This window comes from Micromonospora sp. NPDC000121 (assembly GCF_042899165.1).
Classification (GTDB): domain Bacteria; phylum Actinomycetota; class Actinomycetes; order Mycobacteriales; family Micromonosporaceae; genus Micromonospora.
Genome location: NZ_JBIAZP010000006.1, coordinates 1 through 57,441 on the forward strand (window position 1 = coordinate 1; position 57,441 = coordinate 57,441).

50 protein-coding genes and 1 tRNA gene (1 of these 51 only partly in view) are annotated in these 57,441 nt (G+C 73.0%); 16 read left to right on the top strand and 35 right to left on the bottom strand.

Translation table 11 applies throughout. The annotated features are described in order from the left end of the window. The first annotated feature begins 328 nt into the window (after positions 1-328). Together ACFY23_RS18280 and ACFY23_RS18285 are read left to right on the top strand one after the other, a co-directional pair. Positions 329-1,216 carry a polysaccharide deacetylase family protein gene (locus ACFY23_RS18280; protein ID WP_350684056.1) on the top strand — a complete coding sequence of 296 codons (888 nt, stop codon included), beginning with the start codon at positions 329-331 and terminating at the stop codon, positions 1,214-1,216. Between the two features lie 60 nt (positions 1,217-1,276). Continuing rightward, entirely contained in the window at positions 1,277-1,576 is a 300-nt protein-coding gene (locus tag ACFY23_RS18285; RefSeq protein ID WP_350684055.1) for a DUF1540 domain-containing protein, read from the top strand. 64 nt (positions 1,577-1,640) lie between these two features. Here ACFY23_RS18285 and ACFY23_RS18290 read toward each other — a convergent pair whose 3' ends face one another. Continuing rightward, positions 1,641-3,647, bottom strand: coding sequence for a protein meaA (locus ACFY23_RS18290; RefSeq protein ID WP_350684054.1), 2,007 nt, complete (start codon positions 3,645-3,647; stop codon positions 1,641-1,643). Positions 3,648-3,798: 151 nt separating this feature from the next. On the opposite strand from ACFY23_RS18290, the gene ACFY23_RS18295 reads away from it, so the two are divergent. Both ACFY23_RS18295 and ACFY23_RS18300 read left to right on the top strand, forming a co-directional pair. Continuing rightward, complete coding sequence (locus ACFY23_RS18295) at positions 3,799-4,647, top strand: ABC transporter ATP-binding protein (RefSeq protein ID WP_350684053.1); 849 nt, start codon at positions 3,799-3,801, stop codon at positions 4,645-4,647. Continuing rightward, complete coding sequence (locus ACFY23_RS18300) at positions 4,644-5,489, top strand: ABC transporter permease (protein ID WP_350819524.1); 846 nt, start codon at positions 4,644-4,646, stop codon at positions 5,487-5,489. Before ACFY23_RS18295 ends, ACFY23_RS18300 begins: the two co-directional genes overlap by 4 nt. Positions 5,490-5,531: 42 nt before the next feature. On the opposite strand, the gene ACFY23_RS18305 is transcribed toward ACFY23_RS18300, so the two are convergent. After that, positions 5,532-6,470, bottom strand: a complete 939-nt coding sequence (locus ACFY23_RS18305) for a helix-turn-helix domain-containing protein (protein WP_350684051.1) — start codon at positions 6,468-6,470, stop codon at positions 5,532-5,534. A gap of 73 nt (positions 6,471-6,543) precedes the next feature. On the opposite strand from ACFY23_RS18305, the gene ACFY23_RS18310 reads away from it, so the two are divergent. Then, positions 6,544-7,740 (top strand): MFS transporter, encoded by a 1,197-nt coding sequence (locus tag ACFY23_RS18310; RefSeq protein ID WP_350684050.1) that lies wholly within the window; start codon positions 6,544-6,546, stop codon positions 7,738-7,740. An 86-nt stretch (positions 7,741-7,826) separates the two neighbouring features. On the opposite strand, the gene ACFY23_RS18315 is transcribed toward ACFY23_RS18310, so the two are convergent. Together ACFY23_RS18315 and murA are read right to left on the bottom strand one after the other, a co-directional pair. Further along, positions 7,827-8,675 (bottom strand): 3-hydroxyacyl-CoA dehydrogenase family protein, encoded by an 849-nt coding sequence (locus ACFY23_RS18315; RefSeq protein ID WP_350684049.1) that lies wholly within the window; start codon positions 8,673-8,675, stop codon positions 7,827-7,829. A 106-nt stretch (positions 8,676-8,781) separates the two neighbouring features. Next, complete coding sequence (murA, locus tag ACFY23_RS18320) at positions 8,782-10,218, bottom strand: UDP-N-acetylglucosamine 1-carboxyvinyltransferase (protein ID WP_350684048.1); 1,437 nt, start codon at positions 10,216-10,218, stop codon at positions 8,782-8,784. On the opposite strand from murA, the gene ACFY23_RS18325 reads away from it, so the two are divergent. Together ACFY23_RS18325 and ACFY23_RS18330 are read left to right on the top strand one after the other, a co-directional pair. Beyond that, the gene (locus ACFY23_RS18325) at positions 10,217-10,789 is read left to right on the top strand and encodes a cob(I)yrinic acid a,c-diamide adenosyltransferase (protein ID WP_350684047.1); all 573 of its coding nucleotides are present in this window, start codon (positions 10,217-10,219) and stop codon (positions 10,787-10,789) included. The genes murA and ACFY23_RS18325 overlap by 2 nt on opposite strands. Before the next feature lie 32 nt (positions 10,790-10,821). Further along, positions 10,822-11,217 (top strand): VOC family protein, encoded by a 396-nt coding sequence (locus tag ACFY23_RS18330; RefSeq protein WP_350684046.1) that lies wholly within the window; start codon positions 10,822-10,824, stop codon positions 11,215-11,217. A 167-nt stretch (positions 11,218-11,384) separates the two neighbouring features. Here the strand turns inward: ACFY23_RS18330 and ACFY23_RS18335 are convergent, their stop codons facing one another. From ACFY23_RS18335 to glyA, 13 genes are all read right to left on the bottom strand, one after another. Continuing rightward, on the bottom strand, positions 11,385-11,840 hold the full coding sequence (locus ACFY23_RS18335) for a DUF2550 domain-containing protein (RefSeq protein ID WP_350684045.1): 456 nt from the start codon (positions 11,838-11,840) through the stop codon (positions 11,385-11,387). Between the two features lie 13 nt (positions 11,841-11,853). After that, the gene (locus ACFY23_RS18340; protein ID WP_350684044.1) at positions 11,854-12,138 is read right to left on the bottom strand and encodes a F0F1 ATP synthase subunit epsilon; all 285 of its coding nucleotides are present in this window, start codon (positions 12,136-12,138) and stop codon (positions 11,854-11,856) included. Between the two features lie 89 nt (positions 12,139-12,227). Further along, positions 12,228-13,370 (bottom strand): LCP family protein, encoded by a 1,143-nt coding sequence (locus ACFY23_RS18345; protein WP_350684057.1) that lies wholly within the window; start codon positions 13,368-13,370, stop codon positions 12,228-12,230. 213 nt (positions 13,371-13,583) lie between these two features. Continuing rightward, on the bottom strand, positions 13,584-15,020 hold the full coding sequence (gene atpD, locus ACFY23_RS18350) for a F0F1 ATP synthase subunit beta (RefSeq protein WP_350684043.1): 1,437 nt from the start codon (positions 15,018-15,020) through the stop codon (positions 13,584-13,586). Continuing rightward, entirely contained in the window at positions 15,020-15,949 is a 930-nt protein-coding gene (locus tag ACFY23_RS18355; RefSeq protein WP_350684042.1) for a F0F1 ATP synthase subunit gamma, read from the bottom strand. Before ACFY23_RS18355 ends, atpD begins: the two co-directional genes overlap by 1 nt. A 10-nt stretch (positions 15,950-15,959) precedes the next feature. After that, on the bottom strand, positions 15,960-17,615 hold the full coding sequence (atpA, locus tag ACFY23_RS18360; RefSeq protein WP_350684041.1) for a F0F1 ATP synthase subunit alpha: 1,656 nt from the start codon (positions 17,613-17,615) through the stop codon (positions 15,960-15,962). A gap of 92 nt (positions 17,616-17,707) precedes the next feature. Beyond that, positions 17,708-18,529 (bottom strand): F0F1 ATP synthase subunit delta, encoded by an 822-nt coding sequence (locus tag ACFY23_RS18365; RefSeq protein WP_350684040.1) that lies wholly within the window; start codon positions 18,527-18,529, stop codon positions 17,708-17,710. Beyond that, positions 18,529-19,068, bottom strand: a complete 540-nt coding sequence (locus ACFY23_RS18370; RefSeq protein ID WP_350684039.1) for a F0F1 ATP synthase subunit B — start codon at positions 19,066-19,068, stop codon at positions 18,529-18,531. Before ACFY23_RS18370 ends, ACFY23_RS18365 begins: the two co-directional genes overlap by 1 nt. A gap of 30 nt (positions 19,069-19,098) precedes the next feature. After that, entirely contained in the window at positions 19,099-19,335 is a 237-nt protein-coding gene (locus ACFY23_RS18375) for an ATP synthase F0 subunit C (protein WP_350684038.1), read from the bottom strand. A 67-nt stretch (positions 19,336-19,402) separates the two neighbouring features. Then, positions 19,403-20,200 (bottom strand): F0F1 ATP synthase subunit A, encoded by a 798-nt coding sequence (gene atpB, locus ACFY23_RS18380; protein WP_350684037.1) that lies wholly within the window; start codon positions 20,198-20,200, stop codon positions 19,403-19,405. 11 nt (positions 20,201-20,211) lie between these two features. Continuing rightward, complete coding sequence (locus ACFY23_RS18385; protein WP_350684036.1) at positions 20,212-20,448, bottom strand: AtpZ/AtpI family protein; 237 nt, start codon at positions 20,446-20,448, stop codon at positions 20,212-20,214. A 280-nt stretch (positions 20,449-20,728) separates the two neighbouring features. Beyond that, on the bottom strand, positions 20,729-21,163 hold the full coding sequence (locus ACFY23_RS18390) for a hypothetical protein (RefSeq protein WP_350684035.1): 435 nt from the start codon (positions 21,161-21,163) through the stop codon (positions 20,729-20,731). Further along, on the bottom strand, positions 21,156-22,445 hold the full coding sequence (gene glyA / locus ACFY23_RS18395; RefSeq protein WP_350684034.1) for a serine hydroxymethyltransferase: 1,290 nt from the start codon (positions 22,443-22,445) through the stop codon (positions 21,156-21,158). The genes ACFY23_RS18390 and glyA overlap by 8 nt, the downstream gene beginning before the upstream one ends. A 35-nt stretch (positions 22,446-22,480) precedes the next feature. On the opposite strand from glyA, the gene ACFY23_RS18400 reads away from it, so the two are divergent. Next, positions 22,481-23,977, top strand: coding sequence for an SDR family oxidoreductase (locus ACFY23_RS18400; protein WP_350684033.1), 1,497 nt, complete (start codon positions 22,481-22,483; stop codon positions 23,975-23,977). Between the two features lie 25 nt (positions 23,978-24,002). Here ACFY23_RS18400 and ACFY23_RS18405 read toward each other — a convergent pair whose 3' ends face one another. The 4 genes from ACFY23_RS18405 to prmC all read right to left on the bottom strand — a co-directional run bounded on the left by ACFY23_RS18405 (position 24,003) and on the right by prmC (position 28,542). After that, positions 24,003-26,114 (bottom strand): transglycosylase domain-containing protein, encoded by a 2,112-nt coding sequence (locus tag ACFY23_RS18405; RefSeq protein ID WP_350819522.1) that lies wholly within the window; start codon positions 26,112-26,114, stop codon positions 24,003-24,005. Between the two features lie 224 nt (positions 26,115-26,338). Beyond that, on the bottom strand, positions 26,339-26,950 hold the full coding sequence (locus tag ACFY23_RS18410; protein WP_350686429.1) for a phosphotyrosine protein phosphatase: 612 nt from the start codon (positions 26,948-26,950) through the stop codon (positions 26,339-26,341). Then, positions 26,951-27,595 (bottom strand): L-threonylcarbamoyladenylate synthase, encoded by a 645-nt coding sequence (locus tag ACFY23_RS18415; RefSeq protein WP_350686441.1) that lies wholly within the window; start codon positions 27,593-27,595, stop codon positions 26,951-26,953. After that, complete coding sequence (prmC, locus tag ACFY23_RS18420; protein WP_350686431.1) at positions 27,595-28,542, bottom strand: peptide chain release factor N(5)-glutamine methyltransferase; 948 nt, start codon at positions 28,540-28,542, stop codon at positions 27,595-27,597. The genes ACFY23_RS18415 and prmC overlap by 1 nt, the downstream gene beginning before the upstream one ends. A gap of 73 nt (positions 28,543-28,615) precedes the next feature. On the opposite strand from prmC, the gene ACFY23_RS18425 reads away from it, so the two are divergent. Next, positions 28,616-30,166: a GGDEF domain-containing protein gene (locus ACFY23_RS18425; protein ID WP_350686433.1), complete on the top strand. Its 1,551-nt coding sequence runs from the start codon at positions 28,616-28,618 to the stop codon at positions 30,164-30,166. Between the two features lie 53 nt (positions 30,167-30,219). On the opposite strand, the gene prfA is transcribed toward ACFY23_RS18425, so the two are convergent. Together prfA and rpmE are read right to left on the bottom strand one after the other, a co-directional pair. Next, the gene (gene prfA, locus ACFY23_RS18430) at positions 30,220-31,308 is read right to left on the bottom strand and encodes a peptide chain release factor 1 (RefSeq protein WP_350686434.1); all 1,089 of its coding nucleotides are present in this window, start codon (positions 31,306-31,308) and stop codon (positions 30,220-30,222) included. 105 nt (positions 31,309-31,413) lie between these two features. Beyond that, positions 31,414-31,638 carry a 50S ribosomal protein L31 gene (gene rpmE, locus ACFY23_RS18435; RefSeq protein ID WP_350686436.1) on the bottom strand — a complete coding sequence of 75 codons (225 nt, stop codon included), beginning with the start codon at positions 31,636-31,638 and terminating at the stop codon, positions 31,414-31,416. A gap of 301 nt (positions 31,639-31,939) precedes the next feature. On the opposite strand from rpmE, the gene ACFY23_RS18440 reads away from it, so the two are divergent. Further along, positions 31,940-32,836: an AAA family ATPase gene (locus tag ACFY23_RS18440; protein WP_350686438.1), complete on the top strand. Its 897-nt coding sequence runs from the start codon at positions 31,940-31,942 to the stop codon at positions 32,834-32,836. Positions 32,837-32,930: 94 nt separating this feature from the next. Here the strand turns inward: ACFY23_RS18440 and ACFY23_RS18445 are convergent, their stop codons facing one another. The 3 genes from ACFY23_RS18445 to thrB form a co-directional block, all read right to left on the bottom strand. Beyond that, positions 32,931-36,413, bottom strand: coding sequence for a phosphodiester glycosidase family protein (locus ACFY23_RS18445; RefSeq protein WP_350819520.1), 3,483 nt, complete (start codon positions 36,411-36,413; stop codon positions 32,931-32,933). Between the two features lie 276 nt (positions 36,414-36,689). After that, complete coding sequence (gene rho, locus ACFY23_RS18450) at positions 36,690-38,684, bottom strand: transcription termination factor Rho (protein WP_350679049.1); 1,995 nt, start codon at positions 38,682-38,684, stop codon at positions 36,690-36,692. A gap of 295 nt (positions 38,685-38,979) precedes the next feature. Continuing rightward, positions 38,980-39,924, bottom strand: coding sequence for a homoserine kinase (thrB, locus tag ACFY23_RS18455; RefSeq protein WP_350679051.1), 945 nt, complete (start codon positions 39,922-39,924; stop codon positions 38,980-38,982). A gap of 139 nt (positions 39,925-40,063) precedes the next feature. Here thrB and ACFY23_RS18460 point away from each other — a divergent pair, with 139 nt between their 5' ends. Beyond that, a complete protein-coding gene (locus tag ACFY23_RS18460) occupies positions 40,064-40,597 on the top strand; it encodes a hypothetical protein (RefSeq protein WP_350679053.1) in 534 nt (177 codons plus the stop codon). Between the two features lie 56 nt (positions 40,598-40,653). Here the strand turns inward: ACFY23_RS18460 and ACFY23_RS18465 are convergent, their stop codons facing one another. The 6 genes from ACFY23_RS18465 to argS all read right to left on the bottom strand — a co-directional run bounded on the left by ACFY23_RS18465 (position 40,654) and on the right by argS (position 51,209). Then, on the bottom strand, positions 40,654-41,898 hold the full coding sequence (locus ACFY23_RS18465) for an MFS transporter (RefSeq protein WP_350679054.1): 1,245 nt from the start codon (positions 41,896-41,898) through the stop codon (positions 40,654-40,656). Positions 41,899-42,013: 115 nt separating this feature from the next. Further along, positions 42,014-45,292: an efflux RND transporter permease subunit gene (locus tag ACFY23_RS18470; protein ID WP_350679056.1), complete on the bottom strand. Its 3,279-nt coding sequence runs from the start codon at positions 45,290-45,292 to the stop codon at positions 42,014-42,016. A 126-nt stretch (positions 45,293-45,418) separates the two neighbouring features. Then, entirely contained in the window at positions 45,419-46,468 is a 1,050-nt protein-coding gene (gene thrC, locus ACFY23_RS18475) for a threonine synthase (RefSeq protein ID WP_350679058.1), read from the bottom strand. A 317-nt stretch (positions 46,469-46,785) separates the two neighbouring features. Next, positions 46,786-48,099, bottom strand: a complete 1,314-nt coding sequence (locus ACFY23_RS18480; protein ID WP_350679086.1) for a homoserine dehydrogenase — start codon at positions 48,097-48,099, stop codon at positions 46,786-46,788. 8 nt (positions 48,100-48,107) lie between these two features. Next, entirely contained in the window at positions 48,108-49,493 is a 1,386-nt protein-coding gene (gene lysA, locus ACFY23_RS18485) for a diaminopimelate decarboxylase (protein WP_350679060.1), read from the bottom strand. A 51-nt stretch (positions 49,494-49,544) separates the two neighbouring features. Next, positions 49,545-51,209, bottom strand: a complete 1,665-nt coding sequence (gene argS / locus ACFY23_RS18490; protein ID WP_350679062.1) for an arginine--tRNA ligase — start codon at positions 51,207-51,209, stop codon at positions 49,545-49,547. Between the two features lie 100 nt (positions 51,210-51,309). On the opposite strand from argS, the gene ACFY23_RS18495 reads away from it, so the two are divergent. The 4 genes from ACFY23_RS18495 (at position 51,310) to ACFY23_RS18510 (ending at position 53,950) form a co-directional block, all read left to right on the top strand. Next, positions 51,310-52,146, top strand: a complete 837-nt coding sequence (locus ACFY23_RS18495) for a DUF3105 domain-containing protein (RefSeq protein WP_350679064.1) — start codon at positions 51,310-51,312, stop codon at positions 52,144-52,146. Between the two features lie 23 nt (positions 52,147-52,169). Next, complete coding sequence (locus ACFY23_RS18500; RefSeq protein ID WP_350679088.1) at positions 52,170-52,820, top strand: DUF305 domain-containing protein; 651 nt, start codon at positions 52,170-52,172, stop codon at positions 52,818-52,820. Between the two features lie 210 nt (positions 52,821-53,030). Continuing rightward, entirely contained in the window at positions 53,031-53,723 is a 693-nt protein-coding gene (locus ACFY23_RS18505; RefSeq protein WP_350679090.1) for a winged helix-turn-helix domain-containing protein, read from the top strand. Between the two features lie 155 nt (positions 53,724-53,878). After that, positions 53,879-53,950, top strand: a tRNA-Arg gene (locus tag ACFY23_RS18510). Positions 53,951-54,198: 248 nt separating this feature from the next. On the opposite strand, the gene ACFY23_RS18515 is transcribed toward ACFY23_RS18510, so the two are convergent. The 3 genes from ACFY23_RS18515 to ACFY23_RS18525 form a co-directional block, all read right to left on the bottom strand. Next, positions 54,199-54,771, bottom strand: a complete 573-nt coding sequence (locus tag ACFY23_RS18515; RefSeq protein WP_350679066.1) for a GNAT family N-acetyltransferase — start codon at positions 54,769-54,771, stop codon at positions 54,199-54,201. Between the two features lie 70 nt (positions 54,772-54,841). Further along, complete coding sequence (locus ACFY23_RS18520) at positions 54,842-55,360, bottom strand: hypothetical protein (protein WP_350679068.1); 519 nt, start codon at positions 55,358-55,360, stop codon at positions 54,842-54,844. Between the two features lie 219 nt (positions 55,361-55,579). Next, positions 55,580-56,083, bottom strand: a complete 504-nt coding sequence (locus ACFY23_RS18525; RefSeq protein WP_350679070.1) for a DUF1772 domain-containing protein — start codon at positions 56,081-56,083, stop codon at positions 55,580-55,582. Between the two features lie 243 nt (positions 56,084-56,326). Here ACFY23_RS18525 and ACFY23_RS18530 point away from each other — a divergent pair, with 243 nt between their 5' ends. Continuing rightward, a protein-coding gene (locus ACFY23_RS18530; RefSeq protein WP_350679072.1) for a sensor histidine kinase crosses the window boundary here: on the top strand, positions 56,327-57,441 show its 5' portion. 31 nt of this gene lie beyond the right edge of the window; only the first 1,115 of its 1,146 coding nucleotides appear in the window; the start codon lies at positions 56,327-56,329; its stop codon lies off the right edge, out of view.

Consider the following 57,441-nt stretch of genomic DNA (forward strand, 5'->3'; position numbering starts at 1 on the left):
GGCGGTGTGGCCGGACGGACGTTGACACCCTCCCGCGCCGCCTGCGTGAATGATCCGGCCGGCCCCCCCCCCCCCCCCCCCCGGGCACCCCGGCCCCCCCCCCCCCCCCCCCGCCCCCCCCCCCGGCCGGCCCCCGCCCGGGGGGGGGGGGCCCGCCCCGCCGGGGGCGGGGCCCCCCCCCCCCCCCCGCCCCCCCGCCCCCCGGGGGCCCACACCCCCACCCCGACGCACAGCAACCACACCCCCACCCCGACGCAAAGCGACGCACGGCAAACCCCGGACCAACGCCAGGGCACACAGGAACACAAACCGCTGACATCATCTCCCGGTGCCCGTGAAGATCCTCCGCGTTCCGCTCGCCGCCACCACCGCCGCCGTGGTCGCCGCCGCAGCGCTCCTCGCCGGCCCGGTCCCCCTCCGCACCCCGGCCGCCGCCGGCATCGTCCCGATCCCCGCCGTGCAGCGGCAGGCCACAACCCCCGCGGCGGAGCCGGCGACACCGACGCCCGCCCCGACGCTCCCGGGCGCGACCCCGCCCGGCACGCGGCCACCCGTCGTCGACCATGGGCCGCGTACGGGGAACAAGGTGGCGCTCACCTTCGACGCGGACATGACGGACGCGATGCGGTACCAGTTGCGCAGCGGCGCGGTGCGGTCGTACGCGAACCTGAGGATCATCGACCTGCTGGAGCGGGAGCAGGTGCCGGCCACGTTCTTCCTGACCGGCAAGTGGGTCGAGCAGTACCCGGCGGTGACCCGGCGGCTCGCCGCGAACCCGCGCTTCGAGCTGGCCAACCACACGTACGGGCACCTGGCGTTCACCCCGGACTGCTACGGCCTGCCCCGCATTCCCCAGCGGGAGATGACGGCCGACGTGGCGCGGACGTTCGACGTGGTGGCCGCGTACGGCGGGCGGCAGACCCGGTACTTCCGCTTCCCGGGCTTGTGCCACGACCGGAAGGCGCTGGACGCGCTGGCGCCGCTGGGGGTGACGGTGGTCGACGGCGACGTGGTGAGCGGCGATCCGTTCGCGAAGTCGTGGCGGCCGGTGGTGCGGGCGGCGCTGGACGGGGTGCGCCCCGGGTCGGTGATCGTGCTGCACGTGACGGAGGCGAACGCGCCGATGACGGACGAGGCGCTGCCGCACATCCTGGCGGGGCTGACCGAGCGGGGCTTGGAACCGGCTCCGCTGTCGGAGGTGCTCGGGCAGGGCTGATCCGCCTCGCCAACCCCGCCAAAAGCCTAAAATCGGGGCAAGACTCTAGAGGAGGTTGGCATGACCGCAGCGATGGAGATGCCCCGCGTCCAGGAGTGTGTGGTCGTGGCCTGCGCGTACAACCACACCGGCGACTGCCACGCCTTCGCCATCACGATCGGCAGCATGGACCACGCGCACTGCCACACGTTCATCGAGATGCCCGCCGTCCAGGCCGGCGTGGACGGCCTCATCGCGCAGGTCGGCGCCTGCCAGCGGGCCGACTGCCGGCACAACGACCAGTTGGAGTGCCACGCGCCGTCGATCAAGGTCGGCCCGGACAACGACATGGCCGACTGCATGACCTACATCAGCCGCTGACCGCCCGAAGGGTCAGGGAAGGGCCGCCTGCACAACGCCCGGCGTTGGCAGGGGCCCTTCCCTTTCAGCTCAGGCCGTTGGCCTCGCGGACGACGGTGACCAGGTCGTCGATGATGCCGGTGAGGGCGAAGTCCTTCGGCGTGAAGACCCGGGCGACCCCTGCGGCGCGGAGCTGCTCGGCGTCGCCGGCCGGGATGATGCCGCCGACCACGACGGGCAGGTCCGGGCGGCCGGCCGCGCGCAGCCCGTCCAGCACCGCCGGCACCGCCGCCAGGTGCGAGCCGGAGAGCACCGACAGGCCGACCAGGTCCACGTCCTCCTCCACGGCGGCGGCGACGATCTGCCCGGCGGTCAGCCGGATGCCCTGGTAGACCACCTCGAAGCCGGCGTCGCGGGCGCGTACCGCGATCTGCTCCGCGCCGTTGGAGTGCCCGTCGAGGCCGGGCTTGCCGACCAGCAGCCGCAGCCGGCCGCTGCCCAGCTCGCGGGCGGTGGCGGCGACCCGCTCGCGGACCGCGGCCAGGGTGGCGTCGCCGCCGGCCCCGGCGGCGCCGGCCAGGCCGGTGGGCGCGCGGTACTCGCCGAACACCTGGCGCAGCGCGCCGGCCCACTCGCCGGTGGTCACGCCGGCCCGCACGCACCCCAGCGTCGCCGGCATCAGGTTCGTGGTGGTCGCGGCGTCCGCGCGCAGCCGGGCCAGCGCCGCGTCCACGGCCGCCGCGTCCCGCCCGGCCCGCCATTCGCGTACGGAGGCCGCGGCGGCCGCCTCGACCGCCGGGTCGACCTGTTCGACGGCCTCGGCGCCGGCCGCGGTCAGCGGCGACGGCTCGGTCTCGGCGAACCGGTTGACCCCGACCACCACGTCAGTGCCGGCCTCGATCCGGCGCCGCCGCTCGGCCAGCGAGGCGACCAGCGCGCTCTTGAGGTAGCCGGTCTCCACGGCGGCCACCACGCCGCCCATCTCCAGCACCTTCTCCAGCTCGACCCGGGCACCGGCGACGATCTCGTCGACCAGCGCGGTCATCACGTGCGAACCCTCGAACAGGTCCGGGTACTCCAGCAGGTCCGACTCGTACGCGAGCACCTGCTGCATACGCAGCGACCACTGCTGGTCCCACGGCCGGGGCAGGCCGAGGGCCTCGTTCCAGGCGGGGAGCTGGACGGCGCGGGCCCGGGCGTCCCGGGACAGGGTCACGCCGAGCATCTCCAGCACGATGCGCTGGATGTTGTTCTCCGGCTGCGCCTCGGTCAGGCCCAGCGAGTTCACCTGCACGCCGTAGCGGAACCGGCGCTGCTTCGGGTTCTCCACCCCGTAGCGCTCGCGGGTGATCTCGTCCCAGAGCGCACCGAAGGCCCGCATCTTGGCGATCTCCTCGACGAAGCGCACGCCGGCGTTGACGAAGAAGGAGACCCGCTGCACCACGTCGCCCATCCGCTCGGCGGACACCTGGCCCGAGTCGCGGACGGCGTCGAGCACCGCGACGGCGGTGGAGAGCGCGAAGCCGACCTCCTGCACCGGCGTCGCGCCGGCCTCCTGGAGGTGGTACGAGCAGATGTTGACCGGGTTCCACTTCGGCATCGTCGTCAGCGTGTGCGCGATGACGTCGGCCGTGAGCCGCAGCGAGGCCGCCGGCGGGAAGATGTAGGTGCCCCGGGAGAGGTACTCCTTGATGATGTCGTTCTGCGTGGTGCCGGAGAGCACCGAGGCGGTGTGGCCCTGCTCCATCGCCACCGTGCCGTAGAGGGCGAGCAGCCACATCGCGGGCGCGTTGATGGTCATGGACGTGTTCATCTCGGCCAGCGGGATGCCCTCGAAGAGGGCCCGCATGTCGCCGAGGTGTGCCACCGGGACGCCCACCCGGCCCACCTCACCGGCGGCCAGCTCGTGGTCGGGGTCGTAACCGGTCTGCGTCGGCAGATCGAAGGCGACCGACAGGCCGGTCTGCCCCTTCGCCAGGTTGCGGCGGAAGAGCGCGTTCGTGGCGGCGGCCGAGCTGTGCCCGGCGTACGTGCGCATCACCCACGGGCGGTCGCGTTCGGGCAGCCGACCCGGGAGAGCCTTCTCGTCCATGGCGGGAGTCTAAGTTACCGTTCAGTCACCGGAGCTGTGGAAAACCACACAGATCCATGGAGCGGACGCCCTGGTGCGAAGCCCCCGACATGGCTCGGACCGCCACACCCCGGTAGGGCCGAGGCCCCGGTCACAACGCACACTTGACGGCATGGATGACGAGCTGGCGATCTCCGTCCGGGGGCTGCGCAAGGCGTACGGCGACAACGTCGCGGTGGCGGGCGTGGACCTCGACGTCCGCCGGGGCGAGGTGTTCGCCCTCCTCGGCCCCAACGGCGCCGGCAAGACCACGACGGTGGAGATCCTGGAGGGCTTCCGGCGGCGCGACGCCGGCGAGGTCTCGGTGCTGGGCAGCGACCCGGCCGCGCCGGCCGCCGACTGGCGGTCCCGGGTGGGCATCGTGCTCCAGGGCACGGGCGAGTTCGACGAGCTGACCGTCGCCGAGGTGGTGCACCACTTCTCCGGCTTCTACGCCGGCGCCGACGACCCGGACAAGGTCATCGCCCGGGTGGGGCTGGCCGGCAAGGCGAAGGCCCGCACGCACACCCTCTCCGGTGGGCAGAAGCGCCGGCTCGACGTGGCGCTCGGCATCATCGGCCGCCCCGAGCTGCTCTTCCTCGACGAGCCGACCACCGGCTTCGACCCGGAGGCGCGCCGGGAGTTCTGGGAGCTGATCCGAGACCTCAACGCGGCCGGCACCACCATCGTGCTGACCACCCACTACCTCGACGAGGCCGAGGCGCTGGCCGACCGGGTCGGCGTGATCGCCGGCGGCCGGGTGATCGAGGTCGCCACGCCGGACCGGCTCGGCGACCGGCAGGCGGCGCTGGCGACGGTCTCCTGGCGTACGCCGGAGGGGGCGCTGGAGACGGCGGAGAGCGCGACGCCGACGGCGCTGGTGGCCGAGCTGGCCGCGCGCTTCGGCGGCGAGGTCCCCGGCCTGACGGTGACCCGGCCGACCTTGGAGGACGTCTACCTGCGGATGATCGGACACCGATGACCACCACGACGAAGCCCGCCACGCCGACCCCGGTGGCCCCGGCCCGACGGCTCGGCCCCGTCGCCCTCGGCCTGCGCCAGGGGCGGCTGGAGATCACCCAGTTCCTGCGCAGCCGGGAGTCCGTCGTCTTCACGATGGGTTTCCCGGTGGTCATGATCCTGATCTTCGCGGCGATCTTCAGCGACGAGATCGCGCCCGGCGTCAAGTACACGCAGTACTTCATCACCGGCATGATCGCCACCGGCCTGATGACGGTGAGCTTCCAGAACCTCGGCATCTGGATCCCGATGGAACGGGACCGGGGGGTGCTCAAGCGTTACCGGGGCACGCCGATGCCCAAGTGGGTCTGGTTCGCGGGCAAGGTGATCACCGTGGTGGTGATCGGGGTCGCCGAGACCGCGCTGCTGCTCGCCGTCTCGGTCGCGCTGTTCGACCTGGAGCTGCCAGGGACCGCCGCCAAGTGGCTGACCTTCGGCTGGGTGTCGGTCCTCGACGTCACCGCCTGCACGCTCTGCGGCATCGCGATCTCGTCGCTGGTCCGCACCGCCCGCGGTGGCCCGGCGGTGGTCACCCCGGTGGCACTGGTGCTCCAGTTCATCTCCGGGGTGTTCTTCGTCTTCACCGAGCTGCCGAGCTGGATGCAGCAGGTGGCGGCGCTCTTCCCGCTGAAGTGGATGTGCCAGGGCCTGCGCTCGGTCTTCCTGCCGGAGAGTTTCGGCGCCCAGGAGCCGGCTGGCTCGTTCGAGCTGGACCGGGTCGCCCTGGTGCTGGTCGCCTGGTGCGTCATCGGGCTGGTGCTCTGCCTGACCACCTTCCGCTGGACCACCAAGCGCGACGGGTGATCCGCCGGAGCGGTTCCGGCACCGCAGGCCGGGCGACCCCGCTCACCCACCGCCGACGAGCGCGGCACCGAGCGGCGTACGCCAGTAGAGCACCTCGCGCCCGGACCGCCGTTTGCTGACGGCGCCCGCGTCGAGCAGCACCCGCAGGTGGTCACTCACCGTCCCGAGGGACAGCCCGGTCACCACCACCAGTTGCGAGGTGCTCAGCGGCGCGTCCAGCCGGGCCAGGATGTTGGCCCGGTTCGCGCCGATCAGCCGGGCGAGGCCGTCGGGCGCCGGTGAGTCGGGTTCCACCAGGATCCCGCGCGCCGGATAGACCATCCCGAACCGGGTGGGCACGTCCCACACCACCCAGCCACGACGGCAGTGTGCCGGCACGAAGACCAACTGCTCGGCCTCGTCCAGCGACAGCGGCGGCTCCGGATAGTCGTTGACCTGGAGACGGCCGTCGCCCAGCCACCGCATGTTGCGGTTCAGGTCGGCGATCACCCCCGCCCAGCCGCCCGTGCTCAGGGCGGCGGTGCGGGCGACGATGTCCGCGCGCAGCCGGCGTTCCCGCTCCGGCCACTCCGGCTCGACGGTGTGCGTCCAGACCCAGTCGAGGAGCTCCACCACCTGGCCGGTGAGACCGTCCGCCAGCAACTCGGCGGCGAGCGGCGCCGGGCGGGTGGCCCGCAGGTCGGCTCGGATCTGCTCGTCGGACAACCGCGCGACGGCCGCCAGCTCCGCCGGGAACGTCGGTTCCGGCGAGGCGGGCGCGATGGTGAGGAAGTCCGCGGTCCACCGGGGGTCGAACGACGCGGGCAGCAGCGCCCGGACCACGGGCCGGACGGCCAGCATCCGCCGGAACGCCTCGATGTGGGGCCCTCGCCAGGCGCGCTGCCAGGGGGTACGCGGGTCGTACAGCGCGCGCAGCGCGGCGACCGTGTCGACCATCGGCGAGACCGTGAAGCGGCTGCGCGCGAGCAGGTCCGATGGCACCCGCCAGACTCCCACGTTTCGCCTCCGGACGTAACTCTACGAGATCCACCCGGCGCCCCACACGATCGTGCCCGTGAGAACGTACGCAGACCTGTTCGCGGCCCGTGAGTTCCGCAACCTGTTCCTCGCCAACTGCGCGGGGATCGCAGCGCACACCACGTCAGCGCTGGCGCTGGGCGCGTTGACCTACGCGTCGACCGGCTCGGCGCTGCTCACCGCGCTGAGCATGTTCGGCGCACCGCTGGCCGGCGTCCTCGGCAGCCTGACGTTGCTGTCGGCCGCGGACAGCCTGCCGCCCCGCCGGGCGCTGACCCTCGCCGCGGTGCTGGTCACCGTCGGAGCGGCGGTGCAGGCCGTGCCCGGGCTGCCCCTGTGGGCCCGGTTCACGATCATCTTCGCCAGCGCGTACGTCGGCTCGATCACCGGTGGGGCCAGGTGGGCGCTGCTCACCGACATCCTGCCGGCCGACGCCTACGTACTGGCGCGGGCCACCATGAACACGAGCGTCGGCGTGATGCAGATCGCCGGGTTCGGACTGGCCGGCGCCCTGCTCGTCCTGCTGAGCCCCTACCAGGTGTTCCTGCTCGCCGCGGTGCTCCGGGCGGTCGCCGCCGCGGTGGGCTGGTTCGGGTTGTCCGAACGCCCGGTCCGGGTCAGCGAGCGGACGACGATCGCGCGCACCGTGCGGGTGAACAAGGAACTCTGGGCAGACCCGGGCCGCCGGTCGCTCTTCCTGAACCTGTGGGTCCCCGGCGGTCTGATCGTCGGGTGCGAGGCGCTCTTCGTCCCGTACGCCGGTGATCGCGCCGGCTTCCTGTTCGCCGCCGCCGCCCTCGGCATGCTGATCGGGGACGTCGTGGTGGGGCGGTTCCTGACCGGGGCCCGCCGGGAAGGGTGGATTCCCACACTGCGGTTGCTGCTCGCGGTTCCCTATCTGGTCTTCCTGTTGTCTCCGCCGCTACCACTGGCCATGGTCGTCGCGCTCTTCGCCTCGGTCGGCTTCGCCGCCGGGCTGCCGTTGCAGGAACGGCTGATCGCCCACTCGCCTCCCGAGGCCCGTGGACAGGTCCTCGGCCTGCACCACAACGGCATGTTGGCCGGGCAGGCGGTGTGCGCCGCGCTCGCCGGCGCGATCGCGGACCTGGTCCCGGCGTACTGGGCCGTCGCGCTGCTGGCCGGGGCGGCGCTGACCGCCACCGCCGCGCTCACCTCGGGGCTGCGACGGACCGCACCCGAACCGGTCACGGCGATACCGACGTCGCCGGCATGAGCAGGCTCCCGACCGAGGGCACCGGCGGCATCAGGTGCGGTCCAGCGCAGGACGGAGGCGCCGGCGGCGCCTCCGTCGATGTCGGCTCAGTAGGTGTAGAAGCCCTTGCCGGACTTGCGGCCCAGGTCGCCGGCGGTGGCCATGCGCTGGAGCAGCTCCGGCGGGAAGAACTTCTCGTCCGCGGTATCGGTGTAGATGTTCTTCGTGGCGTTGAGCAGCACGTCCACGCCGGTCAGATCGACCGTCGCCAGCGGGCCCATGGCGTGGCCGAAGCCGAGCTTGCAGGCGATGTCCAGGTCCTCGGCGGAGACCACGCCGGACTCGACCAGCCTGACCGCCTCCATGACGAGCGCGCTGATCAGCCGGGTGGTGACGAAGCCGGCGATGTCCCGGTTGACCACCACGACGGTCTTGCCGATCCCCTCGGCGAACGCCTTCGCCGTCGCCAGGGTCTCGTCGCTGGTCTTGTAGCCGCGCACCAGCTCGCAGAGCTGCATCATCGGCACCGGCGAGAAGAAGTGGGTGCCGACGACCGCCTCCGGCCGCTCGGTCGCCGTGGCGATCTGGGTGACCGGGATGGCCGAGGTGTTGGTGGCGAGGATCGCGTCGGGCCGGCAGATCTTGTCCAGCGCCCGGAACACCTCGTGCTTGATCTCGATCTTCTCGAAGACCGCCTCGACGACGATGTCCGCGTCCGCCGCCGCCTCCAGGTCCGTGGTCGGGGTGATCCGGCCGAGCGTCGCCTCGACGTCGGACGCCTCGATCCTCCCCTTCGCGGCGAACCTCTCCAGCGACTTCCGGATGCCGTCCACGCCCCGCTTGGTGGCCGCGTCGTCCAGGTCCCGCAGCGTCACCTGCCAGCCCGCCTGCGCCGCCACCTGGGCGATGCCCGAGCCCATCAGCCCGGCCCCGACGACCGCGAGTCGACCCGCCATCTGCTTCTCCCTCGCCTGAATGAGTGTCTGCCAGCACCCTAGTCGGCACGCCTGAACGGATGCTAAGGCGTGTCGCCCCGGGCGGCGGCCGGCAGCGGCGGGGCCCTCAGATGGTCAGGTCCGGCTCCTCCGGCGCGGTGCCCCGCTCCACCTCGACGCCGAGCGCCCGCAGGTCCGCCGCGAAGTCCGGGTAGCCCCGGTCCACGTGGTGCACGTGGGAGACCTCGGTGACCCCCTCGGCGCAGAGCCCGGCGATGATCAGCCCCGCGCCGGCCCGGATGTCGGTAGCACGTACGGGGGCGCCGGAGAGCTGCTCCCGGCCGCGTACCACCGCGTGGTGCCCGTCGGTCTTGATGTCCGCGCCCAGCCGCATCATCTCGTTGGCGAACATGAACCGCCCGTCGAAGATGTTCTCGGTGATCAGGGACGCGCCGTCGCTGACCGCCGCCAGGCCGATCGCCATCGGCAGCAGGTCGGTGGCGAAGCCCGGGTACGGCAGGGTGACCACGTCCACCGCCTTCGGCCGGTCGTCCATCCGGATCCGGAACGCGTCGCCCCGGGTCTCCACCAGGCCCCCGGCGAGGACCAGCTTGTCGAGCGCGACCTCCAGGAACCCCGGCTCCACCCCGGTCACGGTGACGTCCCCCCGGGTCATCGCCGCGCCGAAGGCCCAGGTGCCGGCGACGATCCGGTCCCCCACCGTGGCGTGCCGCACCGGCCGCAGTCCGGGCACCCCCTCGATGTGCAGCGTCGACGTGCCGGCGCCGGAGATCCGCGCGCCCATCTGGTTGAGCATGGTGCAGATGTCGACGATCTCCGGCTCGCGGGCCGCGTTGTCGATGACGCTGCCGCCGCGCGCCAGCACGGCCGCCATGACCAGGTTCTCCGTCGCCCCGACGCTGGGGAAGTCGAGCATGATCTCCGCGCCGTGCAGCCCGTGCGGCGCCGAGGCGATCACGAAGCCGTGCTCGCCCGAGATCTCCGCGCCCATCCGGGTCAGCCCGGAGATGTGCATGTCCAGCCCCCGCGAGCCGATGGCGTCCCCGCCGGGGTGGGCCACCCGCACGTACCCCCGGCGGGCCAGCAGCGGGCCGAGCACGCAGATGGAGGCGCGCAGCCGGCGGACGAGGTCGTAGTCGGCCTCGGTGCCGGGCTGTTCGGGCACGTCGATGACGACCGACCGGGACCGGGCCACCCCGCCGTGCGCGACCATCGGGTCGACCGGGTCGTCGGCGTCGAAGCGGATGCCGCAGCCGAGCCGGCGGAGCACCTCGCCCATGATCGCGATGTCGGTGATCCGCGGGACGTTGGTGATCACGCTGCGTCCCGGGGCGAGCAGCGCGGCGGCCATCAGCTTCAGCGCCGAGTTCTTCGCGCCGACCACGTGCACCGTGCCGGCCAGGCGGGCGTCGCCGCGCACCCGGATGACGTCGACGTCGTTGACCGCCGGGTCACCGGCGTCCCCGGGGCCCACCCCGCCGGGCCGGAGGGCGCCCGGGCGCACCGGGATCGTCAGGTCCGGTATCCGTAGGCTGTGCGTCATGGCCGTCCACCTCACGCGCATCTACACCAAGGCCGGCGACGCCGGCATGACCAGGCTGAGCAACAACGAGCAGGTGCCGAAGACCGATCCGCGCATCACCGCGTACGCAGACGTCGACGAGTGCAACGCCGCGATCGGCGTGGCGCTCGCCCTCGGGCAGCTCGACGACGAGCTGCGGAGCGTCCTGGCGTCGATCCAGAACGACATGTTCGACGTGGGCGCCGACCTGGCCACGCCGGTGGAGCCGGATCCGAAGTACCCGCCGCTGCGGGTCACCGAGGAGTACGTCGAGCGCATCGAGGGTTGGTGCGACGAGTACAACGCACGCCTGAGCAAGCTCGACTCCTTCATCCTCCCCGGCGGCACCGCGGGCGCGGCGCTGCTGCACGTGGCGCGGACGATCGCCCGACGCGCGGAGCGGGCGGCGTGGGCCCTGGTCGCACACGACCCCGAGCGGACCAGCTCGCTCCCGGCAAAGTATCTCAACAGGCTCTCTGACCTGCTGTTCATCCTGGCAAGAACGGCCAATCCGGGCGGAGATGTGCTATGGGTGCCGGGCGGTAGCCGCTGACCGCGCAGCGCCCCCTCCCGCCGGACGCTCCGGTGGGCGCGCTGCACCACGTCGAGGTCTGGGTGCCCGACCTGGCCGCCGCCGTCCGCAGCTGGGGCTGGCTGCTCGGCGAGCTGGGCTGGACGCCGTTCCAGGAGTGGCCGGCCGGCCGCTCCTGGCGGCTCGGCCCGACGTACCTGGTGATGGAGCGGTCACCGGCGTTGCGCGGGCGGCGGCACGACCGGCTGGCCCCGGGCCTCAACCACCTGGCCTTCCACGCCGGCCCGCCCGCCGCGGTGGACCGGCTGGTCGCGGCGGCGCCGGCGCACGGCTGGACGCTGCTCTTCCCCGACCGCCACCCGCACGCCGGCGGCCCGCAGACCTACGCCGCCTACCTCACGGACACCCAGGGCTACGAGGTGGAACTGGTCGCCTCACCACCCGAGTAGTTCAGCCGGTCACCTGACGAGACCGGTTCGGGTGCAGGTGGTGTGAGAGGGCGCCGGACCGCGGACAGTGCGACGGCAGGGGTTTCCGGGGAGCCCGCCCGCGGAGGGATCAAGCCTGACCGCCCGGAGCGGGTGGGCTCCCCGGAAACCCCAAGGGCGAGGGGACGTCAGGCGGCGGGCCAGTCCTGGGAGGCCAGACGCGGCGAGACCGCCCCCGGAGGGGCGGCCTCGAGCCAGGAGAGGAATCCGGTGACGGTGGATCGCGTCATGGCGATCTCGACCGGAGCGTGGTTGCTGGTACAGCGCAGGATGACCCAGTCGGCGGGCATGGAGAGGCGTTCCTGCCCCTCCGGCAGCCGCCGCCGCTCCACGACGAGCCCTTTGCGGGAGAGCACCCGGGTGGGCCGGATGGCGAAGCTGAACACGCGGTACCAGCGGAGTTCGTCGCCGACGAACCGACCGAAGCCGGGGGACCAGCCGCGGCCGTCGAGCATCGTGGAGGTCCGGACGCCGAGCCGGATGACGCCTCCACTACGCGTGACGACGGCCCGTCGGACGAAGAGGATCAGAAGCGCGCCGAGGATGACGGCGATGCCGATTCCGATCCCTTCGACGATCCCCATCGGCGGTGGTGGCTCAGCGGCTCTGCGCGGCGGAAACCGGGGTGGCGCTCTCGGCTAGGACGGTGACGCCGTCGGCGGTCACCGAGAGGAAGCCACCGGCGACCTCGTAGGAGACCTGCTCGCCGCCGGCGAGCTTGATGCGTACCTGGCCGGGCTCGGCGAGCTGGCCGAGCAGGGGCGCGTGCCCCGGCAGCACACCCAGCTCACCCTCGGTCGTCCGGGCGACGACCATCTCGGCGTCACCGGACCAGACCTTCTCCTCGACGGCTACGAGCTCGACGTGAAGCTGCTGTGCCACGCTGTCTCCTTGCTGCGGCGGCGGATTGTCGAAAGTCTAGTCTTGCCGCGGACGCGCCCCCAACGCGGGTGGCGAGACCTGCGCCACGGCTACTTGGTCTTGTTCTGGAAGTCGGGGTGCTCCAACAGGAACGCGTCGAGCTGCTTGTTGCGCAGGGCGGCGAAGAAGTCCTCGACCTCCGGCTCGAAGCGCTCGCCCTGGTACTTCCCGTTCTCGGTGACCCCGCCGCCCGGCAGCTTGACCATCTGCATGGTCTCCGGGCGGAGGTTCTTCAGCGCCAGACCGAAGTCGATCACGCTGTGGCCTCGGCCGCTGAAGACCAGGGACTGGCCGGCCGCCCGCAGCACCCGGTCCAGCTTGATCGGGTTGGTCACCACGTCGGCGCTGAGCGCCTGGCCGGCCATGGCCTTGACGAACTGCTGCTGGTGGCGCTGGCGGCCGTAGTCGCCGTCCGGGACGCCGTTCTTCGGGTAGCGCTGCCGGACGTAGTCCAGCGCCTGCCAGCCGTTGAGGTGCTGGTTGCCCTTCTTGTAGACCGCCTGCGGCCCGATGTAGCCCTCACCGTACGGGTTGCCCTTGCGGTGCGTGCCGTCCGGCTCCCGGTGCTCCGAGCGCACCTCGCGCTCGATGTACATGTCGACGCCGCCCATCGCGTCGACGATCTTCTGGAACCCGCTGAAGTTGATGATCGCGCCGGCGTCGAAGCGCTCGATGCCGGTCACCTGCTGCACGGTATTGGCGAGCAGCTCGAAGCCCTGCGCCGCGCTCGGGTTCTGCCCCTGCACCATGCTGCCGCGCGACATGGCCGCGTTGATCTTGTCCCGGCCGCCGGCGTAGCCGGCCTTGTCGAACTTCGGAATGTCCACGAGCAGGTCGCGGGGCATGGAGAAGAGATACGCCCGGTCCATCTCCTCGGGCACGTGCAGCACCATGATCGAGTCGGCCAGCGGCGGGGTCTCCGGCTTGCGCGGGTCGATGCCGACCAGCAGGATGTTGAGCGGGCCCTTGATGTCGCTCTTACGCTCGGTCGCGCCGGCGGCCTGGTCGCCGAAGAGGTCGGCCTTGCCCACCGCGCCCTCGTAGCGGGCCATCAGCGCCTCGGTGCCGACCAGGACCACGCCGCTGAGCAGCATGAGGACGGCACCGAACACGGTGCAGGCCCGGGCCCAGCGCGGCACCCCCGACCACATGGACGACTTGCCGCCGCCCTTGCCGGCCTTACCCACGATCATCTCCTTCGTCACGCCCACGATGAGGAGACGGGCGCACGCAGCCGATTTGATTGCACACATCGACGCTCGCTCGCGGCGAACGCGGATCGACGGTACCTCGCGTTCGGCATGATCGCCGACTGCGCGGAACCGGGCAGCGGCGATCATAAGACCCGAAGATGAACAAAAGGCCGCCCCGGCGTTGCCGGGGCGGCCTTTTTCAGGACCGACAGGTCAGCCCTTCATCAGCTCCGCAGCCTTGCGCTCCAGGTCCTCCAGACCGCCGCACATGAAGAAGGCCTGCTCGGGGAAGTGGTCGTACTCGCCCTCGCTGATCTTCTTGAACGCCTCGATGGTCTCCTTGATCGGGACCGTCGAGCCCGGCACGCCGGTGAACTGCTCGGCGGCGTAGGTGTTCTGCGACAGGAAGCGCTCGATCCGGCGGGCCCGGCCGACGGTGAGCTTGTCCTCCTCGGAGAGCTCCTCGATACCGAGGATGGCGATGATGTCCTGCAGGTCCTTGTACTTCTGCAGGATCCGCTTGACCTCGGTCGCCACCGCGAAGTGCTCCTGGCCGACGAACTCCGGGGCGAGGATCCGGGACGAGGACGCCAGCGGGTCCACGGCCGGGTAGATGCCCTTGTCGGAGATCGACCGCTCCAGGTTGGTGGTCGCGTCGAGGTGGGCGAACGTGGTGGCCGGAGCGGGGTCGGTGTAGTCGTCCGCCGGCACGTAGATCGCCTGCATCGAGGTGATGGCCTGGCCCCGGACGGAGGTGATGCGCTCCTGGAGCTCGCCCATCTCGTCGGCCAGGGTCGGCTGGTAACCCACGGCGCTCGGCATGCGGCCGAGCAGGGTGGAGACCTCCGAACCCGCCTGGGTGAAGCGGAAGATGTTGTCGATGAAGAGCAGCACCTCCTGCTTCTGCACGTCGCGGAAGTACTCGGCCATGGTCAGGGCGGACAGCGCCACCCGCAGCCGGGTGCCCGGCGGCTCGTCCATCTGGCCGTAGACCAGCGCGGTCTTGTCGATGACGCCGGACTCGGTCATCTCGGCGATGAGGTCGTTGCCCTCACGGGTGCGCTCACCCACGCCGGCGAAGACCGAGGTACCACCGAAGTTCCGGGCGACCCGGGTGATCATCTCCTGGATGAGCACCGTCTTGCCCACGCCCGCGCCGCCGAACAGGCCGATCTTGCCGCCCTTGACGTACGGGGCGAGCAGGTCGATGACCTTGATGCCGGTCTCCAGCATCTCGGTCTTCGGCTCCAGGTCCGCGAAGGCCGGGGCCTTGCGGTGGATCTGCCAGTGGTCGTCCGGGTTGAGCGTCTCGCCCTCGGTGAGGTTGAGGCACTCGCCGATCGCGTTGAACACGTGGCCCTTGACCGCGTCGCCCACCGGCACGGTGATCGGCGAGCCGGTGTCGCGCACCTCGGCGCCGCGGACCAGACCGTCGGTCGGCTGCATCGAGATGGCGCGGACCATGTTGTCGCCCAGGTGCTGGGCGACCTCGAGGGTCAGCGTCTTCTCACCGCCGGAGAGGGTCACGTCCACGTGCAGGGCGTTGAACAGGGCCGGCATGGCGTCGCGCGGGAACTCGGCGTCGACGACCGGGCCGATGACCCGGACCACGCGACCCGTGGCCGTCTTGGTCTCTACTGGGGCAGTCATCACACTTCACTTCCCGACGCGGCCAGCGCGTTCGCGCCGCCGACGATCTCGCTGATCTCCTGGGTGATCCCGGCCTGGCGGGCCGAGTTCATCTCACGCGTGTACTTCTCGATCATCTCTTCGGCGTTGTCGGTGGCGCTCTTCATCGCCCGCCGACGGGCCGCCGACTCGCTGGCCGCCGACTCCAGCAACGCCGCGTAGATCCGCGTGTTGATGTACTTCGGCAACAGCGCGTCGAGCAGCGCCTCCGCCTCCGGCTCGAACTCGTACGCCGGCAGCAGGCCCTCGGACCGCGGGCGGTCCTCGACCTCCATCGGCCCGATGATCTTCGCGACCGGGGTCTGGGTCATCAGGGAGTGGAACTCGGTGTAGACGATGTGCAACTCGTCGATCCCGAGCACCCCGTCCGCCCCGGCGCCGCCGTCGACGTCGTCCGCACCGGCCGAGAACGCCTTGATCAGCGTCTCGCCCACGGTGCGGGCGTCGGCGAACGTCGGCTGCTCCGAGAACCCGGTCCAGTTCGCCTCGATCGGCCGGTCACGGAAGCGGAAGAAGCCGAGGCCCTTGCGCCCGATGACGTAGAGCACCGGCTCCTTGCCGTCGGCGCGGAGCCGCGCGATCAGCGACTCCGCCGTCTTGATCGCGTTGGAGCTGTAGCCGCCCGCGAGGCCGCGGTCGGAGGTGACCAGCAGGACGCCCGCCCGCCGCACCCGCGGACGCGGGGTGAGCAGCGGGTGGTCGATCCGCGCGTTGGACGCCAGCGCCGTGAGCACACCGGTGATGGCCTGGGCGTACGGCAGGGACGCCTCCACCCGGGCCTGGGCCTTGGCGATCCGGCTCGTCGCCACGAGCTCCATCGCCTTGGTGATCTTCTTCATCCCCTTCGCGGAGCGGATCCGCTGGCGAAGAACGCGTACCTGGGCCGCCATGAATCAGCCCTTACTGCTTCTCGACCGGGCGGTCGGTCGTGCCGTCGCGGAAGCGGGTCACCGTCTCGCGGGTCTCCTCGCCCTCGAGCGGCGCGGCCGGGGCCTCGTTGATCCGACGCTCGTCGGCCTTGCCGAGGAAGACCTGCTTGAACTCGGCGATGGCGCTGTCGAGCGAGCCGACGATGTCGTCGCCCCACTTGTGGTCGGCGATGGCGGCCAGCACACCCTCGTGCTTGTGGCGCAGGTACTGGAGGAACTCCGACTCGAAGCGGCGGACCTCGCCCACGGGGATGTCGTCCAGCTTGCCCTCGGTGCCGGCCCAGACCGAGACGACCTGCTCCTGCACCGGGTACGGCGAGTAGTTCGGCTGCTTGAGCAGCTCGACCAGACGCGAACCGCGCTCCAGCTGGGCGCGGGAGGCCTTGTCCAGGTCGGAGGCGAAGGCGGCGAACGCCTCCAGCTCGCGGTACTGGGCCAGGTTCAGCCGCAGCGAACCGGCGACCTTCTTCATCGGCTTGACCTGCGCCGCGCCACCGACCCGGGAGACCGAGGTGCCGACGTTGATGGCCGGCCGGACGCCCTGGTTGAACAGGTCGGTCTCGAGGAAGATCTGGCCGTCGGTGATGGAGATGACGTTGGTCGGGATGAAGGCCGAGATGTCGTTGGCCTTCGTCTCGATGATCGGCAGGCCGGTCATCGAGCCGCCGCCCAGCTCGTCGGAGAGCTTCGCGCAGCGCTCCAGCAGCCGGGAGTGCAGGTAGAAGACGTCACCCGGGTACGCCTCGCGGCCCGGCGGGCGACGCAGCAGCAGCGACACGGCGCGGTACGCCTCGGCCTGCTTGCTCAGGTCGTCGAAGACGATCAGGACGTGCTTGCCGCCGTACATCCAGTGCTGCCCGATGGACGAGCCGGTGTAGGGGGCGAGGTACTTGAAGCCGGCCGGGTCGGAGGCCGGGGAGGCGACGATGGTCGTGTACTCCATCGCGCCCGCCTCCTCCAGGATGCCCTTGATGGAGGCGATCGTGGAGGCCTTCTGGCCGATGGCGACGTAGATGCAGCGGACCTGCTTCTTCGGGTCGCCGGAGCGCCAGTTCTCCCGCTGGTTGAGGATGGTGTCCAGCGCGACCGTGGTCTTGCCGGTCTTCCGGTCGCCGATGATCAGCTGCCGCTGGCCCCGGCCGATCGGGGTCATGGCGTCGACCGCCTTGATACCGGTCTGCAGCGGCTCGTCGACGGACTGCCGGGCCATCACGTTCGGGGCCTGGAGCTCCAGCTCGCGGAAGCCCTCGTTGGCGATGTCGCCGAGGCCGTCGATCGGCTGGCCGAGCGCGTTGACCACGCGGCCGAGGAAGGCGTCGCCGACCGGCACGGAGAGCACCCGGCCGGTGCGCTTGACGCGCTGGCCCTCTTCGAGCTTGGCGGAGTCACCGAGGACGACGACACCGATCTCCCGGACGTCGAGGTTCAGCGCCACACCCAGGGTGCCGTCCTCGAACTCCAGGAGCTCGTTGGTCATGGTCGAGGGGAGGCCCTCGACGTGGGCGATGCCGTCACCGGTGTCGGCGACGGTGCCGACCTCCTCGCGGGAGACGTCGGACGTGTAGGAGGAGACGTAGCGCTCCAGGGCGCCGCGGATCTCCTCCGTCGAGATGGTCAGCTCGGCCATCCTCTGCTTCCTTAAGTATCAGGGGCCCGGGATACCTAGTACCGACCGGTCCGAATGGCGTCTATTCTCAGGCGCTGGGCGGCAGGGCCGTCTCAGCGCTTCGCGAGCGCGTTGCGGGTCTCGTTGAGGCGGCGCAGGACGGTGCCGTCGTACAGGTCGGAGCCGACCCGCACGCTCACGCCACCGAGAACTCCGGGGTCCACCGTCTGCTTGACGGAAACCTCTCGACCGTATATCGCGGAGAGGCTCGCGCCCAGCCGGCGCTCGTCCTCGTCACTCAACGGGGCCGCGACGGTCACGTACGCCACCTGCCGGTCCCGCCGGTCGGCGGCGAGCTCGACCAGCCGGGTGAGCGCCCCGGTGAAGGAGCGTCCCCCGAACCCGCCCAGCGCCACCTCGACGAGGCGGAGGGTGACCGGACGGGCCTTGCCGGCGAGCAGCTCGCGGGCCAGGCCGGCGCGCTGCGCGACCGGGGCGATCGGGTCGGCCAGCGCGTTGGAGAGCGCCGACTGACCGGAGACCACCTGGCCGAAGCGGAACAGCTCGTCCTCGACCTCGCCGAGGTCGCCGGCGGAGTCGGCGCTGGCCAGCAGCGCCTCCACGCCGAGCCGCTCGGCGCCGTCGAGCAGCTCCGACGGTGCCGACCAGCGGCCGGAGACCAGCGAGGCGACCAGGTCGAGCGCCTCGGCGCTGACCTTGCCGCGCAGCAGTTCGCCGAGCAGGGCGGTGCGGTCCGCACCCGGGCGGGCCGGGTCCGAGAGCGCCCGGCGCAGCCGCGGCTCGCGCCGCAGCAGGTCGGCGACGGAGAGGATGTCGTCGGCGGTGGTGGCCACCGCCGACGGCTCCGCACCGCGGACGTACGCGTCGAGGCGCTCGGCCGCGATCTTGTACGACTCCCGGCTGGCGGCCTGCATCAGCGGGCCCCCGCGCTCTCGAGACCGCTCAGGAACCGGTCGACGGTGCCCTTGCGACGCGCCTCGTCGGCGAGCGACTCGCCGACGATCTTGCTGGCCAGGTCCACCGCGATCGTGCCGACCTCGGTGCGCAGCTCGCGCACGATGGTGGCCCGCTCGGCGGCGAGCTGCTCCTTGCCGGCCGCGATGATCCGGTCGGACTCCTCCCGCGCCTTCGCGAGGATGTCCTGCCGGATGCCCTCGGCGTCGGCCCGGGCGTCGTCCCGGATCTTGGCGGCGTCGGTGCGCGCCTCGGCGAGCTGCGCGCGGTACTGCTCGAGGAGCTGGTTGGCCTCGGCCTGGGCGGCCTCGGCGCGCTTGATGCCGCCCTCGATCGCGTCCACCCGAGCCTGGAACGTCTGCTCCATGCGGGGGAAGACGAACTTCATCAGCACGACGCAGAGCAGGGCGAAGGCGATGCCGCCCACCACGATCTCCTGCCAGATCGGCACGATCGGGTTGTGGGTCGACTCACCACCCTCAGCGGCGAGCAGGAACATGGATGACCTCCCGGTCCGAGGGGGGCGGAATTACCGAATCGGGCCCTGCCAGATGAAGCCGAAGGCGATGCCCAGCAGCGCGAGCGCCTCGATGACGGCGAAGCCGATCCAGACGTACGGCAGGGTCATCCGGGACGACTCCGGCTGGCGGGCGGTCGACTGGATGTAGGCGGCGAAGACCAGGCCGACACCGATGCCCGGGCCGATGGCCGCGAGACCGTAGCCGATGGCGGCGGTGCTGCCCTCTACCGCGGCGTAGATGTCCATTAGTGGGTTCCTCCTGGTTATCACGCGTGACGGTCACGCGGGACGACAACTGTTGGTGCGAGGTGGATCAGTGCTCGTCGGCGAGCGCGCCCTGCACGTAGCTGGCGGTCAGCACGGTGAAGACGTACGCCTGCAGGACGATCACCAGGAACTCGAGGAAGGTGAGCGCAACGGTCATCGCCCAGGACAGCACCGAGACCGGCGCGAGCCAGGCGTTGGCGTTGAGCATCGCGAAGCCGCCGAGCGTGAAGACCAGCAGGAGCATGTGGCCGGCGAACATGTTCGCGAAGAGACGCACGGCCAGCGAGAACGGCCGGACGAGGAAGGTCGAGAAGAACTCGATCGGGATCAGCAGCGGCAGGATGTACCAGGGCGCCGGCGGGATGAGCGAGTTCTTGATGAACTTCCCGGCGCCGTGGTGCTTGATGCCCGCGTAGATGAACAGCACGTAGCTGATCACGGCGAGGAAGGCCGGGAAGGCGATGTGCGAGTTCGGCGAGATCTGGAACAGCGGCACGATCGCGAAGAAGTTGGTCAGCAGGATGAAGCAGAACAGCGTGGTGAAGTACGGCGCGAACCGCACACCCGCGTGCCCGATCATGTCGACCGCGATGTTGTTGCGCACGAAGCCGTAGATCGACTCGGCGATCCACTGCTTCTTGGTCGGCACCAGCTGCGGCTTACGGTAGCTGGCCAGGAAGAAGATGATCAGGACGCCGACGGCGATCCAGACCATCGCTGTGATCTTGGTGAACCAGTAGGAGTCGTGCGCACCCCAGGGCAGGATGCTGGGCAGGTAGAAGTCCTCCACGCTGGGTGGGAATGCCGCCTGGCCCGCTGCCAGGACGTTCGCCTGTCCGAACACCGCGTCCCTTCCTAAGTAGGCGTGCCGAGCTTGCGGACGACCAGGATGATCCCCCCGGCCATGCCGAGCACGACGCCGATCCCGGTGGCGATGCCGCCGGTGTCGAGCCACTGGTCGACCAGCCAGCCGATGAAGCCCCACACGAGCATGCCCGCGATCAGGTAGCTGAGCGCGGTCCAACCCTGGCCGGCGCCGGGCGGAACGTCGTCCGGGCCGCCGCTGGGTCGGGGGGTTTGGTCACCAGCCATGACGGGGCGAACGATATCAGCCGGGATTACGAGGCTGTGCCTCGCCCCCCGCACAACCGTCGTTGTGTGGGCCTCTGGCGGGCAGCATCGTCTGTGGGCACGCTACTCCCCTTCCGCCAGCCTGGAAATGACCGGTGCCGGACACATTTCCGCGCCGCCCGCGGTGTGGGACGGGTCCATCGTGGGTCGTCACCACGTCCGCGCTGCTCGCCCGCCGCGAGACCCCCGGGCGCCCCGTGCTCGCCCGCCGCGGGCCCCGGGGCGACCCGTGCTCGCGGGCTCAGCGGGGACGGCGGGCGTGCACGGTGGTGAGCCACCAGATGTGCACGCCGGTCCAGACCACCACCCCGGCGGCGATGCCCAGGCAGAGCGGGATCAGCCCGGGCCAGCCGGTCGACGCCACGGCCACCATCACGACGCCCAGCAGGGTCATCTTGGCCGCGTACAGGCCGAGGCCGAACGGGAGCACGAGCTGCGGGTTCACCGAGTCGGCCCACGCCAGCACCACGGTGGTCAGGGTGTAGCTGACCGCCGTGACACCCACCCCGGCCGCCGCGCCCAGCGCCGCGTCCGCGCCACCGGCCAGCGCCCCGGCCAGCGCGGCCACCGCGATCAGCAGGCCGCTGGCGGCCAGCAGGATCGGCAGGTGCCGCAGCCGCCAGCGCCGGTCGGCCGCCGTGGTCGCCGCCGGCTCGCGCACCCCGGGCTCAGCCACGGGGGTACGCCGGGAAGTCGGCGACCAGCGCGGTCACCTCGGACGCGATCCGGGTCAGCTCGTCGGCGCCCCCGGGGGCGGCGGGATCGGTGCGCACCGCGCGGGCGATCAGCCCGGCGATCCGGCGCATCTCCCCCTCCCGCATCCCCTGGGTGGTCACGCTCGGGGTGCCGACGCGGATGCCGGAGGCCACCATCGGCTTCTGCGGGTCGTACGGGATGGCGTTCTTGTTCAGCGTGATGCCGGCCGCGTCGCAGCGGGCCTCGGCGTCCGCGCCGGTCACCCCGGCCTCGCGCAGGTCGATCAGGGCGAGGTGGGTGTCGGTGCCCCCGGACACCGGGCGCATGCCCTCGGCGGCCAGCCCGGCGGCGAGCGCCTGCGCGTTGCTGACCACCTGCGCCGCGTACGCCTGGAACTCGGGCTGGGCGGCCTCGCGCAGCGCGACGGCCTTGGCGGCGACGACGTGCATCAGCGGCCCGCCCTGGGTGAACGGGAAGACCGCCTTGTCGATGCGCTGGGCCAGCGGCTCCCGGCAGAGGATCATGCCGCCGCGCGGCCCACGCAGCACCTTGTGCGTGGTGAAGCAGACGACGTCGGCGTGCGGCACCGGCGACGGGACGGCCTTCCCCGCGACCAGCCCGACGAAGTGCGCCGCGTCCACCATCAGGTACGCCCCGACCTCGTCGGCGATCTCGCGGAACCGCGCGAAGTCGATCAGCCGGGGGTAGGCCGTCGCGCCACAGATGATCATCTTGGGGCGGTGGGCGAGGGCCAGGTCGCGCACCTCGTCGTAGTCGATCAGCTCGGTGTCCCGCCGGACGGTGTAGCCGACGGTGTGGAACCACTTGCCGGAGAAGTTCACCCGGCTGCCGTGGGTGAGGTGGCCGCCGTGCGGCAGGTCCATGGCGAGCACCGTGTCTCCCGGCTGCACCAGCGCGGCGTACGCGGCCAGGTTGGCGCTCGCCCCGGAGTGCGGCTGGAGGTTGGCGTGCTCGGCGCCGAAGAGTTCCTTCGCCCGGGCGATGCCGATCTCCTCGGCCCGGTCGACCTCCGCGCAGCCGCCGTAGTAGCGCCGGCCCGGGTAGCCCTCGGCGTACTTGTTGGTCAGGGTCGAGCCGAGCGCCGCCAGGACCGCCGGCGAGGTGAGGTTCTCGCTGGCGATCAGTTGCAGGCCGCCCCGCAGCCGGTCCAGCTCGCCGAGCACCACTCCGGCGATCTCCGGGTCCGTCGCGCGGAGTTGGTCGAAGTCCGGCCCCCAGAAGGTGCTCGTCTCAGTAGCCACAGCGCCAGAGTCTATGGGGCCGCACACTGGAAGTCGTGAGATGCCTGGTCACCGGAGCGACGGGTTACATCGGCGGGCGGCTCGCGCCCCGGCTGCTGGCCGAGGGGCACACCGTGCGCTGCCTCGCCCGCAAGGCCGGCCGGCTGCGGGACGTGCCGTGGACGGCGCGGGCCGAGATCGTGGAGGGCGACCTGCGCGAGCCGGCGACCCTGCCGGCCGCGTTCGAGGGCGTCGACGTCGCGTACTACCTGGTGCACTCGCTCGGGCAGGCCGGCTTCGAGGCCGCCGACCGGGAGGCGGCGGCCAACTTCGCCGCCGCGGCCCGCGCCGCCGGCGTACGCCGGATCGTCTACCTCGGTGGGCCGGAGCCGGCGGCGGACCGGAAGGTCCCGTCGGCGCACCTGCGCTCCCGGGCCGAGGTGGGGCGGATCCTGCTGGACAGCGGGGTGCCGACGGCGGTGCTGCGGGCGGCGGTGATCATCGGGTCCGGCTCGGCGTCGTTCGAGATGCTGCGCTACCTGACCGAGCGGCTGCCGGGCATGGTGACCCCGCGCTGGGTCCGCAACCGGATCCAGCCGATCGCCGTCCGCGACGTGCTGCGCTACCTGGTCGGCTGCGCGGGCCTGCCCGCGGAGGTCAACCGCGCCTTCGACATCGGCGGGCCGGACGTCCTCACCTTCCAGGACATGATGCAGCGCTACGCCCGGGTGGCCGGGCTGCGCCGGCGGATCATCGTGCCGGTGCGGCCGCTGACCCCGTCGCTCTCCTCGTACTGGGTCGGGCTGGTCACCCCGGTGCCGAACGCGATCGCCCGGCCGCTGGTGGAGAGCCTGGTCCAGGAGGCCGTCGCCCGCGAACACGACATCGCCGGGCACGTCCCGGACCCGCCGGAGGGGCTGACCGGATTCGACCAGGCGGTCGCGATGGCCCTGGCCAAGGTGCGCGACGGCGAGGTGGAGACCCGCTGGTCGACGGCGAGCATCCCGGACGCGCCCGCCGAGCCGCTGCCCAGCGACCCGGCGTGGTCCGGCGGCACCGCCTACACCGACGTCCGGGAGCGGGCCGTCCACGCGCCGCCGGAGGCCCTGTGGCGGGTCGTCGAGGGCGTCGGCGGGGAGCACGGCTGGTACTCGTTCCCGCTGGCGTGGTCCGCCCGGGGCTGGCTGGACCGGCTGGTCGGCGGCGTGGGGCTGCGGCGCGGCCGGCGCGATCCGCACCGCCTCCGGGTCGGCGAGGCGCTGGACTTCTGGCGGGTGGAGGAGATCGTGCCGGGCGAGCTGCTGCGGCTGCGCGCCGAGATGCGGCTGCCCGGCCGGGCCTGGCTGGAGATGCGGGTCGCCCCGCTGGACGGCGACCGCAGCCGCTACCACCAGCGGGCGGTGTTCCTGCCCCGCGGCCTGGCCGGGCACGCGTACTGGGGGGCGGTGGCGCCCTTCCACGCGGTGGTCTTCGGCGGGATGGCCCGCAACATCGCCCGGGGCGCCGAGCAGGCAATCCGCCGGCCGGGAAACCTCCGTTCCGGCCGCCGCTGACCCGCGACCGTCGCCGGCCAGGGGTTCAGTCGCCTCTGCGGACGCCGGTGTACCGGAAGGCGGTCGTCTCGCTGGGCGGCACGAAGTCCCGGACCGGCTGGTCGCGCAGGGCGAAGGAGAGCACCTCGCCCACCGCCTCGACCAGTTGCCCCTGCACCTGCCGGCCGACCGCGTCGCGCGGGTCGTCGGGGTTGGCGGCGATCGAGGCGACCGCCAGTTGCGGGGTGAAGGCGACCACCGTCTCGGTCGCGTACCCGTCCGAGCTGCCGGTCTTGCCGGCCACCGGGCGACCGAGCTGCCGGCGCAGCCCCTCGGCGGTGCCGCCGTCGCATTCCCGGTACATCGACTGGTCGCCGACCGGGCAGCGGGCGGCGTCGGTCGCCGCCCGGGCCACGTCCGTGTCGACCACCTGCCGGCAGTCCGGCTTCGCGGCGGCCACCGGCCGGCCCGCCGCGTCGATCACCGAGACGACCGGCAGCGGCGCGCACCACGTCCCCTCGGCCGCCACCGCCGCGTACGCGCCGGCGAGGTCGAGGGGGGTGGTGGCGGAGACGCCGAGGGTGAACGGCCCCCACTCGCGCGCCCCGTGGCGGGCCAGCCGCGCGTCGTCCCCGGCGCGGAACACGATCCCGAGCCGCTCGGCCATCTCCACCACCCGGTCCGCGCCGACCCGCTCGGCCAGCCAGGCGAAGTAGGTGTTGACCGAGTTGCCGAACGCCGTCCACATGGTGTGCTCACCGTCGATGTCGCTGTTGGCGTTCTGGGGGCACCAGTACCCGTCGCAGCTCGCCGCCCCGGTCGCCGGGAAGTCGGTCACGATCCGCTCCGGCGCGTCGAACTCCGTGTCCAGGGGCAGCCCGGACTCCAGCGCGGCCATCATGGTGAAGATCTTGAACGTCGAGCCGGCCTGGTAGCCGTGGATCGCCCCGCCCCCGGCGACCAACTGGTTGACCGTGTTCGGGTGGTTCTTCTGCCCGGCCGGGTTGCCGGCCACGCTGTAGTTCCGGTTCACCGCCATCGCGAGCACCCGGCCCGTGCCGGGCTGGACCACCGCCGTCGGCGCCGCCCGGCGGTCCTCCACGGAGTAGATCCGGCGGACCTGCTCGGTCGTGGCGCGCTGCACGGCCGGGTCGAGCGAGGAGACGATCGAGAAGCCGCCCCGGCGCAGCGTGAGCTGCCGCTCGTCGACCGTCGCGCCGAACGCCGGCTGGGCGTTCCACCACCGGGTGAACCAGTCGCAGAAGAAGCCCCAGTCGTTGTGCGCCGCCGGCACCGCCGTGCAGTCGTTCGGGGTCTGGCTGGGGCGCAGGCGCAGCTGCTCGGCCCGGGCCCGCTCCGCCGCCGCCGCCGGGACCTGCCCCGATTCGACCAGCCGGTCCAGCACGTACGCCCGGCGGGCGAGCGCCGCGTCCGCGTCGCCGTTGATCGGGTCGTCGCTGTGCGGGGAGCGGACCAGCCCGGCCAGCAGCGCGGCCTCGGCCAGCGTGAGATCCGCCGGCGCCTTGGAGAAGTAGCGCTTGCTCGCGGCGGCCACCCCGTACGCCCCCGCGCCGAAGTAGGCGATGTTGAGGTAGCGGGCCAGGATCTCGTCCTTGGTCAGCTCCCGCTCCAGGGCCAGCGCGTACCGCATTTCCTGGATCTTGCGGGCGGTGGTGAGTTCGGTGGCGGCGGCGCGCTGCCGCTCGCTGAGCCGCGGGTCGTTGCTGAGCACGTTGCGGACGTACTGCATGGTCAGCGTGGACGCGCCCTGCCGGGTCTCCCCGCTGCCCTGGTTGACCGTGAAGGCCCGCACCACGCCGCGCAGGTCGACCCCGCTGTGCTCGTGGAACCGCACGTCCTCGGCGGCGATGATCGCCTGCCGCATCACCGGCGCGACCTCGGCCAGCGGCACGTCCACCCGGTCCTCCTGGTAGAAGGAGGTGATCAGGGTGGTGCCGTCGTTGGCGTAGAGGTTGGAGCGCTGGGCCGTCGGCGGCGTGCGCAGCGTGTTGGGCAGCTCCGAGTACGGCGCGGCGAGCGCCGAGAACCCGATGCCGAACACCAGCGCGGCCGGCAGGGCCGCCGCCGCGAGCGCCACGCCCGCGAGCGTGCCGGCGAGCAGCACGGTGAACAGTCTTTCGAGGTGTGCCCGGGTCATCAGCTCTCCCCGCAGGAGCCGGTCAGGACCCACCCAGAATGACCTGAAAGTCCCTCTTCACCGCCCCTTTCCCCCAAACCCGCAGGAAACTCACGCGCGGGGGTACCTCCGGCGGGTTACGGCACGAACCCGGCGGCGGGTGTGGCCGGTCACGGCCCCAAACCTGCCCGGCGGCGGGTGTGGCCGGTCACGGCGGCAGGCCTGCCCGGCGGCGGGCGGGGCGGTTACGGCAGGAGCGCGACGGCGAGGGGGTGGACGGTCTCCTCGATCTCGTCGGCCACCCGGCTGAAGCACTGGTCGCCCCGCCCCCACGGGTCGTCGAGATCGTCGGTGGGCAGGGCGGTGGCGCCCTCCCGGGCGGCGTGGGCGGCGGCCACCAGGGCCACGCCACGCGCGTACACCCCCTCCGGGGTGGCCTCGGCCGGGGGCAGCCCGGCCGCGTCCACCGCGGCGAGCAGCCGGCCGAACTCGCCCAGCACGAACGTGCGCCCCGCGGCGTCGGGGCGCAGCGCCACCACGTACTCCTGCTGGTCCGCGGTGGCGGTGAGCACGAGGTCGGCGGCGTCGATGTGGTCCGAGCGGAGCTTGCGGGCGGCGAAGCCGTCGGTGCTGCCGCCCCGGGTGGTGACCTGCCGGGCGGCCGGCGGGTTCATCTCCTCGCCGGCGTGCCAGCCGCCGGTGCCCGCGCTGTGGCTGTGCACCAGCTCGTCGGCGCGACCCGGGTCGGCCTCCCGCCGGGTCAGCCGCTCCCGGACGGCGAGGGCCAGCAACCGCTCGGCCATCGGGGACCGGCAGATGTTGCCCATGCACACGTGCAACACGGTGAACGGCGGCACTCAGACCCCCTGGCCGGCGAGGATGTCCGGCACCACGTCGCGCAGCTTCTCCAGCGGGACGGCGCCCTGGCGGAGGACCTGCGGCACCTCGCCGGTGAGGTCGACGATGGTGCTCGGCACCGGGTCCGGGCAGGGCCCGGCCTCCAGGTACGCCCGCACCGAGTAGGCGAGCTGGTCGCGGGCCTGCTCGGCGGTGAGCGCGGCCGGCTGGCCGGTCTTGTTGGCCGAGGCGACCGCCATCGGGCCGGTCTCGCGCAGCACCTCCAGCGCCACCGGGTGCAGCGGCATCCGCACCGCCACCGTCCCGGACGTGTCGCCGAGGTCCCAGCGCAGGCTCGGCGAGTGCTCGACGACGATGGTCAGCGCGCCGGGCCAGAACGCCTCCACCAGGTCCCGCGCCGCCTGGGGCAGCGAGTAGACCAGGCCGTCGAGGGTGTGCCGGGAGCCGATCAGCACCGGCGGCGGCACGTGCCGGCCGCCCTTGGCGTCCAGCAGGGCCTTGACCGCGTACGGGGTGAACGCGTCCGCGCCGATCCCGTAGACCGTGTCCGTCGGCAGGACGACCAGTTCGCCGTTCTTGACCGCCTCGATGGCCGCAGCGATGCCGCGGTCCCGGTCGGCGGGCGACCGGCAGTCGTAGAGCATCACGAGGAGCCAGTCTGCCACGCCGCGTCGGCGGCGGCGTGCGGGCCGTCCGCCCGGCGGGACGCGGTGGCGAAGCGGGGCCGCCCGGCCAGGTCCGGATGGTCGGCCACCGCCTCGAACCGGCCGTCCGCGGCCAGCAGGTCGGGCACCGCCGTGCCGTGCGTGTCGTCGTGCTCGACGCCGAGCGCCCCGCCCGGTCGCAGCAGGGCCGCCGCCCGGGCCACCACCGGGCGGATCACCGCCAGGCCGTCCGCCCCGCCGAAGACCGCGCTGGCCGGATCGTGCCGGCCCACCTCCGGCGGCACGGGCACGTCGGAGGGCACGTACGGCGGGTTGCAGAGCAGCACGTCGACCCGGCCCACGAGGTCGGCGAGCAAATCCGGGGCGGTGACGTCCGCCGCCACCACCTCGATCGGCCGGTCCCCCGCCGCCGCCCGCGCCGCCGCGTTGCGCCGCAGCCAGGGCAGCGCGTCGGCCGAGCGTTCCACCGCGACCACCCGGGCGGCCGGCAGTTCCTGGGCGACCGACAGGGCGATCGCTCCGGAGCCGCTGCACAGGTCCACCACCACCGGGGCGGGCAGGCGCCCGGCCCGCGCGATCCCCCAGCCGGCGAGCAGCTCGGTTTCCGGCCGGGGCACGAAGACCCCCGGCCCGACGCCCAGCTCCAGGTGCCGGAAGCCGGCGACGCCGGTGAGGTGCTGCAACGGCTCCCGGTCGGCCCGCCGGGCGACCAGCCCGTCGAACCGGTCGAGCTGCTCGGCGGTGAAGCCGTCGGCCAGCGCCAGCCGCCCCCGGGGCACCCCCAGCACGTACGCGGCCAACTGCTCCGCGTCGGCGCGGGCCGCCTCGACACCGGCGTCGGCCAGCGCCCGGGCCGCCCGGGACACCGCCACGGAAGGGCGTTGTCGTCTCGTCCCTTCGGACGGCTGTTGCGGCGCGGTCGTCACGAGATAATCATGAGGCGTCGCGGCGGACATCACGAGCGGATGCGTCCGGGCGCACACCGACAGGAGGTCGCGGGTGGGTTGGCTCGACCGGGTCACCGACCAGGTTGACGCCCTGACGCGGTCGCGGGCGTTGCAGGAGTCCAGCCGTTCCGCCGAGGCGTATTCGATCCTCGACCGCGTCATCGGCACCACCACCGACCCGTACGCGCGGGCCGACGCCCTGGTACAGCGCCTCTCGGCGGTGATCAACCTGGGCCGGACGGCGGAGTACACGCGGGCCGTCGAGGAGGCCTCCACCGCGGTCCGCGACCTCGCCGAGCCCTACCTGCACGGGCACCTCAACGCGCTGGCCGCGCTCGCCGCGCACCACCAGGGCGCGCTGGACCGCTGCGTCACGCACCTGGTCAAGGCCGCCCGAGCGCTGGGCGCGGTGCCGGATCCCGACCGGGACACCGCGTGGGGCTGGCACGACCTGGCGATGGCCTACTCCTACCTCAGCTTCCACGGCTACGCCCTCGGCGCGATCGAGCGGGCGCGGCAGCTCGGGACGACCGCCGGGATCCCGGAGGAGACGTTCGCCGCCCCCGGCATCCGGCTGCGCAACGCGGTGGCGCTGGACCACAACGGCGACAGCGACGGTTGCCTGCGCGTGCTGCGGGACGTCGCCGCCGACCTGGACCGGTTCCTGCGTACCGGCCGGGCCGGGAAGCTGCGCCCGAGCAGCCTGGCCGCGTACGGCTACGCCGCCGCCCGGCGGGGGGCCCTCGGCGACCGGCTGGAGGTCGGCACGGACGCCGCCCCGGCGCGGCTGCTCGGCCACGGCGGGGACAGCGCCCGGGCCCGCGACATGCGTCAGCTCGGCCAGGTCTGCCTCGCCGTCGCCGAGGGGCGGCCGATCGAGGCGGTCACCCGGCTGGACACCGTCCAGGTCTCCAGCGAGACGCTGGGCGCGGCCGAGCCGGCGCGGCTGCGCAGCATCGCCCTGGCCCGCTCCGGCGACCACGCGGGGGCGCACCGGGCCGACCGGCTGGCGTTCCGGCTTGCCGCCCAGCGCAACGACCGGCTCCGGGACGTCTACATCGACGGCATCGCCGCCCGCATCGACCACGAGGAGATGCGCCGCGAGGCGGCCCGCTTCGAGGGCGAGGCGCTGACCGACCCGCTGACCGGGCTGCCCAACCGGCGCCGGCTGGAGCGTTACATCGCCACGATTGTCGCCGGCGGCGACCGGGTGGTGATCGGCGTCTGCGACCTGGACGGCTTCAAGGCGGTCAACACCCGGCACGGGCACCACTCCGGCGACCTGGTGCTCCAGCGCGTCGCCGGGGTGATCAACCGGGTGATGCGCCGGGGCGACTTCGTGGCCCGCTACGGCGGCGACGAGTTCGTGGTGGTGCTTCCCCACGCCGGGATGGCCGAGGCGGCCGAGGTGGGCCGCCGGATCGACGCCGCCGTGCGGACGGAGGACTGGGAGTCGCTGGTGCCCGGCACCCCGGTCGGGGTCAGCGTCGGCTTCGCCGAGGTGGGCGCCACCGGCCCGGGCCTGCGCGACGCCCTCAGCGCCGCGTTCGAGGCCGCCGACCGCGAGATGCTCCGCGCGAAGACCCGCCCCCGCGCCTCCTGACCCCCGCCCACCTCCTCGGGCGGCACGCCGGACCGTCCACCGACGGCGGCGGGTCAGCGGCGGGTCAGCTCCGTGTCGCCGGCCAGGCGGGCGGCGCGGTCGGCCTCCGCCAGGGCGTCGAGGACGCCGTCCAGGTCCCCGGCGAGCGACAGGTCGAGGTTGTACGCGGTGTAGCCGATCCGGTGGTCGGTGATCCGGTTCTGCGGGAAGTTGTAGGTGCGGATCCGCTCCGAGCGGTCCACGGTGCGCACCTGCGCCTTGCGGGCGTCCGAGGCGGCCGCGTCGGCCTGCTCCTGGGCCGCCGCCAGCAGCCGCGCACGCAGGATCCGCATCGCCTGCTCCCGGTTCTGCAACTGGGACTTCTCGTTCTGGCAGGAGACCACGATGCCGGTCGGGACATGGGTGATCCGCACCGCCGAGTCGGTGGTGTTCACCGACTGGCCGCCCGGCCCCGACGAGCGGAACACGTCGATCCGCAGGTCGTTCGGGTCGATGGTGACGTCGACGTCCTCCGCCTCGGGCAGCACCAGCACGCCCGCGGCGCTGGTGTGGATGCGGCCCTGCGACTCGGTGACCGGGACGCGCTGCACCCGGTGCACGCCGCCCTCCCACTTGAGCCGGGACCACACGCCGTTGCCGCCCTCGGGCACGCCCTTGGTCTTGATCGCCAGCGAGACGTCCTTCACCCCGCCGAGGTCCGAGTCCTGGGCGTCGATCACCTCGGTGAGCCAGCCGCGCCGCTCGGCGTAGCGGGTGTACATCCGCAGCAGGTCGCCCGCGAAGAGCGCGGACTCCTCGCCGCCCTCGCCGGCCTTGATCTCGACGATCACGTCCTTGGCGTCGTGCGGGTCACGCGGGATCAGCAGCTCGGCCAGCCGCTCCTCCAGCGCCGGCAGGGTCGCCGCGATCGACTCCGCCTCGGCGGCGAAGGACGGATCCTCGGCGGCCAGCTCCCGGGCGGCGACAAGGTCGGCGCGGGCCTGCTCCAGCTCCCCGGCCGCCTTGTGCAGCGGGACCAGCTCGGCGTACCGACGGCCGACCCGGCGGGCGGTGCCCTGGTCGGCGTGGATCGCCGGGTCCGCCAGCCGCTTCTCCAGCTCGGCGTACTCGTCGAGGAGGGCGGCCAGGCGCTCGCTGCTCATGCGGGGGAAGCTCCTTCGACGACGACGGGACGGGGGCGGAACCGGGGCGGATACGGACGACGCCCGCGTCCGGCACGAAACCGGGCGCGGGCGCCGAACGAGGAGTTACTTGGCCTTCTTGGCCTGAACCTTGGCGTACTTCTGCTGGAACTTCGCGACCCGCCCGGCGGTGTCCAGGACGCGCTGCTTACCCGTGTAGAACGGGTGGCAGGCGCTGCAGGTCTCGACGTGGATCGAGCCGCCCTTGGCGGTGCTGCGGGTGCTGAAGGTGTTGCCGCAGGAGCAGGTGACCTCGGTGGTCACGTACTCCGGGTGGATGTTGGGCTTCATGTCGCCTCGGTCCTTTCGTGGATGGTCGCCGGGTCGCCGTCGGTGTCCGTCGCCTCGTGCGCGACGGGCTCGGGCGTGAACCGGAACCGGTGGCCGATTGACCAGTGTGCCATGGGCCGGCGCCGGCCCGGCAATCGGGCCGTACGGCTGCTCCGGCATCGACAACGCGCGCCCCGTCTCCCGCATTCCCGCCGCCTGGCCGGGCATTCACCCCGGCACGGCCGCCCGCCGGTCGTGCCCCGCCCGGGGCACGGCGGCGGACCCGCCGCCGGCCCGCCGAGACGTACGACACGGAGGAGCCATGGCCCGCCTGATCGCCACCCGGGGACTGCCCGCCTCCGGCAAGACCACGTTCGCCCGGACGCTGCAACCGTCCGTGGTCCGGGTCAACCGGGACGACCTGCGCCGGATGCTGCACGGCGAGCGGCTGTTCACCCAGTGGGCGGAGTGGCAGGTGACCGTCGTGCAGCGGGCGCAGGTCGAGGCGCTGCTGCGGGCCCGGGCGGACGTCTGCGTCGACGACACCAACCTGCGGTCGCGGACCCTGCGGGACTGGGCCGACCTGGCCGCCCGGTACGGCGCCGAGTTCGAGGTGCACGACTTCACCGACGTGCCCCTGGAGGAGTGCCTCCGCCGTGACGCCGCCCGCCCGGAGGCCGAACGCGTCGGCGAGGCGTGGATCCGCCGGCTGCACGAGCGCTACCTGGAGGGGCGGGCGCTCCCGCTGCCGGTGCCGCAGGCCCGGACGGGACGGCCGGCCACGGTGCACGCCCCGTCGACCGGGCCGCCGGAGATCGTCCTGGTCGACATCGACGGCACGGTCGCGCTGAACGTCTCGCGCAGCCCGTACGACATGACCCGGGTCGACGAGGACGAGCCGAACCCGGCGGTGATCGCGGCGGTCCGGGCGATGCACGCGGCCGGGTACGGAGTGGTCTTCTGCTCGGGCCGGGACGCCACCGCCCGGCCCGCCACCGAGGCGTGGCTGGCCCGGCACGTCCGGGTCCCCTACCTCGACCTGCACCTGCGCGCCGTCGGCGACAACCGCAAGGACTCGGTGGTCAAGCAGGAGATCTACGAGCGCGAGGTCGCCGACCGCTACCGGGTGGTCGGCGTCTTCGACGACCGTCAGCAGGTGGTGCGGATGTGGCGCGCCCTCGGCCTCACCGTCTTCCAGGTCGCCGAGGGCGACTTCTGAGGCCCGCACCGGAGATCGGTGCGGGCCTCAGATCGGCGCTGGGAAGGGCACCTTCCTATGCACCAGGCGATAGGAAGGTGCCCTTCCTTACACCTCAGGCGGCGGGGGTCAGGGTGACGGTCGCCTCGGCGTGGACGCCGTTGACGTCCACGGCCAGCTTGACCTGCGCGCCGGGGCTCAGGGCGGTGAGCGTGCCGGTGGCCGGGTCGAAGCGGGCCACGTGCCAGGGCTTCAGCCCGGCGGCCGAGCCGACGTGCAGGTTCGGCGAGGCGGACCAGTCCGCGCTCACCGGCGCCGCCACCGGCACCGTACGCCCGCCCGGCTGGGTCACCGTGGCGGTGACCGTCGCCGGGGCGCCGACGGCGACGCTGGCCGGGGCGGCCAGCGCGAGCCCGTCGACGTGCGCGTGGAACTCGGCGGCGACCCAGCGCGGGCCCTCGGCGAGCGGGTCCCGCCGGGCCTGGTCGGCTTCGGCGGGGCTCACCGGGTCCACCCCGAACTCGGTCCACCCGGTGAATCCGCCCTGGTCGGCCGGGGTGGACGGGTTCTTGCCCGAGTTGCCGTTGATCAGGTACGGCACCCCGTCGACCCGGTCGGCGTGGAACGTGCCGACGTGTCCGCCGACGAAGACCGCCCCCTTGCCGGTGCGGTGCTGGAAGTCGGCCAGCCACTGCTCCAGCAGCGCGGCCTCCTTGCGGTCGCCGAGCTGGCTGGCCTTGGCCGGGCTCGGGTCGCGCGGCGGGTGGTGGTGCAGCACCGCCACCGAGCCGATCGCCGGGTCGCCGGCCGCCGAGTCGAGCGCCTCGCGCAGCATCCGCACCTGGTCGAAGCCGCCGCCGCGCAGTGAGCCGGTCGACGAGTTCAGCGTGACGAACCGGGTGCCCTTGTGGTCGAAGACCCGCTCGGCGTCGCCGAACGCGGCCCGGAAGTTGGCGATCGGGGCACCCATGATCTCGTGGTTGCCGGGCACGTAGTAGTACGGCAGTTCCCCGCCGAGTTCCTCGTCCAGCACCCGCTTCGCCAGCGCGAAGTCGGCCGGGTAGGCGGTGTCCACGAAGTCGCCGTTGATCACCAGGAAGTCCGGCTTCGCGGCCTTGACCTCGCGGAGCGTACGGCGGGCCTGGGCGACCAGGTCGCTGTCCGGGTCCGCCGCGACGAACTGCGCGTCGGACATCACCGCGAAGCGCCAGGGCGCGCCGTCGACCGTGCCGTCGCGGAGCACCACCCGGTCGGTGCGGGGCGCCTCCGCCGGCACGTCGACCGTCTGCGGCACCTTCGCCACCAGGTCGTCGATGACCACCTCGCTGCGGTACTGGGCGGCGGCGTTGGTCTCCGCCACGTAGAACCGGCGGATCCGCACCGGGTACTGGACCCCGGCGGGCACGGCGAACTCGACGTACTTCCAGCCCTTCCAGGTGATCAGCGGGCCGCGCAGGACGTGCTGCGTGTTCTGCGCGTCGTGCAGGTGCAGGCTGGGCCACTCCCCGGTGCCGTTGCCGTGGATCCACATGCCGAACGCCTGCGGCTGGCCGGCCACCTCGATCCAGGCCGGCGGGTCGGCGTACGCGGCCCGGGTGCCGGTGGACTGGCTGAAGTCGTACGTCATCTTCAGGCCGGTGCCGGTGCGACCGGGCGCCGGGGCGACGGCGCCGCTGGCCCGGGCCTGGCTGAACTTCCAGGCCGCCGCGTCGTCGAACGTGGCCACCGGCACGTCGGTGAGCCCGACGGTGACGGGCAGGACGGTGCTGCTGTCGCCCACGCGGACCGTGACCAGCGCCGAGCCGGTGTTCCGCAACGCGGTGACGGCGAGGTTGCCCTCGGCGGTCGGGGTGATCTTGAGCAGTTCCGCGTCGTACTCCAGCTTCAGGTCGGCGGGCTCGATCGGGGCGGTGTTGCCCTCGGCGTCGTAGCCGACCACGCCGAACAGCGCGCTGCCGTCGGTGCCGTCCAGGCCGATCCGGTCCACGGTGGAGTCGATGCGGGCCAGCGGGCCGAGGACGGTGAGGTCGAGGGTGCCGCTGGCCTCGCCCCGCCAGGCGGTGACGGTGGTCCGGCCCGGCGTCGCGGCCCGGAAGACACCAGACTCGTCGACCTTGCCGTGCACCGCCGGGTTGGCCCGCCACTCCGGCGCGCCGGCCGCCGGGCCGTACGTCTCGTCATGGCCGGCGGCGGTGAGCCGGCGGGTGAGGCCGGGGAAGACCCGGTCGGGGCGGCCGCCGCGCACCGGCGCGACGCCGGGTGCGCTGGTCGGGTCGCTGGCGGTCTCCAGCCAGTACCCGGTGAGCCGGCCGCTGCCCTGGGGCGCGTAGAGGGCCAGGCCGTTGGGCACCGCGCGCTCCGTCCCGTCGGACGGGCTGTTCTCCACCTGCACGGCCGCCGCGCCCGGCTCCCGGGCGAGCAGCGTGGACGAGCCGCCGCCGTCGAGGTTGAGCGCGTGGTGGGCGCCGAGCTCGGCCATCATCCGGCCCATCTCGGTCTGGGTGACGCCGCGGCTGTCGACCTGCCGGCCGTCCACGGTCAGCAGGATCATGCGCCGGCCGTCGGCGGAGAAGCCGACCGACGTGCGCGGGGCCAGCGTCGCGTCGGCGATGTTCTGCACCACGCCGTCACGGACCAGCACGTTGCCGCCGCCGACCGCCGCGTGCAGGGTGCTGCCGTCGGCGGGCTTGGGCTGCCAGGCGACCGTCACCGGGTCGCCGGGGCGCAGCCCGGCGAGGGCGTCCGCGCCGGCGTCGCGGCCGAGCAGCACGGTGGTGCCGGCCGGGATCGGCCCGGTGCCGGCCGTCGCGCCGACGGTGGCGACGCGGCCGTCGACCACCGTGACCTCCGTGACGCGGGCGGCACCGGCGACCGCGCGTTCCCGGGTGTACGACCCCCAGAGCGGGGTGAACACGCCGATCCCGTTCGCCTGGATCATGTTGTTGAACTGGGTCAGCGTCACCGGGCCGGTGGGCAGCGTCGCGGTCCCGTCGAAGTTGACCTGGATCACCCGGCCGAGCCCCTCGGTGGTGATCGCGACGGCGTTGCGGTGCCCGCTGACCGCGGACTGGACCAGCTCACCGTCGCGGATCCCGACGCCCTGGGCGGCACCCGAGTTGTTGATGTCGAAGAAGTCGCCGTTGACCGCGGCGACCGCGCGGGAGGCGTCCACCGCGCGGCGCAGCGGCTCGGCCCGGCTGACCGCGCCGGAGTTCACGTAGTCCACGGTGACGCCGCCGGTGAGGTCGGCCGTGAGCGCGTCGGCGCGCAGCCAGCCGGCGGCGTCGTACCGGTCGAAGGAGGTGAGTTGGAGGCCCGGGGCGACCGGGCGGGTGGTCTTGGCGGTCTCCAGGCCGCCGGCCGGCTCGACGCCGGTCGGGGACCCGGCGGCCGCCGCGCCCGCGTCCGGGTCGCCGGAGAGCGTGACGGAGTCGGCGGGGTACGAGGAGGCGCGGGGCGCGTCCTCGGCCGCGGTGGCGGAGAGGTCGGTGGCCGGATTCGGCGCACCGGCGGTCGCCGGCACGGTGCCGGCCATGGTGAGCAGCGGCGTCAGCAGCAGGACGCCAGCGAGCCGAGCGGATCGTCTGCGGGTACGCATGGGGCACAGTCAACCGGACTGTGAATAGAAGTTTCAATACCTGTCAACCAAACCGAAGGAAAACTCCACCCCCGTGTCCCATGACGGACCTCGACAGCGAGCGGCCCGCAGGTCCAAGCGCGACACCGCGAGGAGAGCCCCTGGCGGGCGTGGCGACGGAACGTGACTGTCGCGCGTGGACGGATGGCGGCCGGTTGACGGCAAGGGTGCCCGGGGACGCGAGAAGGGCACGGCCGCGACGGCCATGCCCTTCTCGTCGGTCTCAGCCGGGGAGGGTCACTCCCCCGGCGTCGACTTGGCGATCTGCATCAGGAACTCGATGTTGGTGCGGGTCTGCTTGAGCTTGTCGAGCAGCAGGTCCAGCGCCGCCTGCGAGTCCAGCGAGTGCAGCACCTTGCGGAGCTTGTGGATGATGGCCAGCTCCTCCGGCGCGAGCAGGATCTCCTCCTTGCGCGTGCCGGACGGGTGGATGTCGATGGCCGGGAAGGTGCGCTTGTCGGCGATCTTCCGGTCCAGCTTCAGCTCCGCGTTGCCGGTGCCCTTGAACTCCTCGAAGATGACCGTGTCCGCCATGGACCCGGTCTCCACCAGCGCGGTGGCGAGGATGGTCAGGGAGCCGCCGTTCTCGATGTTGCGGGCCGCACCCAGGAAGCGCTTCGGCGGGTAGAGCGCGGTGGAGTCGATACCACCCGACATGATCCGGCCGCTGGCCGGCGCCGCCAGGTTGTACGACCGACCGAGCCGGGTCACCGAGTCGAGCAGCACGACCACGTCGTGGCCCAGCTCGACCAGGCGCTTCGCCCGCTCGATCGCCAGCTCCGCCACCGTGGTGTGGTCCTGCGGCGGACGGTCGAACGTCGCCGCGATGACCTCACCCTTCACCGACCGCTGCATGTCGGTGACCTCTTCGGGGCGCTCGTCCACCAGCACCACCATCAGGTGGCACTCCGGGTTGTTGTGCGTGATCGCGTTCGCGATGGCCTGCAGCACCATCGTCTTGCCCGCCTTCGGCGGCGACACGATCAGCGCGCGCTGGCCCTTGCCGAGCGGCATGACCAGGTCGATCACCCGGGTGGTGAGGATGTGCGGCTCGGTCTCCAGCCGCAGCCGCTCCTGCGGGTACAGCGGGGTGAGCTTGTAGAACTCGGGCCGACGCTTCGCCTCGTCCGGCTCCATCCCGTTGATGGTGTCCAGCCGCACCAGCGGGTTGTACTTGTCCCGCCGCTGCTCGCCGTCGCGCGAGGCGCGCACCGCACCGGTGATGGCGTCACCGCGCCGCAGACCGTACTTCTTGATCTGGGACATCGAGACGTAGACGTCGTTCGGGCCGGCCAGGTAGCCGGTGGTCCGCACGAAGGCGTAGTTGTCGAGGACGTCGATGATGCCGGCCACCGGGACGAGCACGTCGTCCTCGCCGACCTGCGGCTCGCGCCCGCCGTCGCCGCCGCCCTCGGCCCGCTCGCCGCGGCCGCGGCGACGGTCCCGGAACCGGCTGCGCCGGCCGCGCCGGCCGCCGCCCTCGTCGTCGTCGCCGTCGGCGTCGCGCTCGACGCGCTGACCGCGGTCGCCCCGCTCGTTGCGGTCGGCCCGCTCACCGCGCTCGGCCCGCTCGTTGCGGTCGCCGCGCTCGGCACGCTCACCGCGCTCGGCACGCTCGCCGCGCTCCGCACGGTCAGCCCGCTCGCCGCGCTCCGCACGGTCAGCCCGCTCGGCACGCTCACCGCGCTCCGCACGGTCAGCCCGCTCGGCCCGCTCGCGGCCACGGCCCTCGCCCCGGTCGGCACGCTCGCCGGCCTCGGCCTCGTCCGTGCGGGTCTCCGCGGGACGGGTCTCGGCGGCGGCGGCCCGCGCCTCGGCGGCGGCGGCCCGGCTGCGCCGGGTCCGGCCACGGCCCTCGGTCTCGACGGCCGCCGGCTCCGCCGGGGCCTGCTCCGCGGCCCGCCGCTCGGCCTCGGGCCGCTCGGTGGTCTCGCGGACCTCCGCGTGGACCTCCTCACGGGCGGGAGCGGCGGCGGCCGCGACCTCGGCCCGCGGTCGAGGGGTCCCGGCGGTGGCGCCGCCCTGCCGCTCGGAGATCGCGCTGATCAGCTCGCCCTTGCGCATCCGAGCCGTGCCCGAGATGCCGAGCGACGCGGCCAGGCTCTGCAGCTCCGGCAGCAGCATCGCCGACAGACCGGTGCCGCTGCGCCGACGACGGGCGGGGGCGGCGGCGGTGGTGGCATCGCCAGCGACGTTGGAAACATCCGACGTCACGTCGGTGGTGTCGCTCAATGGATTCCTTCCCTCGATAGGCCGGGACTGCCCGGGGTCGAAAACAAGGTGGCCGGGCGGCCTCGGTGCACCCGCCTCGCATGGACGCGTCGCGGGAGTCTGTGACACAGCAGCCGGTCGGTTTCCCGACTCACCAACATCGGTGAGCAGGTCTCGCCGTCTGCGGCGACCTGTGAAGACTGCGGTGCGGCGTGGGCCTAGGCAGGGGTGACGGGCTTACCGCCGAAAGCTTCGGGGGTGCGCCGACCCGCAGGAAGATCGCATGCTTCGCGGCTGTGCTAAGTCTAGAGCGTAATCAACTCTTCCGACCTGCGGCAACAGGGTCCCGCTCCGCGTGTCCGAGTCTACCCCGGGCAACCCGTGCTCCGTGCCCGTCCGGGTCCAACCGCCAGACCTGCCAGTCTGTTCCCGGATCGTAGCCTTCCGGCACCCCGTCCAGGGCCAGTACGGTCGGCCCGGCCCCACTGATCACAGCGGCCACACCCGCCTCACGAAGCGCCCTGACCAGGGCGGCGCTGCCCGGCATGCCCTCCGCCCGGTAGTCCTGGTGCAGCCGGTCGACGGTGGCCGGCAGCAGCAGCGCCGGCTCGGCGGTCATCGCGTGCACCAGCAGCGCGGCACGTCCGGCGTTCAGCGCCGCGTCCCCGTGCGGCACGGAGGCCGGCAGCGCGGCCCGCGCCGCCGCCGTCAGGCCGCGCTCCTGCGGCACGAAGACCGTCGGGCGTACGCCGGCGACGACCGGCAGCGACACCGCCCGGGCCCCGGACGACTCCGTCCAGGCCAGCGTGAAACCGCCGAGCAGGCAGGGCGCCACATTGTCCGGATGGCCCTCGATCCCGGCGGCGAGCCGCAGCGCGGCGGCGTCGTCCAGACGGGTTTCCCCGTCGGTCACCAGCGCCCGGGCGAGCAACACGCCGGCGACGATCGCGGCCGACGAGGAACCCAGCCCCCGGGCCTGCGGGATGCGGTTGACGCACTCCACCGCCAGGCCCGGCGGCTGGCCGCCCAGCGCGTCGAAGGCGGCCCGCATGGCGCGCACGACCAGGTGCCGGTCGTCGGTCGGCAACTCCCCGGCGCCCTGCCCCGTCACGGCCACCGTGACGCCCCCCGCCGTGACCTCGGCGGCCACGTCGTCGTGGAGGGCCAGGGCGAGCCCCAGGGCGTCGAAGCCCGGCCCCAGGTTGGCGCTGGTGGCGGGAACCCGGACCCGGACCGGACCGGAGGCGAATGTCGTCGGCACGGCCTCATGCTATGGCTCCGTACCGACGTCGCGGCCGGCCGCCCGCCGGCTGGGACGGGGCCGCCGCCGGCACCGCGCGTGTGATCCGGCCCGGCGCCGTTCCGCTAGCCTGACCCGACCGACAACGGCAGGAGGCAGAGTGCTCGGACACCTGGCGACGACGCTGGCCACGCAGGCGCCCACGGTGCTGGTGTTGCTGGTCGGCCTGGTGCTGACCGCGACGGCCGGGCGTCGGCTGCCCCGACGGCCCCGGCTGCTGGCCCTGTTCGGCCTCGGCGTGCTGCTCGTCAGCTCGGCGCTCACCCTCGCCTGGGTCCTGCTGGCTCCCCGCCTGATCGACGGCTACTTCGGATATTCCGACGGCGAGGACTTCGGGTGGCGCGAGTTCCAGCTGGTGAACACGGCGTACAGCGTGGTGATGGCCGTGGCGTACCCCCTCGGGCTGGGCCTGGTGATCGCGGCGGTGCTCGCCGGGCGGCAGGCGACCGGCCCGGCGGCCGCCCCCTCGGGCGGCTGGCCGCCCGCCGGGCCCGCGCCGACCCCCGGGCCCACGCCGACCGCCGCCGGGCAGCCCGCGCCGGTATGGACGGCGGCCGGCCCCGGCCAGCCGCCGACGCGGTGGGACGGTCGGTCCCGGCCGGACGCGCCCGCAGGCGGGGCGGGACAGCCCTGACCGGCGGGGCGGAACAGCCCTGATCCGCGAGCACGTCAGGGCTGACCGGCGGCGGGTCAGCGGGCGGGGGTCGGGTCCGGCTCCCCGACCGGGTCGGTGAGGGAGAGCTGCCGGGTGGCGATCCGCCAGCCGACCGCGTAGACCAGCGTGACCAGGCCGCAGCCGGCCAGCACCACCCGTTCGTCCACGGTGTCCACCACGGCCGCCACCACGAGCTGGCTGACCGAGATGGCCAGCGTCGCCAGCATCATGTCGGTGGCGAACACCCGGCCCCGCAACCGGTCGGGCACCTCGCCCTGCAGGGCGAAGTTCGACATCACCCAGTTGCTGCCGCCGGCGAAGTGCGCGACGAAGACCAGGGCCAGCACCAGCGGGAACCAGGCGGCGACCGAAATGCCGAGGTAGGCCAGCCCGTACAGGGACATGGACAGCGCGAGCCCGGACAGCAGCCAGGCCCGGTTGTTCAGCACCCGACGCATCAGGATCGGCCCGACCAGCGCACCCGCCCCGCGGACCGCGAAGAGCAGCCCGGTGCCGACCGGCCCCACGCCGTACAGCGCGGCGAGCAGCGGGAAGACCGTCAACACGCCGTTGCCCAGGCCGACCGCGCTCTTCACGGTGACCAGCCCCAACACCCGCGGCCGGTGCCCGATGTAGCCCAGCGCCTCGCGGATCGCCGCCCAGGTCTGCTGCGCCGGTCGACCGGCGTCGCGCGGGGCCTGCAACGGCCGGCGGATCAGCGCCGCCAGGCCCGCCGCCATCGCCAGGCCGACCACTCCCACCCAGAAGCAGGCGTACGGGCCGACGGCGGCGCTGAGCACGCCGCCGAGCGAGGCGCCGACGATGGTCATGGTGCCCCAGGCCGACCCGGCGACGGCGTTGCCGGCGGCCAGCTCGTCGGGATCGAGCACGTTGGGCAGGGCGGCCTGTGCCGCCGGGGAGTAGAACGCCTTGGCCACCGCCACCACGCCGATCCCGACCATCGCCAGCCAGGCCGTGCCGGCGCTGCGCACGCCGAGCAGCAGGAGCACGCCGAGCAGGGCCGCGACGTTGGCGGCGATCATGATTTTGCGCCGGTCGAACCGGTCGGCGACCGTGCCCGTGTACGGCAGCAGCAACGCCACGATGCCGGTGTCCACGGCGAGCACCAGGGCCCCCCACACGCCGCTGCCGGTCAGGTCCGGCAGGAGCACCAGCAGCGGCACCATGACGAACCAGTCGGCGCCGAAGACCACCAGCTCGGCCAGGACAAGATTGCGGAAGTTCCGGTTGCGGGCGAGGACCGAGACGGTGGACGGCACGTCCGGACCCTACCGGGCGGTGGCCGGCGCGCCACGGCCTCCGGCGGGTACCTGACCGAACGCGGACGCCCCCGGCGGGCGGGACCGGCCGGGGGCGTCCGCGGACGTGCGGGCGCTACTCCGCCGGCGGCAGCGGCGACTTGCGGCTCTTCGGCAGCCGCAGCACCTCGAACTGGTCGGTGCCGTCCACCAGCGCGGCCGACGGCGCCGGCCGGGCCGTCCCCTCCGCGCCGGCCGACGGTGCCACGGGCACCGGCTCGCCGGCCCGCTCCGTCCCGCCGTCCCGGGCGCCGGGCGCGGGGGCCGCCGGACCCGCCGAGGTCGCGCCACCGGACCGGCGCGCCCGCCAGGAGCGGATGCCCTCCTTGGTGTGCTCCACCATCGTGTAGAGCGTCGGCACCAGGATCAGGGTGAGCAGCGTCGAGCTGAGCAGACCGCCGATCACCACGATCGCCAGCGGCTTGGAGATGAAGCCACCCTCCCCGGTGAGGCCGAACGCCATCGGCAGCAGCGCGAAGATGGTGGCGACCGCGGTCATCAGGATCGGCCGCAGCCGGCGCCGGCCGCCCTCGACCACCGCCTCCCGGACCCCCATGCCCTGCGCCCGGTACTGGTTGATCAGGTCGAGCAGCACGATCGCGTTGGTCACCACGATGCCGACCAGCATGAGCACGCCGATCAGCGCCGGCACGCCCAGCGGGGTGCCGGTGGCCAGCAGCAGGCCGATCGCGCCGGTCGCCGCGAACGGCACGGAGACCAGCAGGATCAGCGCCTGGGTCAGGCTGCGGAACGTGGCCACCATGATCAGGAAGACGATCGCGATGGCCGCGAGCACGGCCAGGCCCAGGTCGGCGAACGCCTCCTCCTGGTCGGCGCTGACGCCGCCGATGGCGAAGGTCGCCCCCGGCACGTCGATGGCGTCCAACTTCTTCTGCAGTTCCTGGGTGGTGGCGCCGAGGTTGGAGCCGGTGGCCGTACCGGTCACCGAGACGCTCCGCTCCCCCTCGATCCGGGTCACCTGCTGCGGCCCCTCGGCCACGGTGACGTCGGCGATGGCGTCCAGCTTCACCGGCCCCACCGGCAGCGCGCGCAGCTCCTCGACCGAGACCGGCACCTTGCCCGCGAACCGCAGCACCACGTCCCGCTGCCCGCCGTCCAGGGTCACCTGGCCCAGCGGCGCGCCCCGGAACGCCTGCGCCACCAGCTGGCCGACGGCGGCCTCGGTGAGCCCGGCCCGGCCGGCGGCGACCCGGTCGACGGTGACGTCGACGCGCGGCACCCGGGTGGCGAGGCTGGTGGAGACGTCCTCCACACCCGACACGCCGGCCATCGCCGCCCGCACCTCCTCGGCGGCCCGGTTCAGCGCCTCCGGGTCGGTGGCCTGGACGACCACCTCCAGCTGGTTGGCGGCGGCCCCGCCCTGCCCGGCGCCGAAGCTGACCTCGCCGACGGCCGCGCCGAGCGCGTCGATCTCCTTGCGCAGGACCTCCCGCATCTCCTTGGCGTCCGTCTCGCCGCCGAGGGCCAGCGACCAGGTGGCGACGTTGTTGCCGCCGCCCGCGAACGGGTTGTCCCCGCCGCCCGCCGTCACCTGGTACGTCTCGACGCCGTCGGTCCGCTCCAGCACCGCCTCGATCTGGCGGGCCGCCGCGTCGGTGCCGGCCAGCCCGGTGCCCGCCGGCAGCTCCTGCGTCATGCTCAGCGTGTCCTGGCCGGAGTCGTCGATGAAGTTGGTCTCCAGTTGACGGGACAGTCCGAACGTGCCGAACAGCACGAGCACGCCGAGCCCCAGGGTGATCCAGCGGGTGGCCCGCTTCCGGGTGGCGAACCCGATCACCGGCAGGTACGCCCGCTGCAACGGGCTGCGCAGCTCCTTCTCCTCCGCCGCCCGGCGCACCGCGGCGTCGTCCGCCGTGCCGCCGGAGGGCTTGAGGAACCAGTACGCGAGCACCGGGATGACGGTCAGCGAGACCAGCAGCGAGGCGAGCAGCGCCACGGTGACGGTGATCGCGAACGGCGCGAACAGCTGCCCGACGAAGCCGCCCACCAGCGCGATCGGCGCGAAGACGGCCACCGTGGTGAGCGTGGACGCGGTCACCGCGCCGGCCACCTCGCGGACGGCGGCGAGGATCGCCTCGCGCTTCGGCTCGCCGTACTCCAGGTGTCGCTTGATGTTCTCCAGCACGACGATCGAGTCGTCGACCACCCGGCCGACCGCGATGGTGAGCGCGCCGAGGGTGAGCAGGTTCAGCGAGTAGTCGCCGATCCAGAGCGCGATCAGGGCGACCACCACCGAGAGCGGGATGGAGACCGCGGTGACCACGGTGGAGCGGATCGACAGCAGGAAGACCAGGATGACGATGACGGCCATGACCAGGCCCAGCAGGCCCTCGGTGGTCAGGCTCTCGATGGACTTCTCGACGAACGGCGCCTGGTCGAAGACCACGGTCAGCTCGGCGCCGGAGACCTCGCGCAGCTCGGCCAGCCGGTCCCGGATCTCGTGGGAGATCTCCACCGCGTTGCCGTCGGGGGCGGCGGTGACGGCGATGCCGAGGCTGTCCCTGCCGTTGGTCCGGGTGATCGCGGTGGCCGGGGCGAGCTGCTGCTCGACGGTGGCCACGTCGCCGAGGCGGACCGGGGCGGCCTTCCCCGCCGCCGGCGCGACGACGATGCCGCGCAGGTCGTCCAGCGTGGCGAGCGGGGTGCCCACCTGCACGGGAAGCGCCCGGGTGCCGTCGGCCACCGCGCCGGCCGGCACCGTCACGCCGTTGGTCTTCAGCGCGGCGCCGATCGCGGCCGGCTGGAGCTTCGTCGCGGCCAGCTTCGCCGGATTCGGGGTGACCACCACGACGTCGTCCCGGGCGCCGGTCACGTCGACCGACCGGACCCCCTCGATCGCCTCCAACTCCGGCACGACCGCGCCACGCAACTTCTCCGCGAGGGCGCGCTGGTCGTCGCCGCCCGACGCGGCGAGCACCACGGCGGGCAGGTCGTCGGTGCTGCCGGCGATGACCTGCGGGTCGACGCCCTCCGGCAGTTGCGTGTCGATCCGGTTGAGCGCGGTCTCCATCTTGTTGACCACGTCGTCCAGGTCCGTGCCGAACTCGTACTGCACCTGGACGGTCGTCGAGCCCTCGCGCGAGGTCGAGGTGACCTTGTCCAGGCCGGGAATGCCCTGGAGGCTGTTCTCGATCGGCTCGGTGACCTGCGACTCGACGACCTCCGGGCCGGCTCCGGGGTACGCGGCCACGATGAACGCGGCCGGGAACTCCAGCGACGGCAGGAGTTGCTGCTTCAGCGACGGCACGGCGAACGCTCCGAACGCCGTGGTCACCACCGCGATGAGGGCGATCAGCCCTCGATTGGCGAGGCTGAATCTGGCGAGCACCGACATCGGCGTGGCTCACTCCTGGAGAGAGGACGATTGCGGGGCGGGAGAAGTCTCCCGCACCCGCCGCGGCGCGCACCGCCCGCCCCCGTCCCAGGTCCCGCCCACAGGACGGGATGGATCAGGCGTGGTTCAGGCCAGGTCGAGCGAGCGGGCGGCGGCCAGCGGATCGTTGGCGATGGTGATCGGGGAAGGCGCGGTGGAGATGGCCCACTCCGGGTCCTTCAGGCCGTGCCCGGTGACCGTGCAGACGACCGTCGAGCCGGCCGGGATCCTGCCGGCGGCGCCCTGCTGGAGCAGGCCGGCCACGCTGGCCGCGCTGCCCAACTCGACGAAGACCCCGACCTCGCGGGCCAGCAGCCGGTACGCGGCCAGGATCTCCCGGTCGGTGACGGCGGCGATCAGGCCGCCGGAGGAGTCCCGGGCGTCCAACGCCCTGGTCCAGCTCGCCGGGTTGCCGATCCGGATGGCGGTGGCGATCGTGGACGGCTCGCGGACCATCTGGCCGGTGACGATCGGCGCCGCGCCGGCCGCCTGGAAGCCGTACATCTTCGGGGCCCGGGTGGTGTTGCCGTCCCGCAACTCCTCCGAGTAGCCCATCCAGTAGGCGGAGATGTTGCCGGCGTTGCCGACGGGCAGGCAGTGGATGTCGGGAGCGTCGCCGAGCGCCTGGACGATCTCGAACGCGGCCGTCTTCTGGCCGTGCAGCCGGTCGATGTTGACCGAGTTGACCAGGGCGACCGGGTAGTCCTGGGCGAGCTTCGCCGCCAGCGACAGGCAGTCGTCGAAGTTGCCCTGCACCTGGAGCAGCTTCGCGCCGTGCACCAGCGCCTGGGCCAGCTTGCCCAGCGCGATCTTGCCCTGCGGCACGAGCACCGCGCAGGTCAGGCCGGCGCGGGCCGCGTACGCCGCCGCGGACGCGCTGGTGTTGCCGGTGGAGGCGCAGATGATCGCCTTGTTGCCGGCCTCGACCGCCTTGGAGACCGCGAGCGTCATGCCCCGGTCCTTGAACGAGCCGGTCGGGTTGGCCCCCTCCACCTTCAGGTGGACGTCGCAGCCGAGCCGGGCGGAGAGCACCGGCGCGGGCAGCAGCGGGGTGTTCCCCTCGTGCAGGGTCACGACGGGCGTGGCGTCGGTGACCGGCAGTCGGTCCCGGTACGCGTCGATCAGACCCCGCCACATGTCGCTCTCCTCGCTCTATCGCCCCACCGGACCGGGGGCACCATCAGCGTGGACCAGCCTGCCCGGCCGGACGGCGGCGCACCCGTCGTTAACCACCTGGCGAGACGCGAACGCGGCCACGCCACGACCGGCCCGGGCGCGGCGCGCGGCCACACCACGACCGGCTCGGACGCGGCGCGCGGCCACGCCCCCGCCGGCCTGATCCCGGCCGGCCCGGTCCCCGCCAGCCCCGCCCTCGCCGGCCTGATCCCCGCCGGCCCGGCCCCGGAACCGCCCGGGGCCGGCGACGCCGCCCGGAGCGCGGCGGGCCGGACGGGTCACGCCCCGCCCTCGACCCGCAGCACGCTCGCGACCGACCGGACGATCTCCAGCCCGCGCAGCTCGCCGACGGTGGCGGCGAGCGCCGCGTCCGGGGCCACGTGGGTGACGATGACCAGGTCCGCGTCCTCGCCCCGGCCGGCCGCGCCGCCGCCCGCCGGGCCCTGCCGCACGGTGGCGATCGAGACGTCGTGCCGGGCGAAGACCCCGGCCACCGCCTCCAGCACGCCCGGCCGGTCGGCCACGTCCAGGCTGATGTGGTAGCGGGTGAGCGCCTCCCCCATCGGCCGCACCGGCAGGTCGGCGTACGCGGACTCGCTGGCCGAGCGCACCCCGGCGAGCCGGTTGCGGGAGACCGCCACCACGTCGCCGAGGACCGCGCTGGCGGTCGGCGCGCCGCCCGCACCTCGACCGTAGAACATGAGCTGCCCGGCCGCCTCGGCCTCGACGAAGACCGCGTTGAACGCGTCCCCGACGCTGGCCAGCGGGTGGGTCAGCGGGATCATCGCCGGGTGCACCCGCACGCTGACCGTCTCCCGGCCGGCGGCGTCGACGCCCCGGGCGGCGATGCAGAGCAGCTTGATGGTGCACCCCATCGCCTTGGCGCTGGCCACGTCGGCGGCGGTGACCTCGGTGATGCCCTCCCGGTGCACGTCGGCCGCGCTCACCCGGGTGTGGAACGCCAGCGAGGCGAGGATGGCCGCCTTGGCCGCCGCGTCGAAGCCCTCCACGTCGGCGGTCGGGTCGGCCTCGGCGTACCCCAGCTCGGTGGCCTCCTCCAGCGCCTCCGCGAAGCCGGCGCCGGTGGCGTCCATGGCGGAGAGGATGAAGTTGGTGGTGCCGTTGACGATGCCGGTGACCCGGTTGATCCGGTCCCCGTGCAGCGACTCCCGCAGCGGGCGCAGCAGCGGGATGGCCCCGGCCACGGACGCCTCGTAGTAGAGGTCGCCGCCGCCCTCGGCCGCCGCGTCGTGCAGGGCCGCGCCGTCCTCGGCGAGCAGCGCCTTGTTGGCGGTGACGACGCTCTTGCCGGCCCGCAGCGCCTCGACGAGCCAGCTCCGCGCCGGCTCGATGCCGCCGACCACCTCGACCACCACGTCGACGTCGTCGCGCTTGATCAGCCCGAGCGCGTCGGTGGTGAACAGCGCGGGGTCGACCGGCAGGTCGCCCCGGTCCCGGCCGAGACGGCGTACGGCGATGCCGGCGATCTCCAACGGGGCGCCGATCCGGGCGGCGAGGTCGGCCGACTGCTCGTGCAGCAGCCGTACGACCTCGCTACCGACCGTGCCGCAGCCGAGCAGCGCCAGGCGCACAGGTGACGTCATCCCACATCCAATGCGAGCAGGTCCTCTTCGGTTTCCCGCCGAACGATCAGGCGCGCCTGGCCGGCCCGCACCGCGACCACTGGGGGACGGGGCACGTGGTTGTAGTTGCTGGCCATGCTCCGGCAGTAGGCGCCGGTGCCGGGCACCGCGACAAGATCTCCGGGCTGCACGTCGGCGGGCAGGAATTCATCCTTCACCACGATGTCCCCGGACTCACAATGCTTTCCCACCACGCGGGCGAGCATCGGCGCGGCGGCCGACGCCCGGGAGGCCAGCGTCGCGGAGTAGGACGCGTCGTAGAGCGCGGTGCGGATGTTGTCGCTCATCCCGCCGTCGACGCTGACGTACGTCCGGATGCCGTCCACGTCCTTGACCGTGCCGACCTCGTAGAGGGTGAACACGGCCGGCCCGACGATCGCCCGGCCCGGCTCGATCGACAGGTGCGGCACCGCCAGCCGCTCGGCGGCGCACTCGGACTCGACGATCCGGCGCATCCGCTTCGCCAGGTCCTGGGGCGCGGCCGGGTCGTCCTGGGTGGTGTACGCGATGCCGAAGCCGCCGCCGAGGTCCAGCTCGGGCAGCTCCACCCCGCGCGCGTCGCGGATCTGCGCCTGGAGGCCGAGCACCCGGCGGGCGGAGACCTCGAAGCCGCTGGCGTCGAAGATCTGCGAACCGATGTGCGAGTGCAGGCCGCGCAGCTCCAGCACGCCCTCGTCGAGCACGCGGAAGGCGGCCTCGGCCGCCGCCCCGCCCGCGAGGGAGAAGCCGAACTTCTGGTCCTCGTGCGCGGTGGCGATGAACTCGTGGGTGTGTGCCTCGACGCCGACGGTGACGCGGATCATCACCTTCGGCCGGACGCCCCGCTCCCGGGCCAGCGCGGTGAGCCGGTCGATCTCGGTGAACGAGTCGAGGATGATCCGCCCGACCCCGGCGTCCAGCGCCCGGACCAGCTCGCCGACCGACTTGTTGTTGCCGTGGAAACCGATCCGCTCGGGCGGCATCCCGGCCGACAGCGCGGTGGCCAGCTCGCCGCCGGTGCACACGTCGAGGTGCAGGCCCTCCTCGGCGATCATCCGGACCACGGCGCGGCAGAGGAACGCCTTGCCGGCGTAGTAGACGTCGACGCCGTCGAAGGCGGTGCGGAAGTCGCGGCAGCGCGAGCGCAGGTCGTCCTCGTCGAGCACGTAGACGGCGGTGCCGAACTCGGCCGCGAGGTCGCCGACGCCGAGCCCGGCCACGGTCAGCACCCCGTCGCCGCCTCGCGTCACGTTGCGCGGCCAGAGCGCCGGCACCAGCGCGTTGACGTCGACCGGCGTACGCAGCCACGCCGGCCCCCGGCTGCCGATGTCCCCGTGCAGGGCACCGGCCTCGTGCGCGCGCATCAGCGGTCTCCGCTTCGCGGCTGCGGGGCTCGCAAGCTCACTCCTCGCATGTCACATCCTCTCGGGGGCGGAGACGCCCAGCAGGCGCAGCCCGTTGGCGATCACGGTGCGGGTGGCGTCGTTCAGCCAGAGCCGGGCGCGGTGCAGGTCGGTGGCCTCCTCGTCGCCGCGCGGCAGGATCCGGCACTCGTCGTAGAACCGGTGGTAGGCCCCGGCCAGCTCCTCCAGGTAGCGCGCCACCCGGTGCGGCCCCCGCAGCTCGGCCGCCGTGGCGACCACGGCGGGGAACTCGGCGAGCGCCTTGAGCAGCTCGTTCTCCTTCTCGTGCCCGAGCAGCTCGGGACGGAACGCCTCGGCGTCGCCCCGGGTCAGGCCCACCTCGGCCGCGTTGCGGCCCACGCTGGCCGTCCGGGCCGCCACGTACTGCACGTAGTAGACCGGGTTGTCGCGGGTGGCCCGGGTCCACAGCTCGACGTCGATGTCGATCGGGGAGTCGCTGGAGTAGCGGGCCAGCGCGTAGCGGGAGGCGTCCACGCCGATCGCGTCGACCAGGTCCTCCAGGGTCACCACGGTACCGGCCCGCTTGCTCATCCGGACCGGGGCGCCGTCGCGGACCAGGTTGACCATCTGGCCGATCAGGATCTCCAGGTTGCGCTCCGGGTCGTCGCCGAAGCACGCGGCCATCGCCTTCATCCGGCCGATGTAGCCGTGGTGGTCGGCGCCCAGCATGATCACGACCCGCTCGAAGCCGCGCTCGCGCTTGTCCAGGTAGTAGGCGCAGTCGGCGGCGAAGTACGTCCACTCGCCGTTGGACTTGCGCAGCACCCGGTCCTTGTCGTCGCCGAAGTCGGTGGTGCGCAGCCAGGTCGCGCCCTCGGACTCGAACACCCGGCCCTGCGCGCGCAGCCGCTCAAGGGCGAGGTCCAGCTCGCCCCGGTCGTGCAGGTCCTTCTCGTTGAAGTAGGTGTCGAACTCCACCCCGAAGCCGCGCAGCGACGACTTGATCTCGGCGAACATCAGCTCGACGCCCTCGACCCGGAAGACCTCCTGGGCGGCGGCGTCGTCCAGCTCCAGCACGTCCGGGCGGATGCCCCGGACCGCCTCGGCGATCTCGGTGATGTAGGCCCCGGCGTAGCCGTCCTCGGGGGCCGGCTCGCCCTTCGCGGCGGCGAGCAGGGAACGGGCGAATCGGTCGATCTGGGAGCCGGCGTCGTTGAAGTAGTATTCCGTGCCGACGTCGGCGCCGGTGGCGCGCAGCAGCCGGCTGAGCGCGTCGCCGACGGCCGCCCAGCGGACGCCGCCGATGTGCACCGGGCCGGTCGGGTTCGCCGAGACGAACTCCAGGTTGATCTTCTGGCCGGCGAGCCGCTCGCTGCGGCCGTACTCCTCCCCGGCCTCGACGATCGTCCGGGCGAGCTGGCCGGCGGCGGCCGCGTCGAGCCGGATGTTGAGGAAGCCCGGGCCGGCGATCTCCACCGACTTGACCCCCGGGGCCCGGCCGAGCTGCTCGGCGAGGGCGGTGGCCAGCTCGCGCGGCGGGACACCCACCTTCTTGCTGAGCTGGAGCGCCAGCGTCGAGGCGTAGTCGCCGTGCTCGGGGTTGCGGGGTCGCTCCACCGCCGTGGAGTCCGGCAGGGCGGAGCGGTCCAGGCCCCGCTCGGTGAAGACGGCGTGGGCTGCGGAGAGTACGACCTCGGCGAGTTCTGCGGGAGTCACCGATCCATGTTATCGGGGGTAGACTCGGTCCCCGCGGCGGCGACCCAGAGTGTGAAACCGGCCCGCCGGATCCCCTGACCGACCGACCTGACGAGGCACGATGAGCATCAGCACACCGGGTGGCGGCCCCGAGCGCCGTCCGACCGTGGTCAGCACCGGCAAGAAGCCGGCGGCGGGCCGGCCGGCCGCCGGCGCCGGCAAGGCCGGGTCCGGCAGCGCCAAGGCCGGGTCCGGCAACAAGGCCGGGTCCGGCAAGCCGACGGGCCCCCGCGCGGGCGCCGGGGGCAAGGGCCGCAAGCCGGTCACCCCGGTGAAGGTGAGCCAGGGCCGTTCCTGGGGCCCCATCGCGCTCTTCGTCGCCGTGGGCGTGCTCGCCGTGTCGATCATCGGCTACGGCGCCTGGGCGTCGTTCCAGGGCGCCAAGCCCTGGGAGGACCGGGCGGCCGACATCGCCGGCATCGTCAACTTCCGCGAGAAGGACAAGGAGCTCACCACGGGCGGCAACCACCAGACCGGCCCGATCACGTACTCGGTGCTGCCGCCGGTGGCCGGCCCGCACAACGCGAGCTGGCAGAACTGCATGGGTGACGTCTACGACGCCCAGATCTCCAACGAGCACGCCGTGCACAGCCTGGAGCACGGCACGGTGTGGATCACCTACCGGCCCGACCTGCCCGCCGACCAGGTGGCGAAGCTGACCGAGAAGGTGCAGGGCAAGGAGAAGATGATGCTCAGCCCGTTCGAGGGGCTGGACAAGCCGATCTCCCTGCAGGCCTGGGGCTACCAGCTGAAGGTCGACAACGCCGACGACAGCCGGATCGACGACTTCATCAAGGCGCTGCGGGTCAACGCCTCGATCGAGGGCCCGACCGCGCTGTGCAGCCAGGGCATCACCGCCACCGGCACCGCGCCGCGCGACGGCAACCAGATGGGCTGAGGAGAGCGATGAGCACCCCGACCATGATCGACACCGCCGAGCCGGCCAGCCCGGCTCCGGAGGAGCGCCGGCCGTCCGGGCGCCGCTGGGGCACCGCCGCGCTGGCCCTCGCCGTCGTGGTCGGGCTGCTCCTCGGGTACGCGGGCGGCCTGCTGACGCCCGGGTTGACCCGACCGGGCGACACCTCGGCGGAGGCGGGCTTCGCCCGGGACATGACAACCCACCACGCGCAGGCGGTGGAGATGGGCCTGGTCGCCTTCGACAGGGGCACGGACCCGGAGGTCCGCAGCATCGGCGGCGACATCGCCACCGCCCAGCAGGGTGAGCTCGGCATCATGCAGGCGTGGCTGCGCTCGTGGGAGCTCGACCCCGCGGGCAGCGAGCCGTCGATGTCGTGGATGCCCGACGGCGCCGGAATGGTCAAGAACGGGCTGATGCCGGGCATGGCCACCCCCGAGGAGATGGCGAAGCTGCACGCGGCCGAGGGCCGGGAGCTGGACGTCCTCTTCCTGCAAATGATGATCAAGCACCACCTGGGCGGCATCCACATGATCGACGGCATCCTCGACGTCACCGACGAGCCCGACGTCCTCAAGACGGCCCAGACCATGAAGAACACCCAGCGCAAGGACCTGACCAACCTCCAGAACGCGCTGAAGCGCCTGGGCGGCTGATCCGCCCTCGCCGCACCGCTCATCCGTCGAGAGGTCCGCGTCGCGCCGGTTCACCCCGGCCGGCCCGGACCTCTCGCCGTTTCCCGACGGGCCGTATGCCCGGTTTGCCACCATACGCTCGCTAGCGCGCGGTCCGACCGATTGCCACACTAAAGGAGTTTTCTCCACACATATCGTGACCAGTTGCGATTCGGGCTCGTTGCGCAGGACGTGGGGGTTGCACTGAGAGACGCACGGCGTTCGGTCACCAGTTGGTGCCGGCGCCACACCATCGGCGGTGACGGGGCGGTGGCGGCCGTCCGTCGCGGACAGCGGCAGGGCGAGCCGGGAACGCTCAGCCGCGAACAGGAACTCGAACTGATCGACGTCCTGCGGGGCGTCTACCCCGACGAGCTGGGCCTGGACGAGGAGCTGTGGACGCGGCAGAGCCTGCACACCCTCATCCAGCGCCGCTTCGAGCTGCCCATGGACGCCGGGGCGGTCGGGGCGTACCTGCGGGCCTGGGGGTTGGGCCCGCGGGAGCCCCGGGAGCGGGCCTGCGGGCTCTGCGTCGGCGCGGTGGAGCGCTGGGTGCGCAGCGAGTACCCGGCCATCACCCGGGCCGCGCAGGAGCACCTCGCCGAGGTCTACTGGATCGGCCGGGTACGCCTGCGCGGCACCATGCCGGCGGCGGACGTCATCTCCGCCGTCTCGTCCCGCGGCCGGGTGCGCTTCATGATCACCACGCCGTCGGTCGACCCGCCGCTCCCCCGCGACTTCGTGCTGCGGCTCAGCGGCGAGGAGCAGCGGACGGTGCACCTGATCGTCGACGGCTCCTGGCCCCGCAACGAGTGGCCCCGCCGCCTGCCCCGCCGCATCGTGCTGCACCCGCTGCCGAGCTGCGGCCGCGCCGTCGCCGCCTGAGTGGGGCGGCCGCGCCTGAGCGGGGTCGACCAGCCTGAGCGGGCCGACCAGGCGTTCCGGGCCCGCCCGCAGCCGGGCCCGGCGACACGGGCTCGATCATCCGATACCGATTCGGCGTTCCGGGGAGGCGTTTGCTAGTCTTCTCAAGTCGCTGAGCCCCCGTAGCTCAGGGGATAGAGCACCGCCCTCCGGAGGCGGGGGCGCAGGTTCGAATCCTGCCGGGGGCACCGAGGTCGACAAGCATCTAAGGCCCCTGACCAGGGAAACCCGGTCAGGGGCCTTAGTCATGTGTCCGGCCGGTAGCGGGCGTCTGCGCCACATGCCTACGCCACTCGCCACCCGGGCCGGCGACACCCTCCCGTCAAGCCAGGCCGACAGGGCGGCGTGCCGCAGGCTCACGCGTTGCCCACGCCCACTCGTCGAGGCTTACTGACCAACTGACCCAGCCAGCGCTGGCCCCAGTCGGGCTGGGGCCTCAGCCGCCTGGATTCGCGGCGCGCGACCGCCATTCGCGGGCCAGGACGGCGAAGACGAACTGGTCGGCCCACTCTCCCCGGCAGAGGTGGCTGTCGACGTGGTGCGCCTCCTGGCGCATGCCGAGCCGGATCATCAGGCGGGCGGACGCCTCGTTCCGGCCGTGACACCGAGCGTAGATCCGGTGCAGCCCGAACTCGTGGAAACCCCAGTCCACGAGAGCCGTAGCGGCTTCCGTGGCCAGCCCACGACCCCCGTGGTCGGGGTGGAAGACGTACCCGAGTTCCGCCGTGCGGTCGCGCTGGCTGCGCCAGACCAACTCCACGGTCCCGATCACCCCGTCATCGGTGGCCACGGCCAGAGTCAGGCAGTCTCCCTCCGCGCGCAGCGCATCCTCGCCCGCCATGGCGACCACCGACGCCCGCGACTGCTCGCGGGTACGCGGCTCGGCGCCGAGCATCCAGCGGACGACGTCGGGTCGGCGCTGATACGCGTACACGTCGTCGAGGTCGTCCAGCGTGACCGGGCGCAAGGTGAGCCGCGCGGTACGAATCGGGTACGTCGGCCGGAACATCAGGCGATCCTAGAGAAGCCGGGGTCGGCATGGCGCCGCTGTTTCGGCGGCCGGGAGGCGGACACGGGCCTCACTCGACAAGCTGATCCTCGACAAACTGCAACCTCTTGAGCACCTTTCCTTCCTTGCTCTTGTCATAGATGTCGTATTTCTTCTGCGGGTCGGCATCCGACCATCTCATCGCGGCAACGAGATCGTTCTTGTGATGTTCCAGCCGGTCCGTGCTCAGGTAACCTTCATCGGGCTGCCAGTCCCTCGGCAAATCGTCGCTCTCCCGGTAGAAGTACATGTGGAAGAGCCGGTTTTTTCCCTCTGCCACCTTGAACTCCCCTTCGATGGGGTGCTCCGCGCCGTACTTGTCCACCAACTCCTTCAACTCTGTCAGGTCTTCGGGCGGGTTCAGGATCATGTAGTGCTTCCTGACGGTCACATCTTTTTCATCCGCTTTGCCGAAGACCTCCTCCGTGTTCTCGATCTCGAAGATCCTGGTCTCCCCCGAGTCCTCGTTTCTCGTGCATCCGACCAGGCTCAACGGGACGAAGAGCACGCCAATGATCAAGGCTAGAATCTTCGCACTGGCTCTGGTCACCGGATCCTCCTACGAAATGGACTGGCCGCAGCACGTCTGGCAAACGAGACGGGCGAGGGCCGCTGCGGCGCGGACCCGCCAGGAACGCGAGGCGGGGCAGCGCGATCATGAGCGGAGATTACCTACGCCCGGGGACGGGGGCGCAGGGTCGGGTCCTGCCGGGGGACGCGAACACGAACGGGGCGGACGCGTAAGCGTCCGCCCCGATGGTCGTTCCGCTCAGGTCCGAGGCGCGGTGTCCCGGGCCCACCGCAGCAACGCGGTGAAGGCCAACACGGACGTCACCGCGCCACCCGCGAGACGCACCCAGTGCCCGGCGACGAACTCCGCGGCGACCTGACGCAGGTACTCCGGGGAGTGCGTGCCGACCGGGTCGACGAACATGATCTCGTTGCGCGGCCAGAAGAAGAACACGGAGAACAGGAACTCGCAGGCGACGAACACCGCCGCCGCGCCGACGATCCACCACCGCAGCCGGGGGTTCCGCCAGGTCAGCACCACCGCGGCGAGACAGGTGAGGACGACGGCGGCGCCGAGCGGCGGGAAGTAGTCATGCGGGCCGCCCGCCACCAGGAACTCGCGGGCCCGGTCCAGCGACGCAGGCGGGTCGCGGAAGATGTTCGGATAGAGCATCACGGTCTCGGCGGCGACGCCGCCGAACGACAGCATCGACGCCCACACCAGAGCGACGAGCACCGTCCAGGTCAGCCTGTTGCGGGTCATGGTTCCTCCTGCCGATCCGCCGAGCCGTCCCGGCGCCGTCCGCGTGGTCGTCGTCGACGCTAGGCCGGCTACCGTCGCCGGTCTGCCGCCCGGAAGCGCGAATCCGGGTCGCTTCCGGGCGTGCGCCGGCGCCGGCCGGTCGCCCGCCCGCGCGATCGCCGTCGCTTCCCGACGTAGCCGGCAGCCGCGAACGGACGCGCTCGGGCGACAGTGCCGACGCCCGGTTGGCCCTACGCTCGTGGTGTGCCGGTATCCCGCCCCACCCGCACCGACGCCCTGCTGGGCCTGGCCACCTTCTGCCTGGTCGCGACGGCCGTGGCCACCGGCGACAGGCCGGCCGCCCCGGTGGCGTACGGATTCGCGGCCGGCTTCGGCGCCCTGCTGCTGGTCGCCCGGGCCTGGCCCGTGCCGGCGCTGCTGGCGACCGCCCTCGGCATCATGGCGTACTACACGTTGGACCTGCCGCCGATGGGCCTGGCCGCGCCGACCGCCGCCGTCCTGTACACGGCGGCGGAACGGGGCCGGGCGCTGTGGGCGGCCGTGGTCGGCGGGGCGTTGCTGGCGGCGTCGGTGGCGTCGCGGCTGGCCGAGGGCGACGACGCCGGCATCGTCCTGGGCTTCGAACTCGGGTCCGAGGCGGCGCTGATGCTGGCCGTCGTCGCGCTCGGCGACGCCGTCCGCCACCGCCGCTCGCTGCGGGCCGAGCTGGCCCGGCAGGTGGTCGCGGCCGCCGAGGAGCAGCGGCGGGAGGCCGCCCGGCAGGTCGAGGCCGAGCGGCTGCGCATCGCCCGGGAGGTGCACGACACGCTCGGGCACACGATGTCCGTGGTCACGCTCCAGTCGGCGGTGGCGCAGGAGGCGCTCGCCGACCGCGCACCGGAGCGGGTGGACGCGGCGCTGGCGGCGATCCGGTCGGCGGGCGGCAGCGCCATGGCCGAGCTGCGCGCGACGCTGGGCACCCTGCGCGGCGACGCCGGCGTCCGCCAGCCACCGCCGGGAGTCGACCAGCTCGCCGCCCTGGCCGAGGGCGTCCGTCGCAGCGGGCTCGCCGTCGACCTGCGCGTCGACGGCGACGTCGACGCGCTGCCGGCCGTCGTGGGCACGACCGCCTACCGGGTCGTGCAGGAGGCGTTGACCAACGCGCTGCGGCACGCGCGGGCCACGAGGGTCGACGTCACCGTCCGGGCGACCGGCTCGCACCTGGCGCTGGAGGTCGTCGACGACGGCCGGGGCGTTGCGACCTCCCCGGGGCAGGGCGGCGGGAGCCAGGGGCTGCGCGGGATGTCCGAGCGGGTCGCCCTGCTCGGCGGGACCGTCCACACCGGCACCGCCGGGACGGGCGGCTTCCGGGTGTCCGT

Coding starts and splice junctions, on each gene's coding strand:
- ACFY23_RS18285 (WP_350684055.1), top strand. CDS start 1,277: ATGACCGCAGCGATGGAGATGCCCCGCGTCCAGGAGTGTGTGGTCGTG.
- ACFY23_RS18290 (WP_350684054.1), bottom strand. CDS start 3,647: ATGGACGAGAAGGCTCTCCCGGGTCGGCTGCCCGAACGCGACCGCCCG.
- ACFY23_RS18295 (WP_350684053.1), top strand. CDS start 3,799: ATGGATGACGAGCTGGCGATCTCCGTCCGGGGGCTGCGCAAGGCGTAC.
- ACFY23_RS18300 (WP_350819524.1), top strand. CDS start 4,644: ATGACCACCACGACGAAGCCCGCCACGCCGACCCCGGTGGCCCCGGCC.
- ACFY23_RS18315 (WP_350684049.1), bottom strand. CDS start 8,675: ATGGCGGGTCGACTCGCGGTCGTCGGGGCCGGGCTGATGGGCTCGGGC.
- ACFY23_RS18325 (WP_350684047.1), top strand. CDS start 10,217: ATGGCCGTCCACCTCACGCGCATCTACACCAAGGCCGGCGACGCCGGC.
- murA (WP_350684048.1), bottom strand. CDS start 10,218: ATGACGCACAGCCTACGGATACCGGACCTGACGATCCCGGTGCGCCCG.
- ACFY23_RS18335 (WP_350684045.1), bottom strand. CDS start 11,840: ATGGGGATCGTCGAAGGGATCGGAATCGGCATCGCCGTCATCCTCGGC.
- ACFY23_RS18345 (WP_350684057.1), bottom strand. CDS start 13,370: ATGATCGTGGGTAAGGCCGGCAAGGGCGGCGGCAAGTCGTCCATGTGG.
- atpD (WP_350684043.1), bottom strand. CDS start 15,020: ATGACTGCCCCAGTAGAGACCAAGACGGCCACGGGTCGCGTGGTCCGG.
- ACFY23_RS18355 (WP_350684042.1), bottom strand. CDS start 15,949: ATGGCGGCCCAGGTACGCGTTCTTCGCCAGCGGATCCGCTCCGCGAAG.
- atpA (WP_350684041.1), bottom strand. CDS start 17,615: ATGGCCGAGCTGACCATCTCGACGGAGGAGATCCGCGGCGCCCTGGAG.
- ACFY23_RS18365 (WP_350684040.1), bottom strand. CDS start 18,529: ATGCAGGCCGCCAGCCGGGAGTCGTACAAGATCGCGGCCGAGCGCCTC.
- ACFY23_RS18370 (WP_350684039.1), bottom strand. CDS start 19,068: ATGTTCCTGCTCGCCGCTGAGGGTGGTGAGTCGACCCACAACCCGATC.
- ACFY23_RS18375 (WP_350684038.1), bottom strand. CDS start 19,335: ATGGACATCTACGCCGCGGTAGAGGGCAGCACCGCCGCCATCGGCTAC.
- ACFY23_RS18385 (WP_350684036.1), bottom strand. CDS start 20,448: ATGGCTGGTGACCAAACCCCCCGACCCAGCGGCGGCCCGGACGACGTT.
- ACFY23_RS18405 (WP_350819522.1), bottom strand. CDS start 26,114: ATGACCCGGGCACACCTCGAAAGACTGTTCACCGTGCTGCTCGCCGGC.
- ACFY23_RS18415 (WP_350686441.1), bottom strand. CDS start 27,595: ATGCTCTACGACTGCCGGTCGCCCGCCGACCGGGACCGCGGCATCGCT.
- prfA (WP_350686434.1), bottom strand. CDS start 31,308: ATGAGCAGCGAGCGCCTGGCCGCCCTCCTCGACGAGTACGCCGAGCTG.
- rpmE (WP_350686436.1), bottom strand. CDS start 31,638: ATGAAGCCCAACATCCACCCGGAGTACGTGACCACCGAGGTCACCTGC.
- ACFY23_RS18440 (WP_350686438.1), top strand. CDS start 31,940: ATGGCCCGCCTGATCGCCACCCGGGGACTGCCCGCCTCCGGCAAGACC.
- ACFY23_RS18445 (WP_350819520.1), bottom strand. CDS start 36,413: ATGCGTACCCGCAGACGATCCGCTCGGCTCGCTGGCGTCCTGCTGCTG.
- ACFY23_RS18470 (WP_350679056.1), bottom strand. CDS start 45,292: ATGTCGGTGCTCGCCAGATTCAGCCTCGCCAATCGAGGGCTGATCGCC.
- thrC (WP_350679058.1), bottom strand. CDS start 46,468: ATGTGGCGGGGTCTGATCGACGCGTACCGGGACCGACTGCCGGTCACC.
- lysA (WP_350679060.1), bottom strand. CDS start 49,493: ATGCGCGCGCACGAGGCCGGTGCCCTGCACGGGGACATCGGCAGCCGG.
- ACFY23_RS18495 (WP_350679064.1), top strand. CDS start 51,310: ATGAGCATCAGCACACCGGGTGGCGGCCCCGAGCGCCGTCCGACCGTG.
- ACFY23_RS18500 (WP_350679088.1), top strand. CDS start 52,170: ATGATCGACACCGCCGAGCCGGCCAGCCCGGCTCCGGAGGAGCGCCGG.
- ACFY23_RS18515 (WP_350679066.1), bottom strand. CDS start 54,771: ATGTTCCGGCCGACGTACCCGATTCGTACCGCGCGGCTCACCTTGCGC.
- ACFY23_RS18525 (WP_350679070.1), bottom strand. CDS start 56,083: ATGACCCGCAACAGGCTGACCTGGACGGTGCTCGTCGCTCTGGTGTGG.